Raw genomic sequence first — 57671 nt, 5'->3', positions numbered from 1 at the left:
AGAGTGACGGTGCGCACACCGAGTGCGTCAACCGACGCATCTGTGAGCAGAAATAGACAGAGATGATGCATCGCCTTGAGAGGATAGGAACCAACGATCGGAGATCTTTAAGGCCCTTTCGGCTCTGATAGTGCTCAGTTGTCACGAGGTTGGTTTCTCTCGCAAAGGCTTGTCCGCGAAGGCAGCGGACGGATACCAGTAACCGTCGCTGTGCCGTCTGTAACCTTTGCGGCGATCCTTCATGCCCAAATGGCCGTTGAGCATGTGCCGTCCGGCATCCTTCTTCTTGTCAAGCTGGGCTACGGGCTTCGTCGGCCGGTCCGTCCTGCTGCTGGTCTGGGCATTCGCCGTCGAGATGCCGCCAAGAATGATGGCGCCGATCATTGCGACGGATAGGTAAGCTATATTTTTCATGATGAACTCCCGAGATCGTTGCAAGACGATGCCCCTATCGCCCTCCTGTTCCGGCCAAAACCCGAATTTTGCGTTCGTTTGCAGTTATTTACACCTCTGGTGACGACTGGGTCGCGACCTCTCCGGTCGGCGGGGTTATCGGCTGCTTGCGCCGTCGAGACCCGGTGATCCAGACCAGCAGGTCATCCAGGAAGGTGAAGACGACCGGGATGATCAGCAGGCTGAGGAAGGTTGAGGTGATCAGGCCGCCGATGACGACGATCCCCATGGGCTGGCGAAAGCTGGAATCGCCAGACACAAGGCTGAGGGCTGCCGGCAGCATGCCGCCGGCCATGGCGATGGTTGTCATGACGATCGGCCGTGCGCGCTTGTGGCAGGCATCCACCAAAGCGTCATAGCGGGACATGCCGGCGCGGCGCGCCTCAATGGCATACTCCACGAGCAGGATCGAGTTTTTCGAGACGATCCCCATCAAAAGCAGCAGACCGATTACGGCCGGCATGGAAAAGCTGGTGCCCGTCAGCACCAGGGGCAGCATCGCTCCGCCAAGCGCCAACGGCAGCGCCATCAGGATCGTCACCGGCTGCAGGAAGTCGTGGAAGAGCAGGACCAGCACCGCGTAGATGCAGAAGATGCCGATCGCCATCGCTGTCCCGAAACTGCTGAACAGCTCGCTCTGGCGCTTCAACTCACCCTGTTCGACAAACTTCACGCCCTGGGGCAGGTTCTTGTAACCGGGCAGTTGTGCCGCCTCGGACGTCACCTCCGACAAACTCCTGCCGTTCAGCTCGACCGTGATCGAGACGTTGCGCGACCGGTCGAGCCGGTCGATCTGCGTGGGGCTGGAGCCGAGCGATATGTCGGCAATGGCGCCGAGGGCAACTTTGCCGTCCTTGCCCTCTACAGGGATGAGCGAAATCGCATCGAGCGACTGCCGGCTTGCCGTATCGAGCATGACGCGGATCGGGACCTGGCGTTCCGGCAGGTTGAGCTTCGACAGGGCTGCATCATAAGCGCCAGCGGTGGCGACCCGGATCGCCTCGGCGATAGCCTTGGACGTCACCCCCAAAGATGCAGCCTCTGCGAGATCCGGCCTGATGGTGATCTCCGGCGATTGCGTGGCCGCCGACGAGGTCACGTTGCCGATGCCCGGCAGCGTGCGAAGGTCGGATTCAAGGCTGGCAGCTGCCTTCCCCAGAAGCTCCGAATCGTCGCTGGCCAGCGTCAGCGTCAGCTGCGTCCCATTGCCGCCGGATCCGATCTCAATCCGGACACCGGGCAGGCGTTCCAGCGCCTGACGCAAATCCGCCTCAATCTGCGACTGCTTGACATTGCGATCGTCGATCGGCGTCAGGTTGACGACGAGCGTGGCGCTGTTGGTGCTGGTACTCGACGTGCTGTTGATGCCGGCGGTGGAGGCGGTGCCCGTTGCCTGGAAAACCGAAGTGACATGGTCCACGCCGGCAACGATGGCGGCTGCCTTTTGCGCCGCTTCGTCCGTCGCTTCGATGGTCGAGCTCGGGGGCGTTGTCACCGTAACCTGGGTCTGCCCGTCATCGGAGGCTGGAAAGAACCCGGTCGACAGATGGCTGAGAAGCAGGACGGTGAACGCCAGGAACCCAATGGTCCCCAGCACCGGAATCCAGCGGCGGCGAAGCGCACCCTTGACCGCCCACATGTAGGACCGCATCAGCCAACCGTCGTCTTTGTGCGGCTTGCCGCTCGCCTTCATCATGTAGGCCGCCATCATCGGCGTCACGAGGCGTGCAACCAGAAGCGAGGCAAGGACGGCGACCGAGGCGGTGATGCCGAACTGCTTGAAGATGATGCCGGGAATGCCGCCCATGAATGCAGTCGGCAGGAACACGGCGACGAGCGTGAACGTCGTCGCAATAACCGCCAGGCCGATTTCGTCAGCGGCTTCCATCGCCGCCTCGAAGGGAGCCTTGCCCATGGTGAGGTGGCGCTCGATATTCTCGATCTCGACAATTGCGTCGTCGACGAGGATCCCGACCACCAGCGACAGCGCCAGCAGCGTGATGGTGTTCAATGTGTAGTCGAGCAGATACATCACGAGAAAGGTCGGGATGATCGACAGCGGCAAGGCTACGGCGGCCAGGAGCGTCGCCCGCCAGTCGCGCAGAAACAGCCAGACGACGAAGATCGCAATCAACGCCCCCTCGTAGATCATGTGCATCGAGGATTCATAGTTCTGCTCGATCGGGACGATCGTATTGTAGGCTTCCTCGATCGTCACTTGCGGATTGTCCGCGGCGAATGTCTTCATCGCCGCGCGGACCTCGTCGGTGACGGCGACGTCCGAGTAGCCCTTGGAGCGCTTGATCTGCGCGGCGATCACCGGCTTGCCGTTGATATAGGCAAGCGAGCTCAGGTCGCTGTGCGAATCGGTCACCGTGCCGAGTTCGTCCAGCCGGACCCAGCTTCCGGCCGGAAGCGGGATCGGCGTTGCGGCGACCTGCTCTGCGCTGTTGGCGGCAGCCCGCGTCCGGACGGACTGGCTTTCACCGCCAATGCGCCCCTTGCCGCCCGACAGATCGGACTGCACCGCCTCGAGCTGATCGTTGATGTCGTTTGCGGTCAATCCGAGGCCGTCGAGGAGATTTGCGTTCAGCTCGACCCGAACTTCCCGGTCGACGCCGCCCAGGCGCCCGACTTCGCCGACGCCGTCCACCGCCATCAGGGCCCGGGACAGGTCATTGTCAATGAACCAGGACAGTTCGGCCTCGTCCAGCCTGTCGGATCGCACCACATAGGTGATCAGCGGCGAAGAGTTCAACGACTGCTTCGAAACGGTCGGTGCGTTCATCTCTTCCGGCAGGTCGTCCTGCGCCTGGTCGACGGCGCTCTTTACCTCGTCGAGTGCTTCCTGCGTATCCTTTCCGACTTGGAACGCGACGGAAATGCTCACGGAACCATCGGTGATCGTCGTGGTTACGGAATCGAGCCGCGTGAGGCCGGTCAGCTTGTCCTCGATCTTGCGTGCGACCTCCGTCTCGAGCTGCGAGGCGGCTGCCCCGTCAAGCGACGCACTGATCTCGATGGTCGGAAGATCCATGTCGGGAAAGTTCTGGATGTCGAGACGGTTGAACGCCCACAGGCCGCAGGCGGTCATCAGGATGAACAGCAGGATCGGCGGAACGGGATTGCGGATGGACCAGGAGGAAAAGTTCACTTCCTTGCCTCCGTTTCGGCCGCTGCAACGGCATCGACCACCCGAACGACGGACCCGTCCGCCAGAAACGCGCCGCCGGACATCACGACATCGTCGGTCTTTTCGATTCCCGAGACGATCTCGACCCTGTCGTCTTGCCGCCGCCCCGTTTCGACCCGCTTGCGTGTCACGGTTGGCTGATCGGTCGCGTGTAGGACGAATACGTAGGAAAACCCGTCCCTCAGGGTGACAGCCGTGGCTGGAACCGTCAGAGCATCGGTGGAGTCGAAGGTAAAATTGCCGCTCACAAGAATGCCGGTCTTGGGTTCCGGCATCCCTTTCGCCGGCTGCAGCGCCACATACACAGTCACCCGCCCGTTGCTGGTCGACGTCGTGGGCGACACCAACCTCACCTCACCGCGCACGTCACCGAGCGGCGTCGGGATGACGGCTTTCGTGCCTTCCTTGACATCGGCAAGCCGCTTGACCGGCAGTTCCGCCTGCCACTCGATCCGGTTCTGACGGATCAGCTTGAACAGTTCGTCGCCGGCGCTCACCACCTTGCCCAGCGACGCCGAACGTTCGGAGATCACGCCATCGTCGATCGCGTAGACCTTGGTACGATCGAGGGTAAGCTGCGCTGACACCAGTGCAGCTTGCGACGATGCCAGTGCCGCCTTGGACTTGCGCTCGGTGATCAGATATTCCGTCGTCTGCTGGTTGGAAATGGCACCGGAACCGGTCAGCCCGCGGGCGCGGTCGGCATTGGCGCCCGCTTGATCGAGATCCGCCTTGGCCTGCTCGACGCTTGCCTGCTGTTGCTCGAGTTCCGCCTGCGCGGTTTCGGCATCAAATTGCACCAGGAGATCCCCCTTCTTCACCGCCGTTCCAACATCGGCATTGACGGCGATGATGCGCAATCCACCGACTTCGGCAGAAATCACCGCCTCGTGCCAGGCGGCGAGCCTGCCGCTTGCCGGGATCAGCACCGGCCACTGCAGGGTCTCCGGCTTGTTCACCCTGACGGTGAGTGCGGCGGCACCGGCCGTCGTCCGGGTGGTGTCCTGGGTTCGGGCATCGTGTGCAAAGGGGAGCCAGACGGCGAAAGCGAGCGCCATCGCGGGCAAGAAGCATGAACCTGTTCGCATCATTTCGTTCCCTGTGCAGAGGCAAGGCTGACGACCGGGGCAGACCAGCCGCCTCCGAGCGCCTTGTAGAGGGCGATCCAGTACTGGACTGCGTCGCGCCTGATTTCGATAAGGGTGATCGCCGCCGATTGCGCCGATCGACGGGCTTCTTCGCGGTCGAGAATGCTGACGCCGCCCGACGCCCAGTTCTGGTCGACGGCGCGGAAATAGCTCTGATAGTTGTCGGCAGCACTGCGGGCGTCGGCGATCCGCCGAAGCGCGGTATCGACACGCACGAGCGCCGTTTCGACTTCGGCAACGGCGCTCAGCACGCCGGACTTGTAGCTTGCAACCGCGATATCGTAATCCGCGACAGAGCTGCGCACCGCTGCCCGTCGCGAGCCGCCATCGAGCAGCGGCACCGACAGCGCCGGGCCGAAGGACCACGGGACCGAACGGCCGGTCACAGTGGATTGGCTGATGGAAATCGAACCGCTGAGGCTGAGGCTGGGGTAAAGGTCGGCCTTTGCCGCGCCGACGTCGGAGATCGTCGCGACGACTTCGGCCTCCAGTGCGTTGACATCGGGTCTTTGTCTCAGCATCTCTGCGGGCACAGAGGTGATCCGCAGCGCAGAGGGCTGCGGAATTTGCCGCTTGCCCTGATCGAGCAAGCGGCGGACCGCCTGCTCATCGCCGCCCGTCAGCTGGGTGAGTGATTTGACCAGGATCTCGCATTCGCCGCGCTGTGCCGTCAGGCTTGACGAGGAAGCCGCGGCACTGGCGCGCGTCAGCGCCAGATCGCCGGTAGATGTCAATCCGGACCCGGCCGATCGTTCCGTTGCGCGCACGGTTTCCCTCTGCGATGCAAGTTCATCCCGGTAAAGGCGCTCCAGCTCGCGGCAGGCACGATACTGGACATAGTCGTCACCCACTTCGGCGGCGACCGAAACACGGGCGTCGTGCCAGGACCAGACCTTACCATCGACCCGCGATGAGGCGGCGCGTGCCTGCTGCTTTGTCTTGCCGAACAGATCGAGTTCCCAGGCGGCGTCCAGTCCGCCGGATTTTGTCGTACCCGCCGCCAGCCGGTTGCCATCGTCGCCCTTGTTGCCTTCGCGGCCCGCCGAGGCAGAGCCGTCGAGCGACGGGAACAGCCCTGAGCGGGTGCTGTCGAGCGTCGCGCGCGCCTTGTCGATATTGGCGACGGCCTCCTCGACGGTCGGGTTTTCACGCTCTGCCAGGCGCAACAATGCCTCAAGCGTCGGATCCTTGAAACTTGCCCACCAGGCCAGGAGATCGCTTGAGCGTCCACCATGCGGTACGGTCGCATGCCAGGACGATGCGACGGTCGGCGCCGCCGGCCTGAGGTCGCCGAGGCTCGTGCAGCCGGTCAGCGTGGCTGCTGCGGCCATGGCCGATAGCAAAGAGGAAAGAGTGCTGCGCATGATCACGGGCCGCCTTGAACTGAAGGCCGCACTATAGGGATCGCCGTGTTAATGTCGGTCAAGACCGTGTTAAGTTGGGTAAAACTGCTGTCTTCTTGGATTGGAGGTCGTAAAGCTGAAGTCATTGAAGGGGCGGAAGCAGGGCATGGCCAAGGTACTTTTGATTGATGACGACACTGAGCTGACCAACCTTTTGGGTGAATATCTGACCAAGGAAGGCTTCGTCGTCGAAACAACGGCGGATGGTCGCGTCGGCGTTGCCGAGGCCATGTCAGCCTCGACCGACCTGATCGTGCTCGATATCATGATGCCGCGGATGAACGGCATTGAGGTGTTGCGCAAGATCCGTCAGGTGAGCGACGTGCCTGTACTGATGCTGACGGCGCGGGGAGACGACATCGATCGCATCGCCGGGCTGAACCTGGGCGCCGACGACTATGTGTCCAAGCCCTGCTCGCCGGGCGAACTGGCGGCCCGCATCCGCGCAATCCTGCGCCGGTCCGGTCGTTCCGAGCGTGACGGCGGCGCAGACGAGATCAGGACCGGCGATCTCGTTCTGTATCCGTCGACCCGCAGGGCCGAGTGGCGCGCAGCACCGCTCGACCTGACGGGCACCGAATTCAGTCTGCTGGAAGTGCTGGCCCGTTCCGCCGGCCAGCTGGTGTCCAAGCAGGACATCTCGCTCAGCGCCTTCGGCAAGCCGTTGACGGCGTTCGACCGGAGGATCGACGTTCATATCAGCAGTATCCGTCAGAAGCTTGGCGCGCGTCCGGACGGTCAGTCCTGGATCCAAGCGGTGCGCGGCCGCGGCTACCAAATGCTGGAAGGCTAGCCATGCATCGCCTGTTCTGGAAATTCTTCACCGTCGTCTGGCTCGCCATGGCCGGATCGATCGCGATCTTGTTCGCCATCAGCACGCTGTTCCAGTCGCCCTTCGAGGAAGAGGTTGCCAACCGCGAGCTCGCCCTTACCCTGGAGACGGCAGCGCAGGTGCTGCAGGCCGAGGGCGTGGAGGCGGCAACCCGGCTCGTGGCCGCCGTGCGCCGCACCGGACGCGACATCCCCGTCACGATCACTGCGATCGGCCCGGCAATCGATTGCGCGGCAAAGGACAAGGAGGGGCTTGTCCGGAACGCCATTCGTGACGGAGAATGCTACCGGATGGAGATTGCCGGTGCGGCGCCGAGCTTGATGGCGAAGACCTGGCCGCGGGCGGTTCCATGGCTGGCGGCCCTGCTCTCGGCCGCAGCCGCCGCCTACTGGTTGGCACGCTATTTCATCGCGCCGGTCGAGCAGCTGCGCTACGGGCTGCGTGCGCTTGCCAAGGGCGAACTCGACGTGCGCATCGCTCATACGATCGGCGCCAAACGCGACGAGATCACCACGCTGGCGCACGATCTGGACATTACCGCTGCCAGGCTGCAAGAACTCCAGACCGCTCAGCAGCAGCTGTTCCATGACGTGTCGCACGAATTGCGCTCGCCCCTTTCTCGGCTTCAGGCCGCCATCGGCGTGCTGCAGCAAAACCCGGCGCGGCTTTCGGCGATGATCGAGCGGATGGGCCGGGAGGTCGAGCGCCTCGACGAACTGGTCGGCGAGATCCTGACGCTGGCGCGACTGTCGGATCGTGATACCACGCGCTTCGAACGGCAGAAACTCGACGTCGTCGATCTGATCCGCGAAATCATCGAGGATGCCGGCTTCGAAGGCCAGGCCCGCGGCATTACCGTCCAGTATGCCGGGGTCGACAGCTTCGTCGCCTTGGTGAATGGCGAACTGATCTATCGGGCGCTCGAAAACGTCATCCGCAACGCCATCACCCATACCGGACCCGGCACAGCCGTCCGCGTCGCTTCCAGGGTGCTGGACGGGCAGTTGCTCGTCACCGTCGAGGACGACGGCCAAGGCGTGCCGGACGCAGAGCTGGAGGCGATCTTCGAGCCCTTCTCCCAAAGTTCGACAATGACCACCCGGCCGGGGTTCGGCCTCGGCCTCGCCATCACCCGCCGCGCGGCACAGTGGCACGGCGGCGGCGCAAGGGCGGAAAACAGGCCCGCCGGCGGTCTTCGCGTCTCGATCACGCTCTCAGCGCCAACGCCGGACGGATCAGCTCCCGCTGCCCGGTGATGTCAGAGAATCCCCCGTACATTGTAATAGTTTCTGTGAACATAAATTTGAGCCCGGCGGAAAGTACTGATGATCTAAGCACAACGACGCGAACGTGCCACGCGATTATCGTTTGATCATTGGACCGTACGCCTTGACGGGACTGGAACCGTTGGTCCGGTCGTTAAGTCGCTGTTTACAATCCGGCCAAATATTTGCCTGCGGAGTGACCGCTCTGGAGCCGTGACCTGTCTGTTCGCTTTTTTGTGCCTTGATCACGGAGCAGACATTCGACTGGCCGCCAAGTCTCCGCACAAGCGGCTACGTATTTGGCAGCTCGCGACGATCCGGAGCTTATTCGAGCAGAAAGACTGGCTGGCTCGTGAGCGATCCTCTGTGAGATGAGCGGCGGCGCGACGATGGACCATCGGCGATTGTTTCGTCGGCAGCCCCTACCTGCGCTGATGAGGTTGTCGTATCCTGTCCGCTAAAAAACTAAGCGATTGCAGGACCAATCCGATAGAGCGACAAAAGACCTTGTTAACGACAGACTTCATCTTGTCCGCCGGAGAGGCGGTTCAATCCGGCAATCAGCAATCGATTGCCGGATTGTCATCTCGTTGAACTTAGATCAGCTCTTGATGAACGCCATCAGGTCCGGGTTAATCACATCGGCATGGGTGGTCAGCATGCCGTGCGGGAAGCCTTTGTAGATCTTGAGAGTGCTGTTCTGGAGCAGCTTGGCCTGGACCTCGGCTGCATCCTTGTAGGGCACGACCTGATCGTCATCGCCCTGGGTGACCAGCGTGGGAACGGTGATAGCTTTGAGGTCCGCCGTCTGGTCGGTCTCGGAAAAGGCTTTGATGCCGTCATAGTGGGCCTTGGCACTGCCCATCATTCCCTGGCGCCACCAATTGTCGATCACGCCCTGCGAGACCTTGGCGCCATCACGGTTGAAGCCGTAGAAGGGGCCGGCTGCGACGTCGATGTAGAACTGCGCGCGATTGGCGGCCAGCGCCGAGCGGAAACCGTCGAAGACCTCGATCGGCGTGCCTTCAGGATTGGACGGCGTCTTGAGCATCAGCGGCGGAACCGCGCTGACGAGGACAGCCTTGGCAACACGGCCCTGCGGCTGGCCATACTTTGCAACATAGCGGGCAACCTCGCCGCCGCCGGTCGAGTGACCAATATGGACTGCCTTGCGGAGGTCGAGATGTTCAAAGACAGCCGCTGCATCGGCGGCATAGTGGTCCATGTCGTGACCGTCGCTCACCTGGGACGAGCGGCCGTGACCGCGGCGGTCGTGGGCGGAGGCCATCCCAGCCGCATTGGGATGGCCTCTCTTTTGACCGGTGCGGCTATGAGGCTGAGTTTGCAGACAAATGCGGTATTTCGCATTTGCGTTTTACCAATCGGGATGGCTTGATGATGACATCGACCTCAACGGGAGAATTGCCCCTGCGATCGCTGATCCTGGTCAACCCGAAACGACTGCCTGCCCGGTTCGAACTGGGCGTGCTTGCGTGCGCATTTCTGCTCGCAGCGCTGATCTTCTATCTCGACACGTTTACCGATATCCACAGCGCGCTGGCGACGCTCTATGTCATCACGCTTCTGTTGTCGGCGGAAACCCTGACGGAACGGGGAACGCTGCTGCTGACCGCGATCTGCATTAGCCTGGCGGTCTTCTCCTATCTGGCAGCGCACGGGCTGCATGCCGATCTTGCCGCGACCCTGCGCCTGGCCGTCGCGGTGGCGGCCATGCTGATCACCTGCGCCCTCATCATCCGCAACCAGCGCGCCCGTGCCGACCTGATGACCTTCAATGCCGCCCTGCAGAGCAGCGAAGAGCGCTACCGGACGATCTTCGAGCAGAGCCGCGTTGCTCTCTGGGAGCGCGACTATTCCCAGGTTCGCGCGATGCTGACGGCGCTGAAAGCAAACGGCGTCAAGGATCTCGGCGCCTATGCACGGGACAATCCACACTTTCTGGAGCAATGCATCGCAAGTGTGCCGACTGTCGCCGCAAACGCGGCGGCGCTCGAACTGCTCGGCAACGTCAGCAGCGACAATGCCCGCTCGATGCGTCGGTTCATTGCCCAGAACGACGCGACTTTCCTCGACCTCATCGAGGCCATTTTCGACAACAGAACGCATTTCGAGGGCAAGGGCAGCATCATCACCAGCGATGGCACCAACAAGCTGGTGCTGCTGACCGTCGGCTTCCCTGAAGATCCCGCCAATTTCAACCGCGTCATCGTTGGCATGTTCGACATCACGGAACGGGAGATGGCCCAGAAGGCCCTGTTCGAGGCCCAAAGTGAACTGGCACTGGCCTCGCGGGCGGCAACCGTCGGCGCCCTGTCCGCCTCTCTCGCCCACGAGCTTAACCAGCCGCTCGGCGCGCTTGTGGTGAACGCCCAGACCTTGCTGCGCTGGCTCGACCGCGACCCGCCGGATCTTGAGGCCGTTGCCCGCTCGGCCGAACGCATCGTGCGCGACAGCCAGCGTGCCAGCGATATCATCCAGAGTACGCGGTCCATGCTCGGCAAGCGGGAGCCGGTCCGGGAACAGGTTTCGCTGGTCGAGCTGGTGGGCGAAACCCGGGCGCTGATGGAGGGGGAGCTTGCCAGGCACAGGATCACTTTCGAGACGCGCGCGGCATCCCCCCTGCCCTCCGTCAGCGCCGTGCGCATCGAACTGCAGCAGGTGCTTATCAACCTGATCTCAAACGCCATTCAGGCCATGAATGAGACGCCCGACGAAAGCCGGCAAATCGTGGTGTCGATTGAACCGGCAAGTGCCGCAAGCATGAGCCTAAGCGTCCATGATGGCGGGCCTGGCCTTAGCGCCGACATCCTGGCAAATCTGTTCAAGCCGTTTCACTCCACCAAGGAAACCGGCCTTGGCATGGGGCTTGCCATCTGCCGCAGCATGCTGGAAGCCCGTGGCGGCAGCTTGACCGCCAGCAACCACCCCGAAGGTGGCGCCCTTTTCGAAATGACCGTACCGATCGAGGCCCTCGATGACTGATGCACGCATCCCGGCAAAAGCCCGACTAAGCGACACGCCTGTCGTCTACATCGTCGATGACGACCCTTCGATCCGCGAAGCGCTGGTCGATCTCTTCCTGTCAATCCGCACAGAAGCGAAATCCTTTGAAAGCGCCCAGCACTTCCTCGATACGGCCGATCTTGGCCGGGCGGGCTGCATTCTTCTCGATGTGCGCCTCCCCGGCGCAAACGGCCTCGATTTCCAGGTCCACCTGGAAGCCCTCGGCAACCGCATGCCGATCATCTTCATGACCGGGCACGGCGATATCCCCATGTCGGTCCGCGCTATGAAGGCCGGCGCCGTCGACTTCCTGTCAAAGCCTTTTCGGGACCAGGATATTCTCGACGCGGTGTCGGTCGCCTTCCAGAAAGACCGCGAAATCCGCCAGCAGTCGGCCGCCAATGGCGCCGTCGCCGAGCTTGCAAAGACGCTGACGCGCCGCGAACAGGAAGTCATGGCGGCTGTCGTGCAGGGCTTGATGAACAAGCAGATCGCTTTCAAGCTCGGCATCAGCGAGATCACGGTGAAGTTGCATCGCGGCAATGTCATGCGCAAAATGGAGGCGCGTTCCGTTGCCGAGCTGGTGCGCAAGGCCGAACTGCTGGGCCTCTAATTCGAAAACCTAGACTCTTGTATGGTGCAATGCTGCGCCCCGAAGGCGCATATAGGGGTCAGTTGAGTTTACAAGGCAAGGCCCGAGCACAGTGTCCAAGTTACCCGTCATAGCCATCGTTGACGACGATCAGTCGATCCGTGAAGCCCTTGACGACCTCGTCTTGTCCTGCGGCTACCGGAGTCGGCTGTTCTCCTCCGCGGAGGCTTTCCTTGCTGACGACGATCGACGTGCGATCGATTGCATGCTGGTCGACGTCAAGATGCCCGGCCTGACCGGGATCGAACTGCAGGCCGTTCTGAACGCGGAAGCGGCCCCCAGGCCGCCGATGATCTTCATGACGTCCTACCGCGACGAACGAACCAGGGCGGCGGCGCTGGAGGGCGGCGCCTTCGCCTTTCTGGGCAAGCCGGTCAATTTCAACCAACTTGTGCTGTGTCTTCAAGAAGCGCTGGAGCCCTGAACGTCTCCAGATGGTCCAGGAGTGGAATTCATGCCTCACCCATGCTCCCATCAATCGACGATCCGGTCGGTCAAGCCGATGACGCTCGGCTGTGAGGAATGCCTCAAGACCGGGCAGGTCTGGCTTCACCTGAGGCTCTGCCGCGAATGCGGTCATGTCGGCTGCTGCGACCAGTCGCCCGGCCGCCACGCCACGGCGCATTTCCATGCCACCCGGCATCCGATCATCGAGGGCTATGACCCACCGGAAGGCTGGGGCTGGTGCTATGTGGACGAAACCATGGTGGAGCTGCCGGACCAGACACCACAGCGCGGACCGATCCCGCGTTATTTCTGACGCCGCAGCGTCGGGCCGATTGGCGAAATGGCTTGGTCCAACAAGCCGGGGGACATATCATGGCAGATCTCAGCGCACGCCAGCACCAGATGTTTCCGGTGCTCAACCCGCATCAGGTCGAAACGGCCAGACGCTTTGCAAGCAGTGAGCCGAGGCGGTTCGAACCTGGCGACGTCGTCTATAATCTGGGTGACCACGCAGCGCCCGCCTGGCTGGTGCTGGAAGGATCCATGGACGTCTTTCGCCATGAAGGTCTCTCCCATGAGGCGCCGATCACGACCCATGGCGTCGGCCAGTTGTCAGGCGAGGTCAACCAGCTCTCAGGGCGCCCGACGCTTGCCGGCGCCCGCGCCGGAGCGGCGGGCTGTACGGCCGTCGCCTTCGATGCTGCCCATCTGCGGGCGCTGGTCATCGGCTCCGCCGATGTCGGCGAGATCATCATGCGGTCCTTCATCCTTCGCCGCGTCGGGTTGATCGACGCCGGCGCGGGTTCGGTTCTCATCGGAACCCCCGGCAATGCCGCGCTCTCACACCTGCAGGGATTTCTCGCCCGCAGCGCCTTTCCCTATATCGTGCTGGATGCTGCCGCCGAGGGCGAAGGCCGGGCGCTGATCGAACGCCTGGGCATCCCGGCATCCGACCTGCCGCTGATGGTCTGCCCCAACGGCACCGTGCTGAAAAAGCCGACAGACGCGGAGGCCGCAGCCTGCCTGGGGATGACGCCGAAGCTTATTCCCGGAAAGCTCTATGATGTCGCCGTCGTTGGCGCCGGACCCGCGGGTTTGGCCACGGCGGTCTATGCCGCATCGGAGGGTCTTGACGTCATCGTCATCGACGAACGGTCCGTGGGCGGTCAGGCCGGCGCCTCGACACGCATCGAAAACTATCTCGGCTTTCCGACCGGGATTTCGGGCCATGCCCTGGCGGGCCGAGCCTATAACCAGGCGCTCAAATTCGGCGCGGAAATGGTGCTGCCGGTCGAAGTCAGCGGGTTGATCCCGCCGAAGGATGAAGGCGCCCCCCTCAGCCTCGCCCTTGCCGGCGGCGAGACAGTGCTGGCACGCAGCATGGTGATCGCATCCGGCGCCCGCTACCGGCGGCCGGACATCGCCAATATTGCGATCTTCGAAGGCAATGGTGTTTCCTACTGGGCCACGCCGATCGAGGCAAAACTCTGCGCCGGCGAAGAGGTGGCTTTGGTCGGCGGCGGCAATTCGGCGGGCCAGGCGATCGTGTTCCTCGCACCCCAGGTGCGGACCTTGCATCTGGTGGTCCGCCGGGCGCTGGAGGAGACGATGTCGCAATACCTGATCGACCGCATCAGGGCTCTCCCCAACGTCGAACTTCACATGCATTGCGAAGTGGACGCGATCGACGGCGACCCGGCCATCGGCCTCTCCTGCGCAACCCTGCGCAATCGGCTCGATGGCAGCCAGCGGCAGTTGCCCCTTCACCACCTGTTCCTCTTCATCGGTGCCGATCCAAACACCGGGTGGATCAGCGACCGCGTCCACATTGATGCCAAGGGCTTCATCGTGACGGGCCGGTCCTTCGACACGCTCCGCGGTTTTGCCCGCAATCCCCTGCCCCTTGAAACCAGCCTGCCGAATGTCTTTGCGATCGGCGACGTCCGCGCCGGATCCACCAAGCGGGTCGCCGCTGCCGTCGGCGAGGGTGCCGCGGTGGTTTCGCAGATCCACGAGGCGCTACGCTTTGCAAGCACCGCACGGTGAAGGATCATCGACCCGAGACGCAAACAACCCGCAGGCACATGCCTGCGGGTTGTTCTTCATACACAGGGCACCGTTCGGCCGGTCTTCAGAGGGCCGATGCGCCCAGTTTCCGGCCATAGGCGGCGATTTCGCGACCGACCTCTATACGTTCGGCTTCATAGTGCTGCAGGGCCGTGGCCAGATCACCCGCCCGTGCCAGGTGGTCGCTTAAGGCCATGACGTCGCCGGCGGCCTTCGAGACACCCATGGCCGTGTGCGGCCGCGCGACAAAGGCTGCGTCGCCGATCAGGACGACCGACCGGCCGATCATCCGCGGTGCCTCATAGTCGAATATGCCCTGGATCGACGGGCTGGGCTCAGCGGCGACCGCCAGCGCGAACTGCGGCGGAAGGGCCTGGCGGGCATCGTCGCGCAGGCCCTGAAGCCGGTCTTCCGACAGACCGCCACGGGCGAGCGAAAACGCATGGGTCTGGTGTTTTGTATCCGTGAAGGTGGCAGGCAGGTCGCGGTCGGCAACCTTGCGGTACCAGACCCAGTTATAGCGCCGATTGCCTTTGTCCATTTCCCCGCGTGATCCCGGAACCAGATAACCGAGCACATGCACGCCCGGCCGGACATAGAAGGAAAACCGGTCAAGAAGCAGGGCCGCTGCCTCAGACAGATCTCCTTCCGGGATTAACCCGCGCCATGCGACATAACCGGAATAGCGGTTCCGGTGGTCCGTCGGGTTGACGGCGCCGCGCACCACGGAGCCAAGTCCGTCCGCACCGATCACCAGGTTGGCGCTTTCGCGCGTCCCATCGGCGAAGACGAGTTCTGCACCGCTGTCACCGTCGATCACATCGACGACGTCTTGTCCCAGCAGGTAGCTCCCCGGTGCGATGCGGGCGGCGACCGTCTCGAACAGCACATCCCAGGAGATCTGGGTCTGCGGTGTGCGGACGGTCTGGGCGATGCTGCCGTCATGGTTGAGATAGATGCGTTCCCTGGCCACCACGCCGACCCGCGCAACCTCATCGCAGCCGATCCGTCGAAGGATGTGCAACAGGTCGTTCTGACCGACCAGGCCGGCGCCCCGGCCGCCAAGGCCCATCCTTGACCGCTCATAGATGCGAACATCATGACCGGCCTGCTGGAGCATGATCCCGGCAAAGAGACCGGCAAGCGACCCGCCGACGATCCGGATACGGAGCTTTTCCATCGTCTTCTCCTCACTTCCCAGCCGCTGCGGGCTGATGCCGCCGATGATGTGCGAACTTGACGGTAAAGGCTGCCATGCCAAGGAGGATACCGAGCAGGCTGACCATCGGCCAGCCGCCCTTGCCCCATGCCAGCATGGCCAACGCCGAGCCTGCCGCACCGCCCAGAAACATGCCGGTCATGAACACCGTATTGAGGCGGCTGCGGGCGTTGGCGTCGAGCGCATAGACGATGTGCTGGTTGGAGACCAGCGCACTCTGGATGCCGAAGTCCAGGACGATCACGCCGATGACCAGGGAGACGACCGATGCCCAGAGGCCGAAGATCAGCCAGGCGACGATGGTCAGTGCTGCCCCGAGCCAGACCACAAAATGCGGACCCTTGCGGTCTGCAATGCGACCGGCGAACGGTGCTGCAAACACCCCGACTGCACCGACGATCCCGAACAGGCCGGCGATATCCGCGCCCAGGTGAAAGCTGGGTCCGGCAAGATAGAGCGCCAGGATCGTCCAGAAGGCGGTGAAGGAGGCAAACAGGAAGGCCTGGATGACCGTAGCGGCCCTGAGCGCCGGATGCCGGTTCCAGAGTTCCGCAAGCGAGCGGATGGCCTGATGGTAGCGCAAGGTCGAGGTCGGCCGCTGATGCGGCAGGACCGCGAACATCAGACCCGCTCCCAAAAGGGCGAGCGGCACGCCGATCCAGAACATATCCCGCCAGCCGGCATGTTCACCAACGAAGCCTGACAAGGTTCGGCTGAACAGGATGCCGGACAGAACCCCCGCCATCACGGTGCCGATCGTGGCGCCACGCTTTTCCGGCGCCGCCAGCGAGGCCGCAAAGGGAACGATCTGCTGGGCAACGGTCGAACAGGCTCCGACGATGACCGAGGCAGCAACCAGCATCCAGGCAGACGGCGCCAGTGCGGCCAGCGCCAATGCCGCGGCCAGCCCCGCGAACTGGCCGATGATCATGCTTCGGCGATTGACGATGTCTCCGAGCGGCAGCATCAGGAAAAGACCGAGCGCATAGCCCAGTTGCGTCGCCGTCGGCACCATTCCCGTTATGGGCTGGTGAGGGAACTCTGCCTCGATGATGCCGAGCATCGGCTGGTTGTAGTAGATGTTGGCCACCGCGATGCCGCCGGCAATAGCCATGGCCAGCAGCGCGCCACGTCCGATGCTTATGTGATCCGCACCCGGCGCTCTTTCTCTGCAGTCAGGTGTTATCGTGTCCATTGTCTGGCTCCGTTACCTCTTTTGATAAAAAAGACGGTAGATCCGGAGATGCTCTCGGCACATTCAATGGATGTCTAGCCGAACCTATACATCGGTCTAGGTAACCAGCAATTGTTGTGTCTAAGACCGCATGAATGGTGCCGGCAACAGGCCGCAACTTCGGCGCTTGCCCTTTTTAATGATAGTCACGGCTGCTATTGATCCGCCGCTTTACCCATACGTCCTGTATTTGAGACAACGTGATACGCTGGCACTTGCCCAGCCGACAGCGCTGCGATGAACTTGAGCAGTTTGCCACCCGCAACGTCCATACAGGACGAGACAGCCGTGGCCTGATATTTAAACCGAAGGCATGTGGCGATCTGCGGCGTATCACCTCTGCTCAAGCGATGTCTGCTTTCGGGTTCTCGCTGTCACTGCCTTGGTGACCGAGATGGAGGCGCAAAGCCGTCATAGCCTCGCCTTGGAAAGAGTCGAACCGTCGACTCCGTCATTTGTCGCTGAATTTCCGTGTCGGGGCAGCTACTTTCCCTTGGGAATGGCTGATATGGGGCCGGGAGGCGACTGTCGGCTTTATGACGCCCAGCGGGTAAAGTCGACATCGTAGTTCTTTCGGTCGAGGTCTGAGCCGGGCTCAACTCGGTGTCGGTCCAATTTCCTTAGAATTAGGTCGTTGCAGGTTGAATAGATTGCCAACCACGATCAAACCCGCGCCGAATGCGGTGAAGCCATTTATGGCCTCGGCATACAAGAGATACCCGATTAAAGCTGATAGTGGCACCCGCAGATAGTCCATCGGCATCACGACTGTAGCCTCTGCAAGGGCCAACGCCTTTGCCATGCAAAAGTGGGCAAATGAACCGGCGAACGCGAACAGAAATATCCATGGCCATGTTGAAGCCGACGGCCAAAGCCACACATTCAGTGCCGGAGCGATACCGATGATCGACTGGATCACGAGCATCCAGAAAATGATCTTTGTGGCACTGTCGGACCGCGTCAGCGCCTTTGTGGAGATGAACGAGATTGCGAATGCGACAGCCGCTCCAAGCGCTATCAAATGGCCCGGATTGAGAGGGGCTACGCCCGGACGCACAATTAGTGCGACGCCCGCTAGACCAAAAAGGATTACGACTCCCTTCCGCCATGTAAGCTGCTCATTCAGGAATATCGCAGCCAGAAAGGCAGCCCAGATGGGCGCTGTAAATTCTATCGAAATGAGCTGGGCCAATGGAATTAGCGTCAGTCCCATCAACCAGGCATATTGGCCCACATAGTGGGCAACGTTGCGGCCGATGTGCCTGGGCAGAATCCTGGTTTGCATTGCCCGGATTCCGCCCTCTCGATAAACCAACGGCAACAGCAGAAAAAGGGCGATGACGGAACGCATTTCCATTGCCTGGAAAACGTCAAGCTCGCGGGTAATAATTCGACCCGAAACGGACATGAGCAGTATCAACAACACAGATGCCACCATCCACGCCGCCGCCTTGGCCGTCGGTCGACTGTTGTCCATGTAGTGAGCTTTCAGGTTTCGAGTGATGGTTGGCGATCGGCTTCCCAGCGTTGAATCACAAGGAACTTTGTTCTGGGACACCGCCGTCTTAAGCTGCTGCAGGCGCAAAGTCATGCCCCCCGCATCAACGTTCTCCTTGAGAGTTGCGGCTTCTTACCGCACGGCATGCCGCCAGGCCGTGTCCGCTTTCAGGCGCGGGAGATGACGAGCGCTACGACCGACATTGAAGGCGCAAAGCGGATCGAGTGCTTCGAGAGGCTCACGCAAGAATCGGGCGCGGCCCCGCGATATGCAGGGCCGTCCCCTTTTAGATTTTGCTCCGTTCGGCCAGTTCTAGCGCATCCTCAATGTCGACGCCGAGATACCTGACTGTGTTCTCGATCTTGGTATGCCCAAGCAGGATCTGGATCGCTCGAAGATTGCCAGTGGCCTTGTAGATCATGGCAGCCTTCGTTCGCCGTAGGGAATGCGTACCGTAATCCTCCCGACGAAGCCCGATCGCCGTCACCCACTCATCAACCAGTCGGGGGTACTGCCGAGTGCTGAGATGATCAGCGTAGTCAACGCGACTGGGAAAGGCATAGTCATCGACTGTTCCTCCCCTTCGCTGCAGCCAGGCAAGCAGACTAGCTCTGACCTCGGTCGTAATTTCGAACTGCACTGGTCGTCTAGTCTTCTGCTGGACGACCATCGCCCGAGTTCGAATGTCGTGGCCGGTGACGAGTGTCCTGATTTTCAGTTTTACCAGATCGCAGCCGCGGAGCTTGCTGTCGATGGCAAGATCGAAAAGCGCCCGATCTCGCATCCTTCCTTCACGGTCGAGGAAGAAGCGGACTGCCCAGATCTGGTGCTGCTTCAGGGGCTTTTTGATACCAACTTGTTTACCCGCGTTCCAAGCCGGCCGACCCAGTGCAGCAGGATCATATTGTGAGATACCCATTTCAGTTCTCCTCTGGCCACCATTGGCCACAGGGAGAACGCGCACGTTACAATTAGATGACGGGGCCGGAAGCCGACTGTCTGAAGTTGAGGTGCCGCAAGCCGGACCGACATGTAAAAGTCTGGCGGCTTGGTCGAGCTCAGCCTAAAGCTGGCAAAAGGGTTCTTGGTCGTCAGGGTTGAACTCGCCCCCTCCAGACTCTGGAAGCCAGACCACACCTCCTGCTGTTCAGCAATTCTGCGTTTAAGGTGGAGCAGGTTAACCGGAATCCCCGGTCGAAGCCGCAATCGCCGTCCAAAGATGATAGAGCGAGCTGGCTGGGATCGTTCTGCCCATGGGTGCGCCGTTCAAGTCCAGACGGTCGTGCCGCCGCGCTTCCCGCTCACCCAGGCGACGTGGTGCAGGTTGGCGAAAGCCCGTTCGGCCAAGTCGAGCGACGCTGAGGGGGCAACACCGAGGTGGGCGGCATGGGCGTGAACATAGATCTGGCGGGCCACGGTTCGGGTCCGGACCTCACCTGCCTTCTGAGACGATCCATCCAGTTGCAGATATTCGACGAATTGGACGCAGCTCCCGTCGAAACCGGAATTGCTCCAGGTGGGCAGAATGTCATCGAGGAAGACGCGTTTCAATTGCTGGACGCTCATTGGCGGACGCGCAATGACATGACCCACCTGCCCTGCGCATTCACAAGGCTGTCCCGGTGGGCTGCATCGTTTCTAGAAGCCTGCTGATCTTCATCGTGGTGAAGTTGGAATAGGTGTCCGAGACCGCATATGGCAGGGCGATCAGATCGCCATGCCGCATGGCACCGCAAGAGTAGACGACGTTCGGGACATAGCCTTCCCGCTCCGTCGGCTCCGGCTGCAACAGCGGTTCGACAGTGCGCGATAGGATGATGCTTGGGTCGTGCTTGTCGAGGAGGGTTACCCCAATTGCGTAGCGCCGCATTGGTCCTACGCCGTGGGTGAACAGCAGCCACCCTTCGTCAATTTCAACGGGCGAGCCACAATTGCCGATCTGGACGAACTGCCAGGCGAATTCCGGCTTTAGCAGGAGGTGTCCCTCATCCCAATGATGCAGATCGTCGGAATAGAGCAGGAACAGGTTTTCGCTGTCCTGGCGAGCGATCATGGCATAACGGCCGTTAATGCGGCGGGGAAAGAGCGCCATGCCCTTGTTGCGGGCGGCAGGCCCGTGCAGCGGCGTCAAGGTGAAGTTGAGAAAATCGGCCGTTTCCAGGAGCTCCGAGCGGATCGAAAAACCGCTATAGGCGGTATAGGTGGCGAAATAGATCGTCTTGCCTTGATCCTCGAACGCGACGAAGCGGGCATCCTCGATGCCGTTCGATTGCGCCTCTGTCACCGGAAAGATGACCCGCTCGCTGAGATCGCTCTCGTCCTTGAAACTGATTGCGATGCAGCCGGCGGGCGCCAGGCCGTCACTTGTATGGATGTCCGGCAGACCCGCCAGTTGCATCGGCGCATCGATGGTGACGGCCCCTTCGGGATCGATCACGCCAGAGCGGAAGGTAAGCGAGGAGATATGTCCTTCGCCTACAGCCCTCAGACTGAGGATCACTCTCCGGCTTCCCTCACCAATACCGGACTGGTCAGGATGTGGCACGATGCTCGGGTTGAACAGAGCGGCGGACTCGAAGGAATATTCGTTCATGAAGTATGCCCCGACCAACTGCCTCTGCTGCTGGCTAAACTGTTGATGGTGGATAAATGCATCTTCCATCGCATCCGCCCGCAACTCGAACTGTCTCAACAGATTGCGATGCCGGCCCTCGAAATTTGCGAGGATGTCGCGCAACTGATTGGCGGTCGAGGCCGGGTCCAGAGACAGAACGCGATCGACGATGTCATTCGCCCGGGTTTTATCGCGCGGCTTCAGATGCCGAGGTTCGGTCGATGGCTTGAAAGGGCGCACGATGACCCGTGTCGGATCCGGCTTCAGATAGAGGGCCTGCCGGTTGAGGAGGCTGGACTGGGGCAATGCTGGTCTTTCGGAGTTTTTGCGGTGGGTGGGGTGGTTCATGACAATTGCCTGACGCCGACCCTTGGGGGTATCGGGCGCAGCATCTGGTTGGCACGCCCGATCTCGACGCAGGAAATCAGGTAACAGAGCACGGATTCGGCCCCCCGGTTCTCGTTGGGGCGATCCACATGAAGGCCGTCGCGGCAACTGCCGGTCTCGGGGTCGACCAGCGAGACGCCGTGGTCATTGCTGCCGGTAAACCAGTCGAACGCCCGGTTGGCAGCCTCTATCCACCTTTTGTCCGAGGTCGCCTCATAGGCAGCAAGACAGGCGGCCACGGTGGCCGTCGCCTCGACCGGCTGTTGGTCGAAGAGCTTCGGCGGTTGGCCAATATCAAAGAAGCCGTCCGTTCCAATGGCGCGGAAATGGCCTTTATCGCTCGTCTGCTGGGTCATCAGCCATTCAAGGGTCGCGACACCTGTCTCGACGAAGGAAGACACTTTGGTGGAAAGGCCCGTCATGATCAAAGCCTGGCTCAGGCGGGCATTTTCATAGGACAGCCCCTCCTCAAACCAGCGGCGCCCAACCTTCGACACACGTCGTTCCAGGTCCATCAGATTTTCGGCGTGCCGTATGCGCAGCATCCGAGCGCGCGAATCTTGCGGGTTGGCCACACAGTAGTCGTTGAGGCCGAGAAGCGTGAAGGCCCGGGCGCGCGGGGAACGAAAGTCGAGCGTGACGGACATCGCCCGGGCGAAAAGGGCACTTGCCCATCGACGGCGCGGTGCATCGGTATCGGACAGGGCGCAGGCCCCGAGCGCCCAGAGGGTTCGCCCATGACTATCTTCGGAGCCTTCGTCTTCGAGCCAGCGGCGGTCGTAGCTCATGAAGTTTCTAAAGCGGCCGGTGTCGGGGTTCCAGGCGTGTTCGACGAAGGCTGCGAAGGAGGCTGTCATCCGGTCCGCGATCCCGATTTCGCCGACTGCCGACAGGAGCGAGGACAGAAGCAGAGCCCGCGCATTGTCGTCGACGCAGTAGCCATGCGACCTGTCCGGCACGGAGAACACCGCATGCTGGATGATGCCTGTGTCGTCGCACATCGTGTGCAGATGGCCGAGCTTCGAAGCCGTCTGCTGCGGTGGGCGCTTCATACGCACGGAGATAAGGTCGCTGACGAACTTCGGCCGAAAAGCCGTTCGTGCCTTCGCCATGCTGCCGAGGTAAAGCGTGACGACATGCGACCAGATCATCGCGCGGCCGGTCTCGTAGGCCCGCCTACGCATGGCCATGCGGGCCTCGTCATCGCCGAGCAAGGTAGAGATTGCCTTGCCCGTGGCCGATGCGTCGCCGAAAGGAACCAAAATGCCTCGGCCGTCGCCTAAGAGATCGCAGGCGTGCCAATAAGGCGTAGAGACCACTGCGCTTCCCATTCCAAAACTATAGGAGAGCGTGCCCGAGGTCATTTGCGCTTCATCCAGATAGGGCGTCACATAGACGTCACACATGGCAATGAAGTCGAGAAGCGTCGGCAAATCAACGAAGTCATTAAGAAATTGGACGGCATGATCGACGCCCAGCCGCTCGGTGCGCTGGCGCAAACTGTCGCGATAGGCATCGCCCTGCTGGCGCAGAAGCGTCGGATGCGTGGCACCAAGGACGATGTACAAAGCCTCGGGGCTCTCGTTCAGAATGTCTGGCATAGCGTCGATGACCACCTCGATGCCCTTGTTGGGCGAAAGGAGGCCAAAGGTCAGGATGACCGGGCGTCCGGCATAACCACGCTCGACTTTGGCCAGATCCGGATCGTGAAAGGGTCGGTCGGGTATGCCATGGGCGATGACGTCAATCTTCTGGGGGGCGACGCCATAGATTTCCGTCAAAAGAGCGCGTCCCTTCTCCGCCATGACGACGACGCGGCTGGAATGAGCAGCGACCTTCTGCAACACGCGGTGCTGAGACGGTGTCGGTTCGGCGAGGATGGTGTGGCAGGTGGTGACGAGTGGAATGCGCAGGGTTTCTAGCATCGTCAGAATATGTTCGCCGTCCGGACCGCCAAAGATGCCGAATTCGTGCTGCAGCGAAACCACATCGAACCGACCTTCATTTAAGATCCGCGCGGCCGTCACATAGTCTTCGACTTCCTCCTCACGGATCTCGAAGATCACGTCGCTCGGATAGGCGTAGCTTTGCCTGGCATCCGTCACAGCGACGATGCTCGTCTCTACGGGTTCGCCCGCGTCGATCAGCGCTTGGGAAAGATCGCCGGTGAAGGTTGCAATGCCGCATTGGCGCGGAAGAGAGTTGCCAATGAAGGCGATACGTGTCGGTCTGCTCATCTGCGTTCCCTCCAGAACATGGTGGCGAGGTCTCGCCAAATTGGCCAGGGACGCAAAACGCGGCCGCATGGTGGATACTTCAAGTATCGGTCTCGGGATCACGCCGATCCTGTGACCTCCAGATCCCGTTCCAAAGCGAAGCGCCCCTGACGGAGTTCGGCATTCCAGAGCCGATACTGAGGGCTATTCTGGTAAGCTGGCATGGAGGCCTCGATGGTGTAAGTGACGGCGGCTGGGGGAGAGAGACCCTTCGCGGTCACGAGACGAACCATTTGGCCGACGTTAAAGCGGTGAGAAGGCATGGTGTTTCTCCGTTCATCAAATGCCCGCCCAAGGCGGCCGTCATGGACGCCCCCCGCAGTGGATTGTGCAAGTTCGTCCATGACCTATTCCTCTTGCGAGTTCGCTCAGTGCACCGACTGCCATCGTCACGTCGCCGACTGGAGAGACGACCCGAATGCCCTGAGATCGAGTTCAATCGTCTGTCGTCGCCGAGACTGATAGGCCTGCCTCGCCGTCGTCAGGATGCGGTCCCGCAGGCGATCGAATGCCAAGAGATAGTCGCGTTGCTTGCGGGTAGTGGTCGACCCCTCCCGTTCAAAGAGCGCGACAGGCAATAGAAACAAGACCTGATTCAGGCCATCATGCCCAATGAAACGAATGAGACCGCGTGTCTCGTCATACGCACGGGTCGGATTGGGGAAAGAAAGGGTCACAGGCTTGTGACCTGACCGCTGTTCTTAGGCCGCGCAATGACGGCTTCATCCGCCCAAACGTTGACGGCAGGGCTCAACTCGACGGATCTGCGGGCGCCATTTTGATACATCGTGAGCGCATGGCGCGCCGCGCCGCGGTCCAGCTCGCAGAGTGGTTCCTCATGGCGAAACCCGGAACGCCGGAGCGCGCTTCTGATGATGCTGATGTCGATGCTGCCGATAGGCTGATGAAGGTCGGAAGACATGATGTCCTCCTTAATTGGGGCCAGGGTGCGTGCCGCCCAGAAAGTGGCAGTGCCCGTTCAATGGCTGCCACTCACTTAGATATGGGATCGCTTATCAGAACTTGCAAGGGCCCATCGAAAACATCCACAGGGCGTGACCCGAGACGCCGTCGTCATGTGGTCAGCGCCGCGGGTCGCTCTCCGCCATGAATAAAGTCTTCTCAATGGCTGCCTTGAACGAAGGGATGGCTTGCTGTGGCATGTCTTTGACCTGAGCGGCGGCGATAGCAATCGACGAAATCTGTCGTCGTGATCCAAACTCCTGCGCTAGCGTGGATTCGGAATAATTGCCGCTCTAGAGCCATGTTCACGTCAGCTCAAAGCCAGCGCACAACGATATATCGACGCGGGCTCGCGGCGCTTTGCTGACGGGGCAGCGGACCGACTGCTTTCGGATATCCAACCAACCACCTTCAATGACCGAGATGAAGGCGCCTAGCGGAAATCATTTCCGCGATGGAGCGGAAGCCGACTGTCCGATGCTGGGGGCGGAAAGGCGATAGCGGACATCCAAGCATCTGTTGGTGTTGCTGTCCGAGTTTGACTGAAATGCGGCCTCTTTTCAGAGGCCGTGATCCGACTACTTCCCGATCTGGTTCAACTGCCGGTCGAAGTCTGCCGGATCGAAATCATCACGCCAGACAGTGATCGTGCCGTTCTCGACGGTCACTGTCCCCATGACGGGCAGCGTGATCCGTCCACCCTTATCGTGGAGGAAAATGTCGATCCGCTCGTTCAGCACGACGTTTCCCGACGCCGCGTTCCCCGGATTGGAAAAGCTCCAAGGGACTCCACACCGCCAGGACACCTGGCACAGCTGAACACGATCGATTTGGCGACCAGAACGAACGTGCCTCCGAAGACGACCTTTCTGAGCATCAAGCCCCTCGGATCGGACGCAGCAGGCGCAGAGCGTTCATCGTCACGAGCACTGTTGCCCCGGTGTCGGCAAGGATAGCGGGCCACAGGCCCGTGATGCCGAGGACCGTGGTCACGAGGAAGACCGCTTTCAGTCCCAGCGCGATGGTGATGTTCTGGAAGATGTTGCGCATGGTCCGCTTCGAGAGGTCGATCATGAGGGCGACATCCCCGACCTTGCCGTGCAGGACCGCGGCATCAGCCGTCTCAAGGGCCACGTCCGTTCCACCGCCCATTGCGATCCCGACGTCGGCGGCGGCCAGTGCAGGCGCATCGTTGATGCCGTCGCCGATCTTGCCGACGACATAGCCTTCCTTTTTCAGCTCGCCAATGATCTGCTGCTTGTCTTCAGGCATCAGTTCGGCACGGACCTCGATGCCGAGCTGTGCTCCGATGGCGGTGGCGGTCCGTTTGTTGTCGCCAGTCAGCATGACGGTCTTAATGCCCGCGTCGGTCAGCGCCTTGAGGCCAGCGACGGCGTCCGTACGCGGTTCATCGCGCATCGCAATGGCACCCGCGAGAACGTCGCCGATCACAAGGACGGAAACTGTCTTTCCTTCGTCATTGAGAGCCGTGATCGTCTTCGAATGCGCCATCGGCATCGTAACGCGCACCGCGGCGGCCTTAGGCGAGCCGAGGAAGACCTCGACCCCATCGATCACTGCGGTCACCCCCTTGCCGCCAAGCGCCTTCGCATCGGTGGCGGGTGGTGCATCGATCCCGTCCTCGCTGGCCTTGCTGAGGATCGCGACGGCAAGCGGATGGCTGGATCCCATCTCGACGGCAGCGGCATAGCGGAGCACCTCATCAACCTTGCGGCCGAACGGTACCACGTCGGTCACCTTGGGCTTGCCCTCGGTGAGCGTCCCTGTCTTGTCGAAGGCGATGGCGGTGAGCTTTCCAAGCCCCTCGAGAACGGCGCCACCCTTCAGCAGCAAGCCGCGGCGCGCGCCCGACGACAGCGATGCGGCGATCGCGGCCGGTGTCGAGATAACCAGAGCGCATGGGCAGCCGATCAAAAGGACTGCAAGGCCCTTGTAGACCCACTCGCTCCAGATGCCGCCCCAAAGCATAGGCGGCAGGACGGCGACCAGTGCTGCCACCACAACGACGCCTGGCGTGTAATAGCGTGAGAAACGGTCGATGAAGCGTTCGGTCGGAGCCTTTGACTCCTGGGCCTCCTCCACCAGCCGCACGACGCGGGCGATGGTGTTGTCGGCGGCAGCGGCCGTGACCCTCACACGGAGTGCCGCATCGCCGTTGACGGTGCCTGCGAAGACGTTGTCGTCGATGACCTTGCGGACCGGCACACTCTCCCCCGTGACGGGAGCCTCATCTATCGAGCTCTCACCTGCAACGATGACGCCATCGGCAGAGATACGGTCGCCGGGGCGAACCAGGATGATGGATCCGACCGCAAGGGCCTCGGCCGGCACTTCGCGGGTCTTTCTGTCCTCTTCCAGCAGCGCCGTCTTCGGCACAAGCGCCGTCAGGGACTTGATGCTGTCTCGCGCCTTACCTGCGGCCACGCCTTCGAGCAGCTCGCCCACCAGGAACAGAAAGACCACCGTTGCTGCCTCTTCGGTAGCGTTGATGATCAATGCGCCGACTGCGGCGATCGTCATCAGCATCTCAATGGAGAACGGGGTTCCCGCACGAGCCGCCATGAAAGCGCGGCGTACGATCGGAGCGAGTCCGACGAGCATTGCGACGATAAAGGCATAGGTCTCGAGGGCCGGGAACAGATTGCCGATCCCGTAGGCGAGAACCAGCGCAGCGCCCGCCGTGATGGTCAGGCGGCCTTTCTTGCTCCGCCACCATGGACCTTCGAACGGACCGTGGTCGTGGCCGTGCAGTCCCTCGACCTCGGAAGCTTCGGAGGCTCGCCCGTGGTCGTGTCCGACGTGGGAGCCGCTCTGATCTGGCGACTGCACCTTCTTGAGGGTAGGGACAATCCAATAGCCGAGACCGAGGACCTGCTTCTCGACAGCTTTCATGTCCGCGGACTGGCGATGCTTCACCGTCATCGTCCCGGAGGTGACCGATACGGAGACGTCCTCGATATCGTCAATGCGCCTGACAGCGGTGTCGATCTTTGCGGCGCAGGACGCACAGTCCATTCCACCGATCCGGAAGCGGGCCTGCAGGGTCCCGGACGCGGTGTCATGTGACGGTACGCGCTGGTCGGTTCCATGGTTATGGTCAGTGTGATCATGGTCATGGCCGGGAAGGTCGTGATCATGATCCGAGTGATCGTGGGAGTCGGCATGTTGATAGTCGTGCGAGCGTTCCGGACCGTGCACATGGATGGGTTCCGCGACGGCCGGCTTGGACTTTGTCGGTATAGGTGTCGCTTCGTATCCGAAACCGGACAGCTTCTGCGAGATTGCGTTGAGATCGCTGGTGTCGTCGTGCCTGACCGTCATCGTTCCGGCAGTAACTGAAACGGACACGTCGGCGACGCCAGGCATGCGCCTTACGGCCGTATCAATCTTGGTGGCGCAGGACGCGCAGTCCATGCCCCCGACACGAAATCTCGTCTGCCGCAAATCGCTCATCTCGGAATCCTCACTATCGATGTGAGAGTTCTGCGACCTCTAGCTACTAGAGGTGCAAGAGGAAAATTGCGACTGGCAAAGTCGATGCGAAAAAGACTGGTACCACTTACTCGCGGAGCATCTCGTATGAACCCATCAACAACGCCTACTTCCAACTCAGCATCACGATCGCCAGATCGCCCAATCCATCGCTCTTGATGGGATGTGCCCTCCCCCGACTGCGACCTTGTATTTAAGTCATCGAGCATCAGAATGTTTTCCACCGATCGAAACGAAGACGCCTCCGGCTTAGAGCATCGGTAGCCTCTGCGGCTTCTGGCCGAGCGGAAAGGCCGAATCGATCCGCATGTGTTCGTCATCCGTCAGTCGGAGCGAGCCGGAACCCGCATTCTCGGCGGCGTACAGGGGGCCGAAGCTTTTGGGATGGCGAATAGGGATGGGTGACACGCCAAGAGTCGAAGCGCCATCTGTCGCGCGGGCGCTCCGTGGTTTGCGGCAATCTCCGCCACTACGCGGCCGCCCGGCGAATGCGCATCCGGGAAGCTGCCATGGCCGAATGGGCTATGGGCTATGGGCTATGGGCTATGGGCTATGGGCAACTGTGGCTACACCGTGCGCATCACACAAGGCAGCACGGCGTGCTCGATCGCGCGCTCCTCAAGATTATACAGAACCTGGTTGCAAGTGATCCGCCCCTGACCACCTGCTTTCCAAGCCGCATCAAGGTCGGGCACGTCGAAATTGCTCACCCCCACGACAGGATCTTGCCTTGCTCGCGGAGATGCTTAAACGCGGCGAACGTCTCCTCGAGCGGGCGCGGCCCGCGCCAGTGCAGGGGATAACAGTCGATCCGATCAGTGCGCAGGCGCGTAAGCGACTGCTCGCGGGCCGCTACCGTGCCCGCGCGCGAGGCGTTGCTCGGCACGACCTTGGAGACGAGGAAAACCTCAACCCTGCGGCGGGCGATCGCCTCGCCTACCACGTCTTCGGCGTAGCCATACATCTCGGCGGTGTCGATATCGGTCATGCCGAGGTCGAGACCGCGGTGAAGGGCGGATATTCTTAGCAAATTATCACAAAGCCCGAACCGTCAGCGTCACTATCAACGTGGATGGCCGAGCAAGCTGACGCTGACTTATTCGTCGCATCGCTCACCATCGCTGAAATACACCGAGGAATTCTGGAGAAGCCGGCGGGCAAGAAGCGTGTCGCTCTCGAAGCCTGGTTTGCTGGTAATGGGGGGCCACGCGCACTCTTCGCGGGCTGCATACTTTCGTTCGACGAGAAGACAGCGCTCATCTGGGGCGAGTTAATTGGCACAAGGAAAAGCGACGGGCCGCCCATGAAGTGCATTCGTAACGATTGTCGCGGCCATTGCCAGTCCAATAGCTGTATTGTTGTAACCGACAATGAGCGAGATTGTCACGGGTCGAAATCATCAATCACCTCAGGCAAACTGCAATCTAAAGCGGCCGGCAGTTTTTAAGCTCTTAATGGGATTCGAACCAGCGACCCTCCATTACGTCGGATGGATGCCGCCAGAAAAACTAGCTAGATCATGCATCTGGTTCATTTAGGGCGTCCGGAAAGAGGCCGTGAGGAGACAGTCCGCTCGGGTCCTTTCAGCAACGGAAGCGGACATTATGCTTTGAATGAAGCAGACTATAACTGAACTGGCGACTGTTGCGAAACGGCGACGACAACCTTCCCCTTGGCGCGCCCGGTTTCGACATAGGCCAAGGCTTCCGCCGTCTGCGCGAAAGGAAATACCTTGTCCACGACCGGACGGATCACGCCGGCGTCGATCAGTTTGGCGATCTCGCCCAGTTGCTGTCCGTCCGCGCGCATGAACAAGAAGGAATAGTCGACGCCCCGGCTCTTTGCCTTCTTCAGAATGCTGCGACTGAGCATGCGCATGATGAAGCGGAAGAAGAGGTTCATCTTCAGCGACCTGGCGAAGGGAACGTCCGGCGGGCCGGAGATCGAGATCAGCTTTCCACCGGGCTTCAGGACGTTCACCGACTTTGTCAACGTCTTGGAGTCCTGGCTGTTTAGCACCAGGTCGTAACCGGACAGTACCTGCTCGAAGTCCTGTTTTTTATAGTCGATCACCACATCTGCGCCGAGGCCTTTCACAAGCTCGATATTCGCCGTACTGGTGGTGGTAGCAACTGTCGCGCCGAGATGTTTGGCAAGCTGGATTGCAAATGTGCCGACACCGCCAGAACCTGCCTGAATGAACACCTTCTTGCCAGGCTTGAGCTTGCCCACCTCGACGAGCGCCTGCCAGGCGGTCAGTCCGACCAGCGGGATCGAGGCGGCCTGCTCCATGGAGAGGCTTGTCGGCTTCAGCGCGAGGTCTGTGGCGTCGACCGCAATCATTTCCGCGAAGGTACCGGCCCGGCCGTCACGCGGGCGAGCAAACACCTCATCGCCTGCCTTGAACTGTCGCACATTGGCGCCAACGCGGATAACTGTTCCGGCCAGATCGTGGCCGAGGATGAAGGGCGGGCGATAGGGCAGGAACAGCTTGAACTCGCCGTCGCGCACTTTGGAATCCAGAAGGTTGATCGCGGTTGCCTCAATACGAACCAGGACATCATTGGCGCCGATGACCGGATCAGGCATAACGGCCAGCCGTAGCGGGGCCTTTTTCTTGTATTTGTCGACGACGAAGGCTTTCACGGGTTCTCTCCGGCGTAAAACGTTTTCAGGGTCAGGCAGCCAGGAAAGCCAGGGCTTTCGGTGATGACATCACAATCTCAGGCAATGTTGAACTGCTTGCGCAAAATGCGATCGAACAACGCCCGTGGCAGGAACCGTCTGGCAAACGCCGTCTGTCTAGCATCTTGGCCTGAGGGGTAGCGGAGCTTTGGCTTCCTTGCCTGCGCCGCTGCAACAATGGTTGCTGCGACATCATCTGCCGTGTCGCCTCCTGCCATGGCTTTGGCAAAAGCGGCCTGATACCGGGCAAATGTCTCGCGATAGACCGCAACCGGACGATCACCCTGCGGGGAATTGGCTTCGATAGATGTCTTTGTCGCCCATGGCTCGATCACCGCGACACGGATGCCGAACGGTCGCACCTCATGGTCGAGGGATTCGGAATAGCCCTCGATCGCGTGCTTGCTCGCCGTATAGTGGGCACCGAAGGGGCCGGGAATGAGACCCACGACCGAACCGATGTTCAGGATTCGTCCCTTGCCCTGCTGGCGCATGATCGGCAGGACCTCGTTCGTGACCCGAACGACGCCGAGGAAATTGGTGTCGAACAGTGCCCGAACCTGCTCGATTGAGCTTTCCTCCGCCGCGCCGGAGATCGCATAGCCCGCATTGTTAACGAGGAGGTCAATGCGACCGAGTTCGGCATGGGCAAGCGCCACGGCCGCAGCCACGGAATCGTCCGATGTCACGTCGCAGGCGATCATGCGGATGCCGTCGCGGACCTCGCCGGGTGCCGCCTTGCGGCTCGTGCCGATCACCCGGTAACCCGTCCGGCTGAGCGCCAATGCCGCCGCTTTGCCGATGCCGCTTGAGGCACCGGTCACGAATGCAGTCTTCTGTCCTGTTGATGCGAAGGTCGCCATAACTGTGTTCTCGATTTGGCTTGCGACATCCGTCCGCGCAGCCTTGGGAATTGTCAGGGAGTGATGGTGATCGGCATGATGGGGCCGCACCGAGGCGCGGCCCCGTGATGGCTCAATTGCCGGATGTTGTTTCGCTCAAGCGCGGATAGTCGGTATAACCCGCAGCGCCGCCGCCATAGATCGTGGCAGGATCAATCTGGTTCAGAGATGCACCGAGTTGCAGACGTTCTACCAGATCGGGATTGGCGATGAACGGACGACCGAAAGCGATGAGATCCGCCTTGCCCTCGGCTATATGCGACGTCGCGAGTTTGAGATCATAGCCGTTGTTGGCGATATACGTCTTGCTAAACCGCTTGCGCAGCGAGCCATAATCAAACGGAGCGACATCGCGCGGTCCGCCGGTGGCACCTTCGACGACATGGATATAGGCGATTCCGAGCGCATCAAGCTGGTCGACGATATAGTCGTACTGCGTTTGGGGATCGCTGCTGGAAATTCCATTGGCAGGCGAGACCGGCGAAATCCGGATACCGGTGCGCTCCGGCCCGATTTCCTGCGCCACCGCAGCAGTGACTTCGAGCATCAGGCGGGCGCGATTTTCGACAGAGCCGCCATAGGCGTCCGTGCGGATATTGGCGCCATCCTTGGCAAACTGTTCGAGCAGATAGCCGTTGGCGCCATGAACCTCGACACCATCGAAACCAGCTTTGATGGCATTGGCGGCAGCCTTGCGGAAGTCGTCGACGATGCCCGGAAGCTCATCAAGCTCAAGGGCACGCGGCTCGGACACATCAGCGAAACCGTTGTTCACAAACGTCTTGGTTGCCGCACGGATCGCTGAGGGTGCGACCGGTGCATCACCGCCAAGTAGATCGACATGGCTGATGCGACCAACATGCCAGAGCTGAACGAATATCCGTCCGCCCTTGGCATGAACCGCGTCTGTCACCCTCTTCCAGCCTGCGACTTGCTCCGGTGTGTAGAGCCCTGGCGTATCCTGGTAGCCCTGTGCCTGCCTAGACACCTGTGTGGCTTCGGTGATGATAAGTCCGGCGCTCGCGCGCTGGGCATAATATTCCGCAGCAAGTTCGCTCGGGACAAGGCCCGCACCCGCGCGATTGCGCGTGAGGGGCGCCATGACGGCCCGGTTGGAAAGAGTGACAGAGCCGAGAGTGTAGGGCTCGAAAAGCTTGGTCTTGGTCATAATATACCTGCGAAACTTCTATTTATTGGCGTGGTTTCATCGATGTCGGAAAGCTCACGCAGTTGTGCGATAGCGTTCAGCGGGAAGTGCATTGACGAGATTGCCGAGCATGGACTTGCGCGCGCCATCAAGCGCGTCCCACTGGCTGCCGTCGTGCAGCGGCGGGATGGTCACTGGTTCGCGGCGGTCGAAGCCGACGAGAGCGGCATCGACCAGATCGCCCACTTCCATGACATTGCTCATGGCGTTCACGTCGGCTCCGACGTGATCCCAGATCTCGGTGCGGGTCGTGGCAGGAAGGACAGCCTGGATGTAGACGCCCTTGGGCCCGAGTTCATGCGCAAGCCCCTGCGACAGGAACAGCACAAAGGCCTTAGTCGCGCCATACACGGTCATGCCGAATTCCGGAGCAAGCCCAACGACCGAACCGATGTTGATGATCGCGCCTTCGCCTGTATTGGCAAGACGGGGCGCAATAGCGCTGGAAAGCCTGACGAGTGCGGTGGCATTCAGCGCAACAAGCCGGGTCATGTCGTCGACGCTCTGCTCGACAAAGCTTTTGCCGATCGCCGTTCCGGCATTGTTGACGAGAATGCCGATGCGGACATCCTCGCGCAGCCTGGCCTCGACCTTGGCCAAATCCTCAGCCTTGGTGAGATCGGCCGGGAGGATGTCGATGGCGACGCCGGTTTCCTCGCGCAGACGGTTCGCAAGCGCCTCCATGCGCACCACGTCTCGAGCGACCAGCACAAGATCATGGCCCCGACGCGCAAAGCGATCGGCATAGGTTGCGCCAATGCCCGTGGAGGCGCCGGTGATCAGGACTGCAGGAAACTGACTCATCTGGATTGCTCTTTTCTAAGGTTGATCCTATATTCATGATCATCATCATGATTGAATTTAAATATGATTGTCATCATGTAAATGTCAATGGCCAGCGCGGAGAATTTTGAGAATGAAAGTCAGCCGAGAACAGATGGCGGAGAACCGTCGCCGGATCCTGGACGTCGCAAGCCGCTTGTTTAAGGATAAGGGGTTCGATGCGGTCAGCGTCGCTGAGGTCATGAAGGCCGCCGGCATGACCCATGGCGGCTTCTATGGCCACTTCACATCGAAAGACGATCTCGTCGCGCAGACGCTGGCGCATGCGCTTGCGGCCGACAGTTTTGGGGACGGCGAGTTCAGCGGCTTCGTCCGCTCCTATTTGGCGCCCCGCCACCGGGACAATCCCGGCAGTGGATGCCCGACTGCCGGACTCGCCGCGGCCATTCGCCACCAGACGCCTGCAGCCAAAGCTGCCATGGCCGAGGGACTGCGCACCCAGATCGCACGCATTGAGCATGCGCTTCCAGATCAGGGCTCAGCGGACGCCCGCCGTGCAGCGATCGGAAGCTGGGCGGCCATGGTCGGAGCGGTCATCCTAGCCAGGTCCATCGATGATCCTGAATTGTCGAACGAGGTTCTTGAGCAGACGCGCGCATGGATCGACGCCAATGTCGGTTAGGGGCACCCGAAGGTGCGCAGTATGATGCCCCTGATCGACTTTCGCTGGGAGGGAACGATCAAACCTTAGGTAGCCGCGCGAAAGGGCGCGCAGAAGCGGAATTGTTTTCCGCAAGGGCACTGTAAGCGAAATGACGGTCTCCAGAACTCAACAACCCGAAGTCGCTGTCGTGTTAAGCCTGGATCGTAGGAGTCAGCGAAGCGGACATCCCTTGCCTTTTCCCCTTCCTCGTTGTGTAGAGGACAATCTGACGGCCCAAGAGACAGGAGAAAAAGCTGAAGTTAGCGCGAAGATGCTGATCGAAGCCAATCGAGATCCAGAATAGCAGGGGAACTGCCCTCTTTAACGGATTTGCGCAAAGGGGCTCAAAAGCCTCCTGACCGTCCGGCCAGGAAGCTGTTCTTTTGCCGCGGAACAATGCTAGAAAGCCTTTGCCTCGGGTGCCCATTGGGCCGAGAAAGCTTCATTCCGGACCACAGGATTGCATTCCGAGATCTCAAATCTCGCGAGCTTCAGCAAGTCGAATGGATCTTCGGCGATCATTGCTTCGATCGTCGCGATCGTCTCGGCGAACGCCAGAATGAATCCTGCCTTTCCGCCCTCCAATGGACCGGCAAACAGGATCGTTCCCGCCTTGGTGTAACGGGCGAGCCAGCCCTTGTGCGGATCGAGCTGAGCTTGAATATCTTCGATGGGACGGATGTATGTGAGCTTGATGGCGTACAGCATGATGCTTGTTCCTTGGATCGTTCAGGCAGAGGCGAGCGCGGAGGCGATGGCGGCTTTGGCAGAGGCGATGCCCTTCTGACGGATTTCTTCCCCGCGCGATGAGCCTTCAGCGCGAACAAAGCGAACGTCTTGAATGCCTAGGAAACCGAGGAAAGCCTTCAGGTAGCTTTCCTGAAAATCCAACTGGGCCAAAGGACCTTCGAGGTAGAAGCCGCCCCGGGCAGACGCGATGATCACACGCTTGCCACCTGCAAGACCGATCGGCCCGGTCTCGGTGTATTTGAAGGTCTTGCCGGGCTGAGCGATCCGGTCCAGCCAGGCCTTCAGTTGGGTCGGGACAGAGAAGTTATACATCGGCGCACCGATGATGATCACGTCACTGGCGAGGAACTGCGCGACCAGACGATCCGAAATCTCCTTTTCGTGAAGCGCCGCGGCATCGAATTCTGTCTTAACATTGGGACGGAAGCCGGCGGCCACTGCTCCGTCCATATGGCTGATCGGATCTTCAACAAGATCGAGATATTCAATTTCGACGTTTGCATTGCGGGTACGCATTGCGTCGATGATCGTCGCGGTGAGATCTCGTGTGATGGAGCTGGCTCCCAGAATGCTGGAGTCGATGTGAAGGATCTTCATGTCTTTCTCGCTATCGTTGACGTATGTGTTCTCAGTTCCGCGGCTCATTGTCCTGCCTCCCGAGCAGCCTGATCGATCAGATCGGCAACCGCATCAGGATGGGAGACGAGGGACATGTGGCTGGCGAATAGGGATGTGACGCTCGCGCCTATCTGGTGAGCGATGGCTAGCTGAACCTGAGGTCCAAGCGCGTTATCGTTCTCTGTCTGCAGGTACCAACTCGGTTTATCATGCCAAGCGGCATGGCTGATTTTGCCGGCGAAGGTCGCTGCTGCGATGGGCTGCTGGAGCGCCGCCAGTTCAGCCGCCTTGTCCTCTGAGACATCAGCCGCCATGACGTTGCGATACGCCTTCGCGTCATCCAGCCAGATCAGCCCGTCCGCATCCGCAGTAAGCCCTGCCATCGGCGCGTTCAGGCGGTTCAGAAGATCGCTGACCGACTCGCCACTATCCGGCACCAGGGCCGAGAGGTAGACGAGGCCTTTTACGTTTGCGGCGTTGCCAGCCTCGGTGATGACAGCGCCCGCCCAGGAATGGCCCACAAGCAGCACATCGCCGGTCTGGCGGCGCAATACGCGATTGGTCGCAGCGACATCATCGGCGAGCGAGGTCAGCGGGTTCTGCACGGCCGCGACGCGATAGCCGCGGGCCTGAAGCCGTTTGATGACTGGCGCCCAACTGGATCCATCGGCAAAGGCGCCGTGGACGAGCACGATCGTGCCGATGGCGTGACTTGCCGGGGCGGTCTTGGCTTCGCTCGTCGACAGCGAAAATGCCAGGCCGAGCGAGGCGAGGATACTGCCGGTGAAACCCGACGACGTCATCGCAATTGCTGCTATCCGCGGGAGGCCGGTGGTCTTATGCGTTGATGTTTTCATCTGTGAGCGCCTTGATGCATTGTTGAGGCGAGTATACCTCTCCGCTGCCGCGTCCTTCAGATGGCAAACTGGACATCCTTCATGCAAAACTCGCCAATCGATATGCCAACTCGCACCGTTAATGTCGCGGTGATCGCCGTCGAGGGAAGCCTTCTTTCGGCGATTGCTGGATTGACGGATCTGTTCTGGATCACCAACCAGGCACTCCGGGCGCCGCCCGAGGGGACAGCAGCAGGGTTACCCGCGGAGACCCAGCATTATTTCAAGACGACGATCGTCAGCGCTGACGGGGTGCCGCCTCATGCCGCACAAGGCCGCCGTATTCCTGTCGACTGTTCGTTCGACGAACTCGGTCCATGCGATATCGCGCTCGTCGCCGGTATGGCATTGGGGCCCGATCGTCTTCCACCGCTGTCCGATTCGATCGAGAAGGCAGCGGAATGGCTTTTGACCAGGCATAAGCAGGGCGCCCTCATCGGCGGGGCCTGCGCTGGAACATTCATCGTCGGCGAAGCCGGGCTTCTTGATGGTCGACGCTGCACCACGACGTGGTGGCTGCATCACGCTTTCAAGCGGCGTTTCCCAAAGGCGCGACCGGTGTGGGGAACGGCAGTTGAGGAGCAGGATCGCGTGATTACCACAGGGGGTCCGTTATCATGGATCGACCTGGCGCTGCACGTCATCAAGCGCACTGCCGGGCCAGAGACAGCCAAACTCGCGGCTGATGTATCGGTCGCCGACACGCTGCCGATGCCGCAGATGATCTATGCGCCGCGCGGTTACGTCAACGCAGCCGACCCTTTGCTGCTGCAGGCGGAAGAGATCATCCGTCATGCAAGTCCGGGGATGACGGCGGAAGCGCTCGCCAGCGCGCTGAATCTCAGCGAGCGGACACTGCACCGGCGGCTGAAGGAACTTACCAGCGAGTCGCCAAAGGGCTTCATGACGCGAGTCAGGATCGAGATGGCCTGCGTGCTCCTCGAAACGCCAGGAGCGAGCGTGAAACAGGTGGCGCAGCAGTGCGGGTATGGCGATGAGACAGCGTTTCGGCGCGCCTTTATCCAGTTGACCGGCATGACGCCGGCCGACTACCGGCGCTGGGCGGTTGGGCGCCGTTTGCCAATCGGAGCAACGTGAGATTGAATAAAGGCGAAGGCTTCACAGATGAAAGCGCTGACGCGCTCTAAAGTTTTTGACGTCGCATTTTCTCGGCAACCAACGCATATGCCGATGTTTGTTTGATGGCGCGCAGAAAATATGATGCTTTTTTTCGAAGTTAGGTCCGGTTTTGGGAACGTGATATCATCAAGTTCATGACCGAGATGACGGCGCAAAGAGGTCATTGCGTGTGGGCCGCGAGTTACTCATCAAAATAGTGTTGCCAGCATCTTGCTCTTCATGGGGTTCTAACCGGCAAGCTTAGGCTTAGGATCTGGAAACCATTGAGAATTTAATCCTCTCAAGCTGCAGTGTCTCAAGATGAAGGGCGTTCAGATCCTAAAATTCGTCAGCCGATGCAGGTGAACCGAACCCTATTAGCTCGTCTTCAAACTTTTCCTCCGATGTCTCTATCTTTGAAATCGCTGAAGGTTGGCAGGAAAGTTGGAATCAAAACACCAGCTGCACCTTCATCGACTGTGTTCGGTCTCCGGCGATTTCGAAGGCTGCGGCGGCATCCTCAATCGGGTAGGTCCCAGTCAGAAGCGGTGCAAGATCCAACCGTCGCTTGTTGATGAGGTCTACCGCCAGGCCGAATTCCTCGTGAAAGCGGAAAGTCCCCTTTATCTCGATTTCCTTGGCCACCACCATGTTCTGCGGAATGGCGACATCGCCGCCCAGGCCGAGCTGCACGAGGGTCGACCGCGGACGAAGGACCTCCAGGCCGGATCGCACGGCACGCTCATTGCCTGATGCTTCAAACTGCACATCGAAATAGCCCTTGTTTGCCGCATAGGCATTAAGCTGTTCCGGGTGGGTTTCGACGTTGATCGCACGGTCGGCGCCCACGTCCAGAGCCTTCTGCAGCACAGCATCCATCACGTCGGTCGCCACGATCTCGCGGGCACCATGAGCGCGCGCGGCAATGATCGCCAATGCGCCGATCGGACCGCAGCCTGAGACCAGGACCCGTTTGCCGGTGAGCGAGCCTGCACGGTTGACGGCATGCAAGGTCACGGCAAAGGGCTCGGCCATCGCAGCCTCATGTATGGAAATACCATCCGCCACTTTGTGGCACTGCCACTGCTCGGCGACCAATCGCTGGCGGAAGGCGCCCTGAACGTGCGGCATCGGCATGGCCGAACCGTAGAACCGCATGTCGAGGCAGTGGTTCTGTTGCCCCTGAAGGCAGTATTCGCAGGTGCTGCACGGCCTGCTCGGAGACACCGCAACCCGGTCTCCGATGGCGAGACCAGACACCCCTGCCCCGATGGCTTTCACGGTGCCGGCGACCTCATGGCCGAGGATCATCGGCTCGCGGATGCGCACCGTGCCGAAGCCCCCGTGATTGTAGTAGTGCAGGTCAGACCCGCAGATACCACCAGCCTCGATAGCGACGTCCACCTGACCGGTCCCGAGCACCTCGACAGTCCCCTCTTCGATGCGAAGATCCTTCGCGGCATGGATGACGATGGCTTTCATGACTTTCTTCCTCAGAGCACGGGGGTCGGCAGGGTAGCGCCGGCAAAATGGGCCGAAAGATTGTCGCGCACCAGTTTGCCCATCGCCTTGCGCGTCTCGATCGTGCCGGATGCGTGGTGTGGCTGGACCAGCACGTTGTCGAGCGCAAGGAAACGCGGGTTGAGCCTGGGTTCCCCCTCGAAGACGTCAAGTGCGGCGGAACCGAGTGAACCTGTTTCAAGTGCGCCGAGCAGCGCCTCCTCATCAATGTTGGAGGCCCGCGAGATGTTGATCAGCATCCCCTCCGGGCCGAGTGCATCAATCACTGCCTTTCCGACAATGTGGCGCGTGGCGGCAGAGGCGGCGAGCGTTACGAAGAGGAAATCCGCATGGCGGGCAAGCTCGACCGGATCGGCAATATAGGTCATTGCCTCGGCATAGGGTTTCTCCGAAACATCGCTATAGGCGATGTCCATGTCAAAACCCTTGAGGCGCTTGGCCACCTCGTAACCAATACGGCCGAGGCCGAGAATGCCGGCCTTCCGGCCCCATACGCGACGCTTCAACGGATAGAGGCCCTTTGAGGCCCAGCTGCCGTCGCGCACCCAGGTCTCCGCGCCGATCATACCGCGCGACTGAACCAGCATCATGGCAATGCCGAGGTCGGCGGCGTCATTTGTCAGCACGTCAGGGGTGTTGGTCACGCGAATGCCTCGAGCCCGGGCCGCATTAAGATTGACCGCATCGAAACCGACGCCGTAGATCGAGATGATCTCCAGCTTCGGCAGCTGACCGATCAGCTCGGCCGAAGCTCCGAGTTCACCGCGCGTGGCAATCGCCCGGATACGGTCGGCATGCTGGCGAACAAACTCATCCTTGTCAGCGGCCTCGTAAAGCTTGTGCACGATAAACTGCGCCTCAAGTTCGACCATGTCCCATTCGGGATATGGGCCGATCAGCAGAAGTTCGGGCTTGCTCATAGTGTCCTCCTTCATATTTTTAGCTCGCCTTTGGCTTGCCCGAGGCAAGCGCGGTAATCGCCTGATCGCCGATCGCCTGAAGCGGTTGATTGATATCGATGGCAACGACATCCGGTTCGGCATCCGGCAGTTCCAGCGTTGCCAACTGGCTGTCGAGTAACGAAAGCGGCATGTAATCTTGTTGGCGCGCAGCCATCCGGGCGGCAAGCATCAGTCTATCACCCTGCAGGAACAGAAATGTCAGCGGCCGACCGGCCTTCTCGCGCAGGAGATCGCGATAGCTGCGCTTCAGCGCCGAGCACGAGGCGATCAAGCCTGCATCCGCCGCCAGCTCTTCACCCAGCGCCTGCAGCCAAGGCCATCGGTCTGCATCCTGAAGCGGAATGCCCTTGCGCATCTTGCTGACATTTTCCGGCGGATGCAGCCGGTCTCCTTCGAGGAACCGCACGCCAAGTTGGTCCGCAAGCTGTGCCCCCACCGAGGATTTGCCGCAGCCTGACACGCCCATGACGACGATCGGACCACACTGCTCGACAAGACTAGAGACTGATGGTGATGCCGCCGTCGACATAAAGCGTGTGTCCGCTCACGAAGGAGGAAGCCTTGCTCGAAAGGAAGACGGCAGCGCCGACCAGTTCATCGACATTGCCCCAGCGGGCAGCTGGCGTCCGCTTTTCAAGCCATGACGAGAATTCCGCGCTATCGACCAGCGCCTGGTTGAGCGGTGTCTTGAAATAACCCGGCGCCAGCGCATTGACCTGGAGGCCGTGCTTGGCCCAATCCGTGGACATGCCGCGTGTGAGGTTCTTCACCGCACCCTTGGTTGCCGTGTAGGGCGCAATGCCGGGACGGGCGAGTTCGCTCTGCACTGACGCGATGTTGACGATCTTGCCGCGCCCGCGTTTGATCATGTGCCGCGCCACAGCCTGCCCGACATAAAACACGCTTGAAATATTCGTCTTCAGCAGTTGCTCCCAGCGTTCGGCGGGAAAATCCTCGAGCGGCGTGCGGAACTGCATGCCGGCATTGTTGATCAGGATGTCGATCGGGCCGAGTTCGCGCTCGATCGCCTCCACGCCGGCCTTCACGGCCTCGCCATCCGTCACGTCGAAATTGCTGACCGCGACCTGGTGACCAGCCTGTCGCAACTCTTCTGCGGCAGCCTCAAGTCTTACCGCATCACGGCCGTTGAGAACAATAGAAGCGCCATGTTCGGCAAGGCCTTTTGCCAGCGCAAAGCCGATGCCCTGCGAGGAACCGGTCACAAGGGCATGCTGCCCGGAAAGGTTGAAAAGGGGGAAGGTCATTCAAACCTCCTTACGATATGAAAAATGCCATGGGGTCGACTGGTGTGGCCGCCGATCAGATTTCGACGACCAGGCCTTTTGCCTTCAGCACGGCTTCCAGGTTGGAGACTTCCACCACAGACTTTCCGGCCTTGTAGGCCGCGATATAACCTGCTTCGGCATCCTCGCGGGCCTGCGAAAGCTTCGTCACTTCCGCCACTTCGTTGCGGCGAACCACGACCAGACCATCTGCATCGCCAACGATGACATCGCCCGGATGGATGATCTCGCCGCCGACGATAATGGAATCGTTGGTCGTGCCGAGGGTCTCCTTGACGGTGCCCTTGATGCAAGTGCTGAGCGAGAAGACCGGCAAGCCCAGTTCGCGAAGCTGCAGCGTATCGCGCACGCCGGTATCGGTCACAAGACCACCGATACCCTTTGCAAGGCAGGCATTGGCCAGCACGTCCCCGAAAGACCCGGCCTCTTCATACTCTCCGGCCGAAACCACGATGATATCGCCCCGCTTGGCATAGTTGATGGCAAGCTGCAGCATGATGTTGTCACGCGGCGACGATTTGACCGTGAAAGCCGGACCGCACAGCTTCATGCGATAATCCACCGGCTTCAATTGCGACGACAATGCGCCGCGGCGGCCCTGAGCTTCATGGATCGTTGCCGGAGAGAACTTTGCAAGCGCCTCGATATCGGCCTTGGACGGGCGTTCTGCGATGTCTTTGATGTGGATCACTTGGATTTCCTCGCACAGGTACCCGTGGCAGCAGAACCATCTCCACCGCCATGAGCACTGACATTTTTTTGAGTTGGGTCCCGGCCGTTCGGCTTATGGGATCGGGTCGAATTTCAGTTCGGCAAGCGGCACGACCTTGTCGGTGCGTGTCATCTTGTAATCGGTGTTCGGGCCAAGCCACTTGTCCCAGATCTGGTTCAGTTCACCGGATGTATCGAGCTTGCGCAGGACTTCGTTGACCTTGGCGGTGAGCGCCGGATTGTCCTTGGCCATGCCGATACCAATCGGCTGGTAGAGCATCGGCTCCGGAATCATCCGCATTTCCTTGCCCTTGGTCTTCGATTCCAAGACCAGCTTGGTCGTCGTCATCGTGTTGGCGACCATGCCGCGCGCCTTGCCCTGCTGGGCGGCGAGATAGGCAGAGGCCGTATCCTGGAAGGTCAAGGGATCGGACTTATTGAGTTTGATCGACATTTCCGACGTCGAGCCCTTGGTCGATGCCAGGCGCTGGCCCTCGAAATCAGTCTTGCTTTTGCCCGGATCGTCTGCCGGAACAATCAGCATTTCCTTGGCGAGATAATAGGGGTCACTGAACTGGATCTGTTCGGCGCGGCTGAGTGTATAGGCAAGGTTGGCCACCGTGATATCAACGCGACCGAGCTTGACCTCGGGTACGCGGGCCTCGACGGACACAGGCTTGATTTCCACCTTTACACCAAGGGCCTTGCCGATGGCGTTGCACAGATCGACGTCGAAGCCGACCATTTCACGAGTCTTCGGATCGGGCGAGGCGAAGGGGGGCACGTCAGCAAACGTTGCGCAACGCAGCGTCTTCGACGACATGATCGTGTCGAGTTGATCCGCCTTGGCCGGCGAGATGGCTGCGGTACCGGCAAGTGCCGCCGCCAGAGTGATGCATTTCCAGTTCATTGCTGCTCTCCTTTGTTTTTTGGTTTTGGATATCAGTGGCGCAGATCGGCGAGGAACCGCTGCGCACGGGGATGGCGGGGGGTCTTGAAGAACTCTTCCGGCGGAGCCGTCTCGAGGATTTCGCCCGCATCGATGAACCAGATGCGGTCGGCAACGTCGCGGGCAAACCCCATTTCATGCGTGACGCACAACATGGTCATGCCTTCGCCCGCAAGGCTTTTCATCACCGAGAGGACTTCCCCGACCATTTCGGGATCCAGCGCGCTGGTCGGCTCATCGAACAGCATGACCGGCGGCTCCATGGCGAGCGCGCGGGCGATGGCCACACGCTGCTGCTGTCCGCCGGAGAGCTGTCCGGGATAGGCGTTTGCCTTTTCCGCCAGACCCACGCGATCAAGCAGTTTCAGCGCCTTGTCATAGGCCACGTCCGGTGCAACGCCCTTCACGCGCACCGGCGACATCGACACGTTCTCGACCACCGACAGATGCGGGAAGAGGTTGAAGTTCTGGAAAACGAAGCCGATGCTGCTGCGCAAAAGATTGAGTTTCTTCGCCGGCATCGTCGCGTGAATATCCTGACCGTCGAAGACGATCGAACCACTGTTGATCTCCTCCAGACGGTTGATGGTGCGGATCAATGTCGACTTGCCCGAACCGGACGGGCCGCAGATCACCACCACCTCGCCGCGCGCGACAGAGGCATCGATGTTTTTCAGAACCGGATGATCGCCATAGCTCTTGTAGACGTTGGACAGGCGGATCGCCGGGGCCTGTTGCGGAGTGGGTGCGGACATGTTCATGGCTGCTCCGATAGGATTTTGGGCGGCGCCAGAGTTGCAACTGCCGCGCGGGATGGTCCGGCGCGCCGGCGGGTAATCCGTCGCTCGATGACGTCGGCGACCTGGGTCAGGCTCCAGCAGATGGCGTAATAGACGATCGCTAGGATCAGAAAGACCTGGAAGGGCTGTGTCAGAAGCTGGTTGTTGACCTGGCTTGCCGCGAAGGTGAGATCCGGCACGTTGATGACATAGCCGATCGTCGTATCCTTGATCGTGGACACGAAGGTCGAGATGATGCTCGGGATCATATTGTAAAGCGCCTGCGGCAGGATGATGAACCGCATCGCGCCCAGATAGCTGTGTCCCAGCGCCTTGGCTGCTTCCATCTGCCCATGACCGAGGGCGACAATGCCGCCGCGAACGACCTCGCTGAGAAATGCCCCCTGGTAGATGACCAGCGTCGTCAGCATGGTGACAAAGCTTGGAACATCCGCCCCGGTCAAAAGCGGAACCAGGAAATAGCTCCACAGAACCAGCATCAGCAGCGGCACGCCGCGCGTGATGTAGACGAGCGCCGTGACGGGCCACCGCAACGCACGCCATTTCGACAGGCGCGCCAGGGCAAAGAGGATGCTGATTGGAAAGGCAAGTGCGATACTGAGCGCCGAGAGGATCAGCGTATTGGCCAGGCCGCCCAGTGGACCGTTCGGATATTGGCCTATCAACAGCAGCAGCCAGTAATCCTTGATGATGGTGATGATGTCCGTGATCATGCGCGCGCCCTCCGAACCGGGTCTGCACGCAATGACAGATAGGCACCGGCACCCATGATAAGCAGAGAAAAGAACAGATAGAGCACCGTGCCGATCAGATAGATCTCGAAGGTCCGGAAGCTGAGGTTTTCAATTTCCTTGACGGCGTGGGTCAGTTCCGGTGCACCGATGATGATGGCCAGGCTGCTGTTCTTGAAGAGCGATACACTGTGATTGATGAGCGGCGGCAGCGCATTTCGAACACCCTGAGGCAAGATGACGAAGCGCATCGCCGACAGATAACCGTGACCGAGTGCTTTGGCCGCTTCCATCTGCCCGGGACTAACAGAGCGCAGCCCGGAGCGCAGATCTTCGCTGAAATAGGCGGCCTGGCAAAGCCCGAGACCGATGATGGCGAAGATAGTTTCGGCATTGTGGGCGGAAAGCCAGGAAGTCAATCCGTTCGGCATCAAAGTGAAAATGCCGAAATACCAAAGCATCAGCTGAACCAGCGTCGGCACATTGCGGTGATAGGACACGTAGGCCGCGACGGAGTATTCACCCAGGCGAAACTGCGAAAACCGGATGGAGAGAAGCGTGATCGCAAGGGTCATCGCCAGCAGCCAGGAACCGGCGAAGATCACGAAGGTCATCTCAATGCCATGCAGCAGCATGGCGACAGAGGCCGGATCCTTGAGAATGGCCGAGAGGTCGAATCCGCTCACCGGGTCGGCTCCCCGATCCCGTCTGTCTTGGCCGCCTGCGGCCGTGCCGTCTGAAGCCCACCCATCACCTGGAGCGTCGGCGTGATCTCCATGTGACCGATATTGACAGCGACCGGCGCAGCAATTGCAAAGGCGATAGCGTCCGCAATGTCGGCGGCCTGAGGAAGCTCGAAGCCGTCTATGAAGCGTTCGCGAATGCTCGGATCATTGCCATGCACGTGGTTGAAGATATCCGTCGCCACGCGACCCGGGCAGACTTCCGTGACGCGGACGCGCTTGCCGAAGGCATCCAGCCGCAGCTGGTTCGACAGCATTGCCACACCAGCCTTGACGGCATGATAGGTGGAGTTGCCGCCGAAATTGTAGTTGCCGGCAATCGAAGAGATGTTGATGACGTGACCGCGGTCGCGGGCAACCATTCCCGGAACGATCAGCCGGCAGATGTGCAGAACCGCGCGCAGGTTCACGTCGACAAGCAGATCGATGTCACCTTCATCGGCGTCCAGGAACTTCTTGGGTCGGTCGACCCCGGCATTGTTCACGAGGATGTCGAAAGGAACCTGGGATGCGAGGTCGGCGATCGCGGCGCGATCCGTCACATCGATGACGTGCGCGATGCAACCGGTCCGTTCGGCAAGAGCCTTGAGCGCATCGCCGCTACGGGCAATGGCGTGCACTTCGATATTCTCGCGACGGAAGCGCTCGACGATGGCAGCGCCGATGCCGGAGGATGCTCCCGTCACCAAGGCTGTCTTGTAATCGCAGAATGGCATTGAAGTCCCCTTTTTTGTTGCCGCAGACATTAGCGACGCTTTAATTGCTTGCCTAAGACCGATTATCTCTGGAGCAATAAGCAAGTTGTATGGAGCCCCGCTTCTGCGCCAATGATCGGAAGCCCGGCGTTTGCAAACGGAACTCGCCTCTGTAAACATGCGCCGAGAGAGAACAAAAGCATCCCGATCAAATGGACATCAGGCGCCTCAAATCCTTCATCGTGATTGTCGACAGCGGGAGCATTACGCGTGCTGCTGATCTGCTGCACATCGCGCAGCCGGCGCTGAGCCAGCAGTTGTCCGCTCTGGAAGACCATTTTGGCCAGAAGCTTTTGATACGCAGCCAGCAGGGTGTCAGCATGACGGATGCAGGCCATGCGGTTTATCGCCATGCCCAGATCATCCTGCGGCAGATGGACCAGGCGCAGGCCGATGCATCGGCAGCCGGCAATTCGCTGGCCGGACGCGTGTCCGTCGGCCTGGTGCCTTTCAGCAGCGCGGCCACCCTTTCGGTCGATCTTCTCGCGGAGACCCGCCGGCGTCACCCCGGAATCCTGCTGCACCTGACCGAGAGCGTCGGCCAGACCTATAGCCAGATGATCATGAACGGCCGATTAGAAATGGCACTGATCCACGGCACGGGGCCGATCAAGGGTGTACGCTTCGATCCGATCCTGAGAGAAGACTTCTATCTGGTCGCGCACCGCGATTTCGGGCTCGAAGATGACTGCAAGCCGGTGCCGCTGGCAGCGCTGGACAGCATGCCTCTGCTGCTGCCGCCCGCCTACAACTTCGTCCGTCGTGCGGTGGACACTGCCTTTACCCGCACCCGCAACAGCATGAAAGTGGTGGCGGAAGTCGAGATCGTGCGCACCTTGGCGCGCGCGGTGGCCGCAGGTCTTGGCGCGACGATCATGCCAAAGGCGATTGCCGACCGTATCATGACGGAAACCAGCGAGCCGCTGATCTGCCGGATCGTCTCCCCGCGGATCGAGGAGACGCTGTCTTTGTGTGTCTCCGACCAGAACCCGCTGTCGGAGCCGGCACTTGCGGTCAGGGATATCCTGGTCGAGCTGACCGAAGGGCTGAAGATTTAACGCATGTCCGCACAGAACTGGGCAATGCGGGCGCAGCCCTCCTCCAGCATCTCCATGCTGGTTGCGTAGGAAATGCGGAAGAACGGGCTCATGCCGTAGGCACTGCCCTGTACGGTGGCGACGTGGTGTTCATCGACCAGCGCCATGACGAAATCGACGTCCGTCGCGATCTTGCGGCCGCCCTTGCTGGTCTTTCCAATCAGGCCCGACATGTTCGGATAGACGTAGAAGGCACCATCGGGCTTGTGGCAACGAAGTCCTTCCACCTGGGACAGCTTGTCGATCACAAAATCGCGGCGCGCTTTGTAGATCGCCGCACGTTCTTTCAGCAGGTCCTGGGGACCGTCGAGTGCTGCAATCGCTGCCGCCTGGGTCAGGGTCGATATTCCACCGCTGTTCTGGCCGTTGACATTGCTGATCGCGGCCATCAGTTCCTTCGAACCGCTGGCACAGAAGCCCAGCCGCCAGCCGGTCATCGCATAGGCCTTCGAGACACCATTCATCGTCAGCACGCGATCATGGAGGCGGGGTTCGACCTCGGCGATCGTGCAGAAATCGAAATCGTCGTAGACCAGATGCTCGTAGATATCATCGGTCAGGATCAACACGTCAGGATGGCGCAGCATCACGTCAGCGATCGCCGCCATCTCGGCCCGCGAGCAGGCGGCGCCGGTTGGATTGTTCGGGAAGTTCAGAAACAGCCATTTGGTGCGCGGCGTGATGGCGGCTTCCAGGTCTTCCGCGCGCAGCTTGAAGCCGGCCTGCTCAAAGCAGGGGACAGCGACCGGGACGCCGCCGGCGAACTTGACGATATCGGCATAGCTGACCCAGGAGGGTGTGGGGATCACGACTTCATCGCCGGGATTGCAGGTTGCCAGCATCGCATTGAAGATCACCTGCTTGCCGCCGGCCGAGACGATAATCTGGCTTGCATCGTATTCGAGGTTGTTATCGCGCTTGAACTTCCTGCCAATGGCGGCCTTGAGCGCTGCCGTGCCGTCCATGGGCGGATATTTGGTGTCACCGTTCAGAGCAGCGGAATTGGCGGCCTCGATCGCGTGGGCCGGCGTCGGAAAATCTGGCTCGCCGGAGGAGAGGCTGACGACCTTGATACCCTTGGCTGCCAGCTCTCGGGCGCGCTGGGTCATGGCTGCGGAGGCGGAGATGGAGACATTCTTCAGGCGGTCGGCTGTGACGGACATCAGTCTGGTCTTTCGATGGTGGATTGAAATTGGAGGAACGCCCACCGGGCGATCAGGCATGTCAGCTGGCGAGTTTCGCCGCGGGAGCAAGAGTGGCGCCGGCCGCCTCGATTTCGCTGCGGACGATGCGGGCAAGCTCCAGTGAACCGGGCGTGTCACTATGGATGAGAATGGAACGCGCCTGCATCGGAATGACCGTTCCATCGATCGCCTCGACGGTTCCATCCACGAGGAAGCGACGCACGCGGGCGCGTACCGATACCTCGTCCTTCACCAGCGCGCCGGGCAGACCACGCGCAACCAGTTTGCCGCGCGCGTCATAGGCGCGGTCAGCGAGGAACAAGGCCAGCGTCTTCAAGCCAGCCCGCTTTGCAGCCTTTTCAATTTCACTGCCTGCGGTGACGAAAACAGCCAGACCCGGGTCCACCGCGACAATCGCCTGCATCATCAGGTCTGCAACGGCCGGATCACGCTCGACCATGGTTCCCATGGCCGCGTGGAAGCTGAAATGGCCCACCTTCATACCCTCGGCTCTGGCGATCGCGATCAGGGCACCGAGCTGGTAGAGCATCTGCTGGCGCAGTTCATCCGGCTGAAACGGCATTTCGCGACGCCCGAAACCGATACGATCCGGTAAACCCGGATGCGCACCGATACCGACGCCGTTCACCTTCGCGAGCCGCACCGTCCGCGCCATCGTATCGGGGTCGCCGCCATGAAAACCGCAGGCGATGTTGGCGGAGGAAACGATCTGCATCATCGCCTCGTCGTCGCATAGCCGGTACGGACCAAATCCTTCACCCATGTCGGAATTCAGATCGATCTTCATCCTGCGCTCCTCTCGATACCGATAGCCAACATGCTCAAGCCATTGCCTTCAGAGCGCGCTTGACCATCGGTATGGTCTGCCTCAAATCTGCGATGTAGCGTTCGACGGCTTTTTCCACTGCCCGTGCTTCCGCGTGGCTCGAACGGACGAACTGCACGCGGCTGCCGATCCGGGCCTGGCCGAGCCGCCACAGATCGCATTCGATGACACCGGCAATCTTGGGATAACCACCGGCCGTATTTGCGTCGCTCATCTGCACGATGGGTTCGCCACCGGGCGGAACCTGGATCACGCCCGGCACCACGCCATGCGATCGCATCTCGACGGTTTCCGTCGGCACGATGGCGTCGCCGGAAAGGCGGTAGCCCGTGCGGTCGCTGCGCGAGGAAATGCGCCAGGTCTGATCCCAGAACGCCTTGCCATCATCCGCAAAGAGGCCATGTTCGCCGGCCGGCAGGGCACGGATCAGCAAAGTTCCATCAGGGGATGAAGGGAAGACATCCTGCAGGACTATCGACGGCTCCACCACCGCCAGACCCGAGGCGGGCAGCGGAATGTTGGTCGAGGCCGCCCCCGCGATTATCTGGTCGCCCTTCACCAGAGGCCGGCCTGCATATCCGCCAAAGCCGCCGCGCAAAGAGGTGCTGCGCGAGCCCATGACCGACGGCACGTCCACGCCTCCGGCCACGCAGACGTAAGCACGCGCGAGCTTTGGTGGCTGCCTCAACTCAAGAATCTGGCCCGCCTCGGCAGTAAAGGCGCACCATGCAGGCAGTTCGATACCGTCTAGGACCGGGTTGCCATCCGTTCCGGCGATGGCAAAGCCGGTCCGCTCGGTGAATCGCAGGCGGAACGGAAATGTCTGGATCTCCAGCGCGGCTGCGCCCTCGTCATTGCCGACAAGACTGTTACCGATCCTCACCGCGAGCGAGTCCATGGCGCCGCTGGCCGAAACACCGATATCGCGATAACCCGGACGTCCAAGGTCCTGTACGGTGTTGAAGGGGCCGGTTTCGAGGATTTCAATCATAGCTCGATCCTCGCGGGCAAGAACCGGACAATGTCGCCCGGCGCCATCATGGCCGGCGTCAGAGACTGCGGGTCAAACATCTGCAGATCGGCAAAGCCGATGGAGTTCCAGCCATTGGGTCCGGTGAGCATGGCAACCCCCGTCTGCATCCCGCCAATTGTCACACAGCCCTTCTCCATCTTCAGCGACGGCACGGTCTTGCGGGGCATGTAGATGCGGGGATCGAGACCGTGGAGATAGCCAAAGCCCGGCGCGCTGCCGAGCGCGAACACCCGGTAGATCGCCTCGTGATGGATGCGGACCACCTCGCGATCGGCAAGCCCCGACAGGTCACACAATGCCGGCAGATCGGTCGCATATTGTCCACCGTAATGAACGGGGATCTCGATGGTTTTCCCGGCAAGATCGATGCTGCGAGCAGCGTCCCAGGCCTCTGACAGCCGATCGATGACCTCAGCCGGATCCTCGGGCGTCTGCTTGAAAATGGCGAGAAGGTTGGTCATGCCGGGAATGATTTCCACCAGATCGGTCCAGCCCTTCAGCGTCTGGGACAGGGCCCAGATGCGACGCTGGGCAGGCAGGTCGAACTCACCGGGCGCCTCCAGCAGAAAGGATCGGCTGCCGATCGCGGAGATGCGAGCATGGTCCTTGACGACGGGAATGATGGTCAATGGCTGCATGTGTGTGTGCACTGTCGCTATCATGACTGGGCCTCGATCTCGAACAGGGCATCACCGAACCCGACCAGCGTGCCAGGTTCTATCAACCGCCTGCTCAAGACACCGGAATGTCCCGCTTTCAGGGGAACCAGAACATGACCGACCCGCAAAAAGCCCAGAACATCGGCGGCAGCGACGGAATGTGGAAGGTCTGCTGACGCGGAATCCCGGAGCTGAAAAATCCCGGCCATCGGTGCATTGATCACAGCGGGTTTGGATGAAGCTCTGGCCGCTTGCGAAACGTGGTTTTCACCACCGGAGACGACAATGCGCAGTTTCCCGGAGGCGCTTGAGATTTCCAATCCGTCCACACCGGCTGCCGTGAGCACTTCGGTCAGAAAGGCAATCGTTTTCGGATCGCTGAAGTCGATCTCGCTCATGGCGTGGCCCTCTGTTTCAGCCATTGCTCCAGATAGTGGATGTCGGTCTCGCCTTTCGCAAAAGCCGCATCATCGAACAGTGCGCGCAGGAACGAAATGTTGGTGGAGATGCCATCCACGCGCGTGTCGGCAAGCGCCTGGCGCATCCTGGCCAATGCTTCGGTACGCGTCGGCGCATGGACGATCACCTTGGCAATCAGCGAGTCGTAATAGGGGGAGACCTTGTAGCCAGCATGGATGTGGGTATCGACGCGGATGCCCTCTCCTTCAGGCAGCTCGAGCCCGGTGATCACGCCCGCAGATGACATGAATGTTTCGGGGTCCTCGGCATTGATGCGGCACTCGAAGGAATGGCCTTTGCACGTCACCTGCTGTTGGGTCAGTTCCAACGGAATGCCCTGCGCCGCCTTGATCTGCTGCTGGACGATATCGATCCCGGCCGTCAGCTCGGTGACCGGATGCTCGACCTGCAGCCGCGTGTTCATCTCGATGAAGTAAAACGCTCCGTTCTCATAAAGAAACTCGAAGGTTCCGACCCCGCGATATCCGATCTGCCGGCAGGCCTCGACACAGGCTTCACCGACCGGCCCGATGATCTCGGGAGCAATCCCGGGGGCCGGGGCTTCCTCGACAACCTTCTGGTGACGCCGCTGCATGGAGCAATCGCGATGCCCAAGCCACACGGCGTTACCATGGGCGTCGCAGAGGACCTGAATTTCGATATGACGCGGATGCTGGAGAAACTTCTCCATGTAGAGCGCCGGCGAACCAAAGGCCTGGCGCGCCTCCTCCCGCGTCAGCGCAAGCGCGTCCTGCAACCGGGCCGGCTCCGTCACCACCCGCATGCCGCGACCACCGCCGCCACCTGTCGCCTTGATGATCACAGGGTAACCGATGTCGAGCGCGATCTGTTCGACGAGGCTCTGGTCGTCCGGCAACGCCGTGTCCGGACCGGGAACGCAGGGCACGCCAGCCGCGATCATTGCGCGCTTCGCCGCGATCTTGTCCCCCATTGTGGCAATCGAGGCGGCAGTCGGCCCGATAAAAACCAGTCCCGCAGTCTCGATAGCCTCGGCAAAGGCTGCATTTTCCGAAAGAAAGCCGTAGCCGGGATGAATGGCCCCTGCCCCGGTCAAACGGGCTGCGAGAAGAATGGCGTCCTTGTTCAGATAGCTTTTGGACGCGCTGGACGGGCCGATGCAGAGAAACACGTCCGCAGATTTGCCGTAGGACGCGTCGCGATCCGGTTCGGAACAGACTGCCACGGTTTTAAGCCCGAGATCGCGGCAGGCGCGCTGAACGCGCGTTGCGATCTCGCCGCGGTTTGCGATGAGGACTGTGTCAAAAAGCGGCTTATGGTCGGGAAAGGGCGACATCAAGCGATCTCCGCCAGCAGGTTGCCCGTCTCCACCTCACCGCCATCAATGTCTGTGAGGTGGACAATGCGCCCCGAGCGCGGGGCTGAAATCGTGTTGAAGACCTTCATCGCCTCGATGACGAAGAGCGTCTGCCCCGCCTCGACTGCATCGCCGAGCTTCACGAAGGGTGGCTCGCCCGGGGCCGGCGCTCGGTGCAGCACGCCAAAGACAGGGGCCTTGACGGGCACGGCAGCAGCCGGGGTTTGAGCGATGGCACTCTCAGACGTGGTGGCAACTGCCGCAGCGTTCGTTGGGGTCGAGGAAGCATGGCCGGACGGGTGGTTGCGAAAAATGCGGACCGTAACGTCCTTTTCGGTGACCGCAAGTTCGGACACGTTCGATTGACCGACAAAATCGATGAGTGCTTTGATTTTCGACAGATCCATGACGCGCCTGGTATTTTGCAATGAAGACAGCCCCTCTAGCGGTCGCAGTGGGGCTAATTCAGTTCATTCCGTACCATGAGCCATTCGACGATGGGGTCAGACGAAGTTTGTATGGACGAGTGTCGCCATGACTTCACCCCCGCTCACGACAAAATCAGAGGGCGGATGGCGAGACTGCTCACGTAAAGAGATATCTGAACGCATCAGCGAATAATCGGAGATTTGAATGTCTTTCAAGCTCTTGAAGGGATACGAACCGGTAACCCTATCGGCATTGGTGGGCTATGAAACTGCTCCGGGTTACGCAAAAACACCCATTGCTAATCAGCGCACGTGCCGAGGATCGTCGACATCAGCTTGATGTGGGCGTCAATCCGTTCCAGCACTCTATCGGGGAGAACAGCTCGTTCAGGCAGAGACCACCAAGACTGGTTGACGCGCTCGACTGTCTCCGTAACAGCCTTCAGCACAGCAGCTTCAGGCAGTCGCGCACGATGGGCGAAGACTTTCCATCGCTGGGCGTTCATTGCCTTGAACGACCTTTCCCCGGCCAGCGACAGTGCCATGGCGTCCGACGGAATGTAAGGGACAGTCGAGAGCACATCATAGACTGGAGCGAGTGCCGGCTTGTCGCCCTTCCCATGATAAATCAGCGACCAATTCTTGAGGTGCATGTCGCCATTGCCTGTCAGGGTAGCCAAAGCAAGTCGTCGGACGAACTCGAGGGCTGCCGCTGAAGAAACGGCGACCCCAAGAGCCGCAGCGATATCGTGGTAGGCCGCCCCGTCATATTTTTGAGACGGATAGACGCCGAATACCTGAGCGAAATCTTCGATATGGACGCGCTCACCACCGGCAATGCGATCGAAACGTTTGACGAGGAGGACTTTGCCGTCGGACAATGTCTTAAACTCCTCCGGCATACCCTCGAACTGCGATTGTTCCACGAGCTCGCGTTCCGGCACGTCCATACCAATCGCTTCGGCCAATGCGAGATTTGCAAATTCGTTTTCCGAGACACCGGGAAATGATGTCGATGGAAACTTGGCGATATATGAACCCTGCTCGTCGCCTAAGGGGATCGTCAGACCGCCGCCCTTGCCTGTGTTTTTGATGACGGAGAGTTTCATCTGCACGCCGGCGAGCGAAAACCGGGCCTTCGGTCTGGGGGGTATCAAACGCTCATTACGAACAACGGTGCCTTCGCTCGGCACAATTCGGACAGCCCCCGGCAGATCCGATCCGAGTGCTGCGAGCAAATCAAAATCATTTCCTGCTCGCACGCTACCTGAATGGTGCTTCTCCATCGCCTCGCGCAGTTTATCCTCTGGAAGAAGGTTCGCAAAGAACGATGGCAAAGCCCTTGCGACAGGCTTCGGGTCCTTCCGCAAACCCCCATGTGCCGCGCGAAATGACAAACTGAGCACTGGAAAACCACCCGTCTGTCGATAGCTCTCCTCAAAGCTGAACGCGTTGAAGTCTCCCGGCGTCCTCACGATCATGCCGACCTTCAGGTCATTCAGCAGCACGTCCAGTGAGGTTATAGATCTTGGATCAAGAGGCGCATCAGACATTGCCATCACCATCAGGACTGGCGACGAAAGCAGGAAGGTCATCTTCGGCGCCACCTGGCTGCAGTAAAGCTTCAACCGCCGGGACCATAGCCTGCGGGATGAGCATCAGTTCCAGACCAAGCGCACGACCAATGTTGATCAGAGTGGTCGTACGGGCAGCGCTGACTCCAGCCTCAATCTCGCGGTAGCGCGGTCGCGATATACCCGCCATATCCGCAACCCGCTCCTGGGTGAGGCCCAAAGTCTTGCGCGACGTCTTGAGCAACCGCCCTATCTCCTGAAGGGCCTCAGAATCCGACTTCATACGATACCTTAACGCTTCATTTTTCCCATTATGATATGTTCACGTATCTCACTGCAACGCTCATGTCAAACTAAATACCGCCAATAGGGATCATATGAGAATAAGAGATCCTTTTACCGATCAATTTTGCTTTCTCTGCTGATAGGACGCCAGACAATCTGGGCACCGAAACTGGAAGCACACCCGCAATACACCCTTTTTTTAAATGTCCGCTCCTACCCGCCCGCGCTCGGCACCGGCGCCGAGAGAACGGAATAAGAGAATGTCAAAACACGATCTTTCAACTCATCACTTTCAACAAAAAATCTCGGATTTCTGCGAGGTGCGCATCGCGCCAATCGCCTCACAGCGAGTTCTGGAAAGCATTCGGCCCTATCTCGTTGGTCTTGTCATCCACCGCCGGCCACCACCGATCGTTAGTGGGCGTATGGATTGGACGGCCATCGGCGAGGCATGCGGGATCGAAAACCAATTGACGGCCGAATTAAAGAAGGCGCTCCGTCCGGGACTGGACGCGATTATCCGCTGGCTCGGCGAACCACCTGCCGCCGACGACATACAGTCGAGGAAAACACGCACGAAATCGCGGCATACTGTTCGGCGCAAGGTGGAAACTGCGACGCGTTCCAGACCTCGACATATCCTCTCCGACAAGACCCCGGCTACCTCCTCATCAGTACCGAGGAGACCACAACCGAAACCAATCAGCCCATTCCCTGAGCCATTGTTTGAGGCGACCGATGATCCGGCGAGCTTTAGCGATGCGCTCGTTTATCACATGCGCCGGTTCGGCGAGAGCTACTGGCAACTCTACCGCGCCGTCGTTCGCCTGGGCGAGACATTCGACGACAAGACCCTGCTATCATGGGTTCAGGGCGAGCGCGTGCCGCGATCTCTGACGAGCTTCGAGATCCTCTTCCGTATCGAGCGGCGCTACCGACTGGGACAGGGCTATTTCAAAGCAAAGCTGCGGCACCAATCCCGCTCCCTATACGGCCATGATATGGGTGACATCAGCGCTGCGGAGCGGCGACGGCTTGCATGGCATCTTCCGGACGATTTCAGCAGCTTGCCGTTCTTCAAGCGGGAGGAAATCATCGAGTGGGTGCGCCGGGTTATTATCTCGGGCTCGACTGATTATCGCCGCTACCAGGCGGCGGCCACCAAGCAACGTTATGCGATACGATTTCCGGGGGTCACCTATGGCGGAGGCACCCTGTCTCCACGACCACAAATGAAACCGGAAAGAACGAGCCACAATCCCGAGGCCTTTGAAGATCCTGATCTCCTGTCCGGCGTCGTCGACGCGCCGCCGCGGTTGGCTATGGAGATGGCCGATCTGATCCGCTTCAAGACATCGACGCTGACCGCAATCGGCTTCCAACGAAATGGAGTTTGGGGAGAGGAAACCGCATCCCAGAAGGTCGAGCATCTCGGGCTCATGTTCGGTGCACTCGCTGCCTCACCCGCCAGCGTCGTCAAAGGACGCGGTGTGCCGCTCAGCCAACTGACCTTTGGCCTGTTGATCTTCCCGGGCGTCTGGGACTGGTACCTCCAATGGCGGGAGCAGCGCCGCGGCTTCTACACCAAATGGGAAGAAGACATGCTGATGGTGGCGCAAGCTCTCACGCGGGCAGAGGTGGGCTGGATCCGCCAGCATCCGGAGCTCCTGAAGAAGGTTCAGCCAATCGAAGGGCTGATCGCGCCGGAGGAGATAGACTTTGCGGCGCGTGACTGGCACGGCACCTGCGACGCATTCCACCGGCATGCTGCCAATCGCTCGAAGGAAATCCAGCGTGTCATGCGTGTCCATCGCGATCCGTTCGAGCCGATCATGGTAGTCCTCGAAGCAGACAGCCCAATGTCGGAATACCGCAAGATCATGGATGAGATCCTGAAGCGCATGCCTGATGAAGATCGTTATCCTCGGGCAGCAGCCGAAGCGGTCCGCTCTTTCCTTTTGCTGCGCCTCGGCCTGTATCTTGGGCTTCGACAAAAGAACCTTCGACAGCTTCGCATGTGCCCGCGGGGGCATTTTCCGACATCTGAGCGGCGGCTGGAGGACATGAAATGCGGTGAATTGCGCTGGAACGATCGGGAAAACGGATGGGAGGTCCTCATCCCCTCAATCGCCTTCAAGAACTCGGGCTCATCATTCTTCGGACAAAAGCCGTTTCGCCTGATCCTGCCGGATTTGCTCGACCTCTACAAATACCTCGAAGCTTATATCGATCGCCATCGTGGGGTGCTGCTCGGTCCAGCAAAAGATCGCGGCACTCTGTTCGTCAAGACCGTGAAGACGACCAGTCTGGACGCGGCATACGATTCGACTAAATTCTATGAAGCCTGTGACCTGCCGCTGAACTTTCATCCAGCAGCGATTAGAGCCTCGGCGGTTTTGAACTGCTCCCAGACATTGGGCCAGCGGAGGCTGGAGTTTTCCG

General features: G+C 60.4%; 54 protein-coding genes and 2 pseudogenes. 12 read left to right on the top strand and 44 right to left on the bottom strand.

Annotation, left to right across the window (positions count from 1 at the left end):
• Nucleotides 1-141 precede the first annotated feature (141 nt).
• The 4 genes from J2858_RS23045 to J2858_RS23030 all read right to left on the bottom strand — a co-directional run bounded on the left by J2858_RS23045 (nt 142) and on the right by J2858_RS23030 (nt 6158).
• Nucleotides 142-414 carry a hypothetical protein gene (locus J2858_RS23045; RefSeq protein WP_210107214.1) on the bottom strand — a complete coding sequence of 91 codons (273 nt, stop codon included), beginning with the start codon at nt 412-414 and terminating at the stop codon, nt 142-144.
• Between the two features lie 88 nt (nt 415-502).
• The gene (locus J2858_RS23040) at nt 503-3607 is read right to left on the bottom strand and encodes an efflux RND transporter permease subunit (protein ID WP_210107213.1); all 3105 of its coding nucleotides are present in this window, start codon (nt 3605-3607) and stop codon (nt 503-505) included.
• Nucleotides 3604-4734 (bottom strand): efflux RND transporter periplasmic adaptor subunit, encoded by a 1131-nt coding sequence (locus J2858_RS23035; protein ID WP_210107212.1) that lies wholly within the window; start codon nt 4732-4734, stop codon nt 3604-3606. The genes J2858_RS23040 and J2858_RS23035 overlap by 4 nt, the downstream gene beginning before the upstream one ends.
• On the bottom strand, nt 4734-6158 hold the full coding sequence (locus tag J2858_RS23030; protein WP_210107211.1) for an efflux transporter outer membrane subunit: 1425 nt from the start codon (nt 6156-6158) through the stop codon (nt 4734-4736). Before J2858_RS23030 ends, J2858_RS23035 begins: the two co-directional genes overlap by 1 nt.
• 145 nt (nt 6159-6303) lie before the next feature.
• On the opposite strand from J2858_RS23030, the gene J2858_RS23025 reads away from it, so the two are divergent.
• Complete coding sequence (locus J2858_RS23025; protein ID WP_210107210.1) at nt 6304-6990, top strand: response regulator; 687 nt, start codon at nt 6304-6306, stop codon at nt 6988-6990.
• Between the two features lie 2 nt (nt 6991-6992).
• Nucleotides 6993-8285: a HAMP domain-containing sensor histidine kinase gene (locus J2858_RS23020; RefSeq protein ID WP_210107209.1), complete on the top strand. Its 1293-nt coding sequence runs from the start codon at nt 6993-6995 to the stop codon at nt 8283-8285.
• A gap of 610 nt (nt 8286-8895) precedes the next feature.
• Here J2858_RS23020 and J2858_RS23015 read toward each other — a convergent pair.
• Nucleotides 8896-9582: an alpha/beta fold hydrolase gene (locus J2858_RS23015; protein WP_245367155.1), complete on the bottom strand. Its 687-nt coding sequence runs from the start codon at nt 9580-9582 to the stop codon at nt 8896-8898.
• Between the two features lie 110 nt (nt 9583-9692).
• Here J2858_RS23015 and J2858_RS23010 point away from each other — a divergent pair, with 110 nt between their 5' ends.
• The 5 genes from J2858_RS23010 (at nt 9693) to J2858_RS22990 (ending at nt 14463) form a co-directional block, all read left to right on the top strand.
• Nucleotides 9693-11297 (top strand): sensor histidine kinase, encoded by a 1605-nt coding sequence (locus J2858_RS23010; protein WP_245367184.1) that lies wholly within the window; start codon nt 9693-9695, stop codon nt 11295-11297.
• A complete protein-coding gene (locus J2858_RS23005; RefSeq protein WP_210107208.1) occupies nt 11290-11931 on the top strand; it encodes a response regulator transcription factor in 642 nt (213 codons plus the stop codon). The genes J2858_RS23010 and J2858_RS23005 overlap by 8 nt, the downstream gene beginning before the upstream one ends.
• A 91-nt stretch (nt 11932-12022) precedes the next feature.
• Nucleotides 12023-12394, top strand: a complete 372-nt coding sequence (locus J2858_RS23000; protein ID WP_210107207.1) for a response regulator transcription factor — start codon at nt 12023-12025, stop codon at nt 12392-12394.
• Nucleotides 12395-12424: 30 nt separating this feature from the next.
• The gene (locus tag J2858_RS22995) at nt 12425-12730 is read left to right on the top strand and encodes a UBP-type zinc finger domain-containing protein (RefSeq protein WP_245367153.1); all 306 of its coding nucleotides are present in this window, start codon (nt 12425-12427) and stop codon (nt 12728-12730) included.
• 59 nt (nt 12731-12789) lie between these two features.
• On the top strand, nt 12790-14463 hold the full coding sequence (locus J2858_RS22990) for an FAD-dependent oxidoreductase (RefSeq protein WP_210107206.1): 1674 nt from the start codon (nt 12790-12792) through the stop codon (nt 14461-14463).
• An 85-nt stretch (nt 14464-14548) separates the two neighbouring features.
• On the opposite strand, the gene J2858_RS22985 is transcribed toward J2858_RS22990, so the two are convergent.
• From J2858_RS22985 to J2858_RS22925, 13 genes and pseudogenes are all read right to left on the bottom strand, one after another.
• Nucleotides 14549-15664 (bottom strand): FAD-dependent monooxygenase, encoded by a 1116-nt coding sequence (locus tag J2858_RS22985; protein WP_210107205.1) that lies wholly within the window; start codon nt 15662-15664, stop codon nt 14549-14551.
• 10 nt (nt 15665-15674) lie between these two features.
• Nucleotides 15675-16898 (bottom strand): MFS transporter, encoded by a 1224-nt coding sequence (locus J2858_RS22980; protein ID WP_210107204.1) that lies wholly within the window; start codon nt 16896-16898, stop codon nt 15675-15677.
• Nucleotides 16899-17532: 634 nt separating this feature from the next.
• Nucleotides 17533-18414 (bottom strand): DMT family transporter, encoded by an 882-nt coding sequence (locus tag J2858_RS22975; protein ID WP_245367173.1) that lies wholly within the window; start codon nt 18412-18414, stop codon nt 17533-17535.
• Nucleotides 18415-18721: 307 nt separating this feature from the next.
• Nucleotides 18722-19354, bottom strand: coding sequence for a tyrosine-type recombinase/integrase (locus J2858_RS22970; protein WP_210107203.1), 633 nt, complete (start codon nt 19352-19354; stop codon nt 18722-18724).
• A gap of 347 nt (nt 19355-19701) precedes the next feature.
• Complete coding sequence (locus tag J2858_RS22965; protein WP_245367151.1) at nt 19702-19986, bottom strand: hypothetical protein; 285 nt, start codon at nt 19984-19986, stop codon at nt 19702-19704.
• Between the two features lie 55 nt (nt 19987-20041).
• The gene (locus tag J2858_RS22960) at nt 20042-21397 is read right to left on the bottom strand and encodes a glycoside hydrolase family 130 protein (protein ID WP_245367148.1); all 1356 of its coding nucleotides are present in this window, start codon (nt 21395-21397) and stop codon (nt 20042-20044) included.
• Nucleotides 21394-23673: a glycosyltransferase family 4 protein gene (locus tag J2858_RS22955; RefSeq protein ID WP_210107234.1), complete on the bottom strand. Its 2280-nt coding sequence runs from the start codon at nt 23671-23673 to the stop codon at nt 21394-21396. The genes J2858_RS22960 and J2858_RS22955 overlap by 4 nt, the downstream gene beginning before the upstream one ends.
• A 98-nt stretch (nt 23674-23771) precedes the next feature.
• A complete protein-coding gene (locus J2858_RS22950; protein WP_245367146.1) occupies nt 23772-24056 on the bottom strand; it encodes a hypothetical protein in 285 nt (94 codons plus the stop codon).
• A gap of 45 nt (nt 24057-24101) precedes the next feature.
• Nucleotides 24102-24389 carry a DUF1488 family protein gene (locus J2858_RS22945; RefSeq protein WP_210107202.1) on the bottom strand — a complete coding sequence of 96 codons (288 nt, stop codon included), beginning with the start codon at nt 24387-24389 and terminating at the stop codon, nt 24102-24104.
• Entirely contained in the window at nt 24386-24634 is a 249-nt protein-coding gene (locus J2858_RS22940) for a hypothetical protein (protein WP_210107201.1), read from the bottom strand. Before J2858_RS22940 ends, J2858_RS22945 begins: the two co-directional genes overlap by 4 nt.
• 619 nt (nt 24635-25253) lie before the next feature.
• Nucleotides 25254-25481, bottom strand: a complete 228-nt coding sequence (locus tag J2858_RS24195; protein ID WP_348635523.1) for a limonene-1,2-epoxide hydrolase family protein — start codon at nt 25479-25481, stop codon at nt 25254-25256.
• A gap of 70 nt (nt 25482-25551) precedes the next feature.
• Nucleotides 25552-28149: a heavy metal translocating P-type ATPase gene (locus tag J2858_RS22930; protein WP_210107200.1), complete on the bottom strand. Its 2598-nt coding sequence runs from the start codon at nt 28147-28149 to the stop codon at nt 25552-25554.
• A gap of 288 nt (nt 28150-28437) precedes the next feature.
• Nucleotides 28438-29224 (bottom strand): annotated as a pseudogene (locus J2858_RS22925) (aldo/keto reductase); the annotation flags it as partial.
• Between J2858_RS22925 and J2858_RS24375 the strand changes: the two are divergent.
• Nucleotides 29219-29462 (top strand): annotated as a pseudogene (locus J2858_RS24375) (VapC toxin family PIN domain ribonuclease); the annotation flags it as partial. The pseudogenes J2858_RS22925 and J2858_RS24375 overlap by 6 nt on opposite strands.
• A gap of 349 nt (nt 29463-29811) precedes the next feature.
• Here J2858_RS24375 and J2858_RS22920 read toward each other — a convergent pair.
• The 4 genes from J2858_RS22920 to J2858_RS22905 form a co-directional block, all read right to left on the bottom strand.
• The gene (locus J2858_RS22920) at nt 29812-30834 is read right to left on the bottom strand and encodes an NADP-dependent oxidoreductase (protein ID WP_210107199.1); all 1023 of its coding nucleotides are present in this window, start codon (nt 30832-30834) and stop codon (nt 29812-29814) included.
• Between the two features lie 77 nt (nt 30835-30911).
• On the bottom strand, nt 30912-31736 hold the full coding sequence (locus J2858_RS22915; RefSeq protein WP_210107198.1) for an oxidoreductase: 825 nt from the start codon (nt 31734-31736) through the stop codon (nt 30912-30914).
• 112 nt (nt 31737-31848) lie between these two features.
• On the bottom strand, nt 31849-32943 hold the full coding sequence (locus J2858_RS22910; RefSeq protein ID WP_210107197.1) for an alkene reductase: 1095 nt from the start codon (nt 32941-32943) through the stop codon (nt 31849-31851).
• 54 nt (nt 32944-32997) lie between these two features.
• The gene (locus tag J2858_RS22905) at nt 32998-33786 is read right to left on the bottom strand and encodes an SDR family NAD(P)-dependent oxidoreductase (RefSeq protein WP_210107196.1); all 789 of its coding nucleotides are present in this window, start codon (nt 33784-33786) and stop codon (nt 32998-33000) included.
• 112 nt (nt 33787-33898) lie between these two features.
• On the opposite strand from J2858_RS22905, the gene J2858_RS22900 reads away from it, so the two are divergent.
• Nucleotides 33899-34447, top strand: a complete 549-nt coding sequence (locus J2858_RS22900; RefSeq protein WP_210107195.1) for a TetR/AcrR family transcriptional regulator — start codon at nt 33899-33901, stop codon at nt 34445-34447.
• A 420-nt stretch (nt 34448-34867) separates the two neighbouring features.
• Here J2858_RS22900 and J2858_RS22895 read toward each other — a convergent pair whose 3' ends face one another.
• Genes J2858_RS22895 through J2858_RS22885 form a run of 3 tightly spaced genes read right to left on the bottom strand, consistent with a single transcriptional unit; the run spans nt 34868 to nt 36693 of the window.
• Nucleotides 34868-35176, bottom strand: coding sequence for a YciI family protein (locus J2858_RS22895; RefSeq protein ID WP_210107194.1), 309 nt, complete (start codon nt 35174-35176; stop codon nt 34868-34870).
• Between the two features lie 21 nt (nt 35177-35197).
• Nucleotides 35198-35815 carry an FMN-dependent NADH-azoreductase gene (locus tag J2858_RS22890; protein WP_210107231.1) on the bottom strand — a complete coding sequence of 206 codons (618 nt, stop codon included), beginning with the start codon at nt 35813-35815 and terminating at the stop codon, nt 35198-35200.
• Nucleotides 35816-35859: 44 nt separating this feature from the next.
• Nucleotides 35860-36693: an alpha/beta fold hydrolase gene (locus J2858_RS22885; RefSeq protein ID WP_210107193.1), complete on the bottom strand. Its 834-nt coding sequence runs from the start codon at nt 36691-36693 to the stop codon at nt 35860-35862.
• Between the two features lie 81 nt (nt 36694-36774).
• On the opposite strand from J2858_RS22885, the gene J2858_RS22880 reads away from it, so the two are divergent.
• A complete protein-coding gene (locus J2858_RS22880) occupies nt 36775-37830 on the top strand; it encodes a GlxA family transcriptional regulator (protein ID WP_210107192.1) in 1056 nt (351 codons plus the stop codon).
• 471 nt (nt 37831-38301) lie between these two features.
• Here J2858_RS22880 and J2858_RS22875 read toward each other — a convergent pair whose 3' ends face one another.
• The 10 genes from J2858_RS22875 to J2858_RS22830 form a co-directional block, all read right to left on the bottom strand.
• A complete protein-coding gene (locus J2858_RS22875; protein ID WP_210107191.1) occupies nt 38302-39333 on the bottom strand; it encodes an L-idonate 5-dehydrogenase in 1032 nt (343 codons plus the stop codon).
• A gap of 11 nt (nt 39334-39344) precedes the next feature.
• The gene (locus tag J2858_RS22870) at nt 39345-40292 is read right to left on the bottom strand and encodes a 2-hydroxyacid dehydrogenase (RefSeq protein ID WP_210107190.1); all 948 of its coding nucleotides are present in this window, start codon (nt 40290-40292) and stop codon (nt 39345-39347) included.
• Nucleotides 40293-40311: 19 nt separating this feature from the next.
• On the bottom strand, nt 40312-40863 hold the full coding sequence (locus J2858_RS22865) for a gluconokinase (protein WP_210107189.1): 552 nt from the start codon (nt 40861-40863) through the stop codon (nt 40312-40314).
• Nucleotides 40832-41599, bottom strand: a complete 768-nt coding sequence (locus tag J2858_RS22860) for an SDR family oxidoreductase (protein ID WP_210107188.1) — start codon at nt 41597-41599, stop codon at nt 40832-40834. Before J2858_RS22860 ends, J2858_RS22865 begins: the two co-directional genes overlap by 32 nt.
• 55 nt (nt 41600-41654) lie before the next feature.
• Nucleotides 41655-42329, bottom strand: a complete 675-nt coding sequence (locus tag J2858_RS22855; RefSeq protein WP_210107187.1) for a 4-carboxy-4-hydroxy-2-oxoadipate aldolase/oxaloacetate decarboxylase — start codon at nt 42327-42329, stop codon at nt 41655-41657.
• A 93-nt stretch (nt 42330-42422) separates the two neighbouring features.
• The gene (locus tag J2858_RS22850) at nt 42423-43259 is read right to left on the bottom strand and encodes an ABC transporter substrate-binding protein (protein WP_210107186.1); all 837 of its coding nucleotides are present in this window, start codon (nt 43257-43259) and stop codon (nt 42423-42425) included.
• 32 nt (nt 43260-43291) lie between these two features.
• A complete protein-coding gene (locus tag J2858_RS22845; protein ID WP_210107185.1) occupies nt 43292-44059 on the bottom strand; it encodes an amino acid ABC transporter ATP-binding protein in 768 nt (255 codons plus the stop codon).
• A complete protein-coding gene (locus J2858_RS22840; RefSeq protein ID WP_210107184.1) occupies nt 44056-44811 on the bottom strand; it encodes an amino acid ABC transporter permease in 756 nt (251 codons plus the stop codon). Before J2858_RS22840 ends, J2858_RS22845 begins: the two co-directional genes overlap by 4 nt.
• Nucleotides 44808-45515: an amino acid ABC transporter permease gene (locus J2858_RS22835; protein ID WP_210107183.1), complete on the bottom strand. Its 708-nt coding sequence runs from the start codon at nt 45513-45515 to the stop codon at nt 44808-44810. Before J2858_RS22835 ends, J2858_RS22840 begins: the two co-directional genes overlap by 4 nt.
• Complete coding sequence (locus J2858_RS22830; protein WP_210107182.1) at nt 45512-46288, bottom strand: SDR family oxidoreductase; 777 nt, start codon at nt 46286-46288, stop codon at nt 45512-45514. Before J2858_RS22830 ends, J2858_RS22835 begins: the two co-directional genes overlap by 4 nt.
• A gap of 191 nt (nt 46289-46479) precedes the next feature.
• Here J2858_RS22830 and nac point away from each other — a divergent pair, with 191 nt between their 5' ends.
• Nucleotides 46480-47385, top strand: coding sequence for a nitrogen assimilation transcriptional regulator NAC (gene nac / locus J2858_RS22825; RefSeq protein ID WP_210107181.1), 906 nt, complete (start codon nt 46480-46482; stop codon nt 47383-47385).
• On the opposite strand, the gene J2858_RS22820 is transcribed toward nac, so the two are convergent.
• From J2858_RS22820 to J2858_RS22780, 9 genes are all read right to left on the bottom strand, one after another.
• Nucleotides 47382-48587, bottom strand: coding sequence for a pyridoxal phosphate-dependent aminotransferase (locus J2858_RS22820; RefSeq protein WP_210107180.1), 1206 nt, complete (start codon nt 48585-48587; stop codon nt 47382-47384). The genes nac and J2858_RS22820 overlap by 4 nt on opposite strands.
• Nucleotides 48588-48648: 61 nt before the next feature.
• On the bottom strand, nt 48649-49416 hold the full coding sequence (locus tag J2858_RS22815; RefSeq protein WP_210107179.1) for a 5-oxoprolinase subunit PxpA: 768 nt from the start codon (nt 49414-49416) through the stop codon (nt 48649-48651).
• 34 nt (nt 49417-49450) lie between these two features.
• A complete protein-coding gene (locus tag J2858_RS22810) occupies nt 49451-50446 on the bottom strand; it encodes a biotin-dependent carboxyltransferase family protein (protein WP_210107178.1) in 996 nt (331 codons plus the stop codon).
• Nucleotides 50443-51150: a 5-oxoprolinase subunit PxpB gene (gene pxpB / locus J2858_RS22805; RefSeq protein ID WP_210107177.1), complete on the bottom strand. Its 708-nt coding sequence runs from the start codon at nt 51148-51150 to the stop codon at nt 50443-50445. The genes J2858_RS22810 and pxpB overlap by 4 nt, the downstream gene beginning before the upstream one ends.
• A complete protein-coding gene (locus J2858_RS22800) occupies nt 51147-51545 on the bottom strand; it encodes an acetyl-CoA carboxylase biotin carboxyl carrier protein (protein WP_210107176.1) in 399 nt (132 codons plus the stop codon). The genes pxpB and J2858_RS22800 overlap by 4 nt, the downstream gene beginning before the upstream one ends.
• Nucleotides 51542-52921, bottom strand: a complete 1380-nt coding sequence (gene accC, locus J2858_RS22795) for an acetyl-CoA carboxylase biotin carboxylase subunit (RefSeq protein ID WP_210107175.1) — start codon at nt 52919-52921, stop codon at nt 51542-51544. Before accC ends, J2858_RS22800 begins: the two co-directional genes overlap by 4 nt.
• Nucleotides 52921-53349, bottom strand: coding sequence for an acetyl-CoA carboxylase biotin carboxyl carrier protein (locus tag J2858_RS22790; protein WP_210107174.1), 429 nt, complete (start codon nt 53347-53349; stop codon nt 52921-52923). Before J2858_RS22790 ends, accC begins: the two co-directional genes overlap by 1 nt.
• A 320-nt stretch (nt 53350-53669) precedes the next feature.
• On the bottom strand, nt 53670-54923 hold the full coding sequence (locus J2858_RS22785) for a type II toxin-antitoxin system HipA family toxin (RefSeq protein WP_210107230.1): 1254 nt from the start codon (nt 54921-54923) through the stop codon (nt 53670-53672).
• Complete coding sequence (locus J2858_RS22780; protein ID WP_210107173.1) at nt 54916-55227, bottom strand: helix-turn-helix domain-containing protein; 312 nt, start codon at nt 55225-55227, stop codon at nt 54916-54918. The genes J2858_RS22785 and J2858_RS22780 overlap by 8 nt, the downstream gene beginning before the upstream one ends.
• Nucleotides 55228-55489: 262 nt before the next feature.
• On the opposite strand from J2858_RS22780, the gene J2858_RS22775 reads away from it, so the two are divergent.
• Nucleotides 55490-57671, top strand: a 2182-nt coding sequence (locus J2858_RS22775; RefSeq protein ID WP_245367113.1) for a hypothetical protein, incomplete at its 3' end; no start/stop codon positions are given.

Source organism: Neorhizobium galegae (assembly GCF_017877135.1).
Lineage (GTDB): Bacteria > Pseudomonadota > Alphaproteobacteria > Rhizobiales > Rhizobiaceae > Neorhizobium > Neorhizobium galegae_A.
Note: the sequence above shows the minus strand (reverse complement) of the source record. Positions and strands in the feature narration are given on the sequence as shown.

Excerpts from the sequence above, each read along its gene's own strand:
- J2858_RS22785 (WP_210107230.1), bottom strand. The coding sequence starts at position 54,923 with ATGTCTGATGCGCCTCTTGATCCAAGATCTATAACCTCACTGGACGTG.
- J2858_RS22815 (WP_210107179.1), bottom strand. The coding sequence starts at position 49,416 with ATGAAGATCGATCTGAATTCCGACATGGGTGAAGGATTTGGTCCGTAC.
- J2858_RS22820 (WP_210107180.1), bottom strand. The coding sequence starts at position 48,587 with ATGTCCGTCACAGCCGACCGCCTGAAGAATGTCTCCATCTCCGCCTCC.
- J2858_RS22930 (WP_210107200.1), bottom strand. The coding sequence starts at position 28,149 with ATGAGCGATTTGCGGCAGACGAGATTTCGTGTCGGGGGCATGGACTGC.
- J2858_RS23005 (WP_210107208.1), top strand. The coding sequence starts at position 11,290 with ATGACTGATGCACGCATCCCGGCAAAAGCCCGACTAAGCGACACGCCT.
- J2858_RS23030 (WP_210107211.1), bottom strand. The coding sequence starts at position 6,158 with ATGCGCAGCACTCTTTCCTCTTTGCTATCGGCCATGGCCGCAGCAGCC.
- J2858_RS22845 (WP_210107185.1), bottom strand. The coding sequence starts at position 44,059 with ATGAACATGTCCGCACCCACTCCGCAACAGGCCCCGGCGATCCGCCTG.
- J2858_RS22990 (WP_210107206.1), top strand. The coding sequence starts at position 12,790 with ATGGCAGATCTCAGCGCACGCCAGCACCAGATGTTTCCGGTGCTCAAC.
- J2858_RS23015 (WP_245367155.1), bottom strand. The coding sequence starts at position 9,582 with ATGGCCTCCGCCCACGACCGCCGCGGTCACGGCCGCTCGTCCCAGGTG.
- J2858_RS22880 (WP_210107192.1), top strand. The coding sequence starts at position 36,775 with ATGCAAAACTCGCCAATCGATATGCCAACTCGCACCGTTAATGTCGCG.
- J2858_RS22800 (WP_210107176.1), bottom strand. The coding sequence starts at position 51,545 with ATGAGCGAGATCGACTTCAGCGATCCGAAAACGATTGCCTTTCTGACC.
- J2858_RS22975 (WP_245367173.1), bottom strand. The coding sequence starts at position 18,414 with ATGGACAACAGTCGACCGACGGCCAAGGCGGCGGCGTGGATGGTGGCA.
- accC (WP_210107175.1), bottom strand. The coding sequence starts at position 52,921 with ATGTCGCCCTTTCCCGACCATAAGCCGCTTTTTGACACAGTCCTCATC.
- J2858_RS22940 (WP_210107201.1), bottom strand. The coding sequence starts at position 24,634 with ATGTCTTCCGACCTTCATCAGCCTATCGGCAGCATCGACATCAGCATC.
- J2858_RS22960 (WP_245367148.1), bottom strand. The coding sequence starts at position 21,397 with ATGAACCACCCCACCCACCGCAAAAACTCCGAAAGACCAGCATTGCCC.
- J2858_RS23010 (WP_245367184.1), top strand. The coding sequence starts at position 9,693 with ATGACATCGACCTCAACGGGAGAATTGCCCCTGCGATCGCTGATCCTG.
- J2858_RS22890 (WP_210107231.1), bottom strand. The coding sequence starts at position 35,815 with ATGAAGATCCTTCACATCGACTCCAGCATTCTGGGAGCCAGCTCCATC.
- J2858_RS22905 (WP_210107196.1), bottom strand. The coding sequence starts at position 33,786 with ATGAGTCAGTTTCCTGCAGTCCTGATCACCGGCGCCTCCACGGGCATT.
- J2858_RS22870 (WP_210107190.1), bottom strand. The coding sequence starts at position 40,292 with ATGAGCAAGCCCGAACTTCTGCTGATCGGCCCATATCCCGAATGGGAC.
- J2858_RS23020 (WP_210107209.1), top strand. The coding sequence starts at position 6,993 with ATGCATCGCCTGTTCTGGAAATTCTTCACCGTCGTCTGGCTCGCCATG.
- J2858_RS22910 (WP_210107197.1), bottom strand. The coding sequence starts at position 32,943 with ATGACCAAGACCAAGCTTTTCGAGCCCTACACTCTCGGCTCTGTCACT.
- J2858_RS22985 (WP_210107205.1), bottom strand. The coding sequence starts at position 15,664 with ATGGAAAAGCTCCGTATCCGGATCGTCGGCGGGTCGCTTGCCGGTCTC.
- J2858_RS22780 (WP_210107173.1), bottom strand. The coding sequence starts at position 55,227 with ATGAAGTCGGATTCTGAGGCCCTTCAGGAGATAGGGCGGTTGCTCAAG.
- J2858_RS22865 (WP_210107189.1), bottom strand. The coding sequence starts at position 40,863 with ATGTCGACGGCGGCATCACCATCAGTCTCTAGTCTTGTCGAGCAGTGT.
- J2858_RS23045 (WP_210107214.1), bottom strand. The coding sequence starts at position 414 with ATGAAAAATATAGCTTACCTATCCGTCGCAATGATCGGCGCCATCATT.
- J2858_RS22895 (WP_210107194.1), bottom strand. The coding sequence starts at position 35,176 with ATGCTGTACGCCATCAAGCTCACATACATCCGTCCCATCGAAGATATT.
- J2858_RS22840 (WP_210107184.1), bottom strand. The coding sequence starts at position 44,811 with ATGATCACGGACATCATCACCATCATCAAGGATTACTGGCTGCTGCTG.
- J2858_RS22850 (WP_210107186.1), bottom strand. The coding sequence starts at position 43,259 with ATGAACTGGAAATGCATCACTCTGGCGGCGGCACTTGCCGGTACCGCA.
- J2858_RS22900 (WP_210107195.1), top strand. The coding sequence starts at position 33,899 with ATGAAAGTCAGCCGAGAACAGATGGCGGAGAACCGTCGCCGGATCCTG.
- J2858_RS22955 (WP_210107234.1), bottom strand. The coding sequence starts at position 23,673 with ATGAGCAGACCGACACGTATCGCCTTCATTGGCAACTCTCTTCCGCGC.
- J2858_RS22860 (WP_210107188.1), bottom strand. The coding sequence starts at position 41,599 with ATGACCTTCCCCCTTTTCAACCTTTCCGGGCAGCATGCCCTTGTGACC.
- J2858_RS22875 (WP_210107191.1), bottom strand. The coding sequence starts at position 39,333 with ATGAAAGCCATCGTCATCCATGCCGCGAAGGATCTTCGCATCGAAGAG.
- J2858_RS23035 (WP_210107212.1), bottom strand. The coding sequence starts at position 4,734 with ATGCGAACAGGTTCATGCTTCTTGCCCGCGATGGCGCTCGCTTTCGCC.
- J2858_RS22830 (WP_210107182.1), bottom strand. The coding sequence starts at position 46,288 with ATGCCATTCTGCGATTACAAGACAGCCTTGGTGACGGGAGCATCCTCC.
- pxpB (WP_210107177.1), bottom strand. The coding sequence starts at position 51,150 with ATGATAGCGACAGTGCACACACACATGCAGCCATTGACCATCATTCCC.
- nac (WP_210107181.1), top strand. The coding sequence starts at position 46,480 with ATGGACATCAGGCGCCTCAAATCCTTCATCGTGATTGTCGACAGCGGG.
- J2858_RS22810 (WP_210107178.1), bottom strand. The coding sequence starts at position 50,446 with ATGATTGAAATCCTCGAAACCGGCCCCTTCAACACCGTACAGGACCTT.
- J2858_RS23025 (WP_210107210.1), top strand. The coding sequence starts at position 6,304 with ATGGCCAAGGTACTTTTGATTGATGACGACACTGAGCTGACCAACCTT.
- J2858_RS22980 (WP_210107204.1), bottom strand. The coding sequence starts at position 16,898 with ATGGACACGATAACACCTGACTGCAGAGAAAGAGCGCCGGGTGCGGAT.
- J2858_RS22885 (WP_210107193.1), bottom strand. The coding sequence starts at position 36,693 with ATGAAAACATCAACGCATAAGACCACCGGCCTCCCGCGGATAGCAGCA.
- J2858_RS22970 (WP_210107203.1), bottom strand. The coding sequence starts at position 19,354 with ATGGGTATCTCACAATATGATCCTGCTGCACTGGGTCGGCCGGCTTGG.
- J2858_RS22790 (WP_210107174.1), bottom strand. The coding sequence starts at position 53,349 with ATGGATCTGTCGAAAATCAAAGCACTCATCGATTTTGTCGGTCAATCG.
- J2858_RS22915 (WP_210107198.1), bottom strand. The coding sequence starts at position 31,736 with ATGGCGACCTTCGCATCAACAGGACAGAAGACTGCATTCGTGACCGGT.
- J2858_RS22995 (WP_245367153.1), top strand. The coding sequence starts at position 12,425 with ATGCCTCACCCATGCTCCCATCAATCGACGATCCGGTCGGTCAAGCCG.
- J2858_RS22950 (WP_245367146.1), bottom strand. The coding sequence starts at position 24,056 with ATGGACGAACTTGCACAATCCACTGCGGGGGGCGTCCATGACGGCCGC.